The following is a 57,671-nucleotide window of genomic DNA, read 5'->3' as shown; positions in this document are numbered from 1 at the left end:
TGAAAAAAATCAGCGATTTATCACTTTGTATCAAAATATACTAGCATATATTACACTTTATGTACCAATTTTCATTCCTATCTTAGGAATCTGGATTAGTCAATTGGATCACAGTAACCAAGTTGGAACGATTATATCTTTACAATCGATTACAGGTACATACATTTCAGGTCTAATCTCCATAGCTCAATTATCAGATAATATTACAACAGCAAAATCTTACCTCATACGTATAGATGACATCCTTTTGCAGGAAGACGAAGAAGTAAGAAATCGTATAATAGATTTTAAAGGGAATATAAGGGTAAACAACTTGTCATTTGCCTATCCCGGTGCCGAAGACAAAACATTAGATGATATTAGTTTTTCAATTAATGAAGGTGAGTCTGTAGCCATTGTTGGCGAAAGTGGTTCTGGTAAGTCTACGTTATTTTATATATTGTTAGGTGCTTATGATAATTATGAAGGTGATATATACTTTGAAGGACTAGATTTAAAGATTTTAAACAAAGATGCTTTACGTGAGCAGATAGGAGTAGTTCCTCAGGATGCCTTATTGTTTAACGGAAGTATAAAAGAAAATTTAGTTGAAGATTTTGAGGTTGCTGATAATGATATATATGACGCTCTAAAAAAAGTTACTCTGCTTGATTTTGTTGATTCATTGCCTATGGGGATTAATACAGTGGTGTCGGAAAATGGGTTCAACTTCTCAGGAGGACAGAGACAGAGGCTAGCTTTGGCCAGAGCTATTTTAAATCAAAAATCAATGCTATTCTTAGATGAAGCAACGAGTGCTCTTGATAATATTACTGAGCATCAAATTGTAGAATATTTGTCTGAAGATTCTAAAACAAAGATTGTTATTGCTCATAGATTAAGCACTATAAAAAATAGTGACAAAATAATTGTTTTAAAAGACGGTCAAGTATCTGAAGTTGGAGACCATCGTAGCTTGATGGCTCGAAAGGGAGAATATTACCGAATGTATTCTGGTAAATAATATATTGAGCAATAACTTTTGGGTAGCTGGGTGGGACAAGGAGAAGATAGGAGTATTATGATGATAGGTAGTTTATAAAGAATAGGAAGGAATATAAAATGAAAAGTAATTTATTAAAAATAAATAATGTAACAGAGGTGGAAAAAGATATGGTAACGCTCATCAAAGATGAAGATATGGAATTAGCCGGGGGCTCTACTCCGGCATGTGCAATTGGGGTTGTTGGTATTACTGTAGCAGTTACTGGTATATCAACTGCGTGCACATCTCGCTGTATTAACAAATAGGAGTAAATTATAATGAAAGAGATTCAAAAAGCGGGCTTGCAAGAAGAGTTATCAATTCTCATGGATGATGCTAATAACTTAGAACAACTTACTGCTGGTATTGGTACAACAGTAGTAAATTCTACTTTTAGCATTGTATTGGGAAATAAAGGTTATATCTGTACGGTTACTGTTGAATGTATGAGAAACTGTCAGTAGTTGGTACTAGTGCATATTAATTTTATAGACTATTTACATGGTGACTAATATTCCTATCTGGAAAGTCTTATTTAATTATATTGATCAGTCAGTCAATGTGGTTAGTAGGACTTTTTTGGCTCATTGTCAACTGTAGTGGGTGACTTATAACTAAGCACGAGAGAGAATCAGATTGGTTCTCTCTCTTTGCATGTTCAAAGCGATGAGAATTTTAGTTTTAAAGGTTTTGAAGTTTCGAAAGCCAAAAGCTTGGCGTTTGATGTCCTTGATAAGCTTGTTGGTTGCCTCCAGTTTAGCGTTAGAATAAGGTAGGTTAAGAGCATTGATGATGTAAGCTTTGTATTTGAGAAAGGTCTTGAAGACTGTTGAAAATGGCTGATTGACGAGATTCAAATGGTCTTCAATGAGTTCAAAGAATTCAGTTGCTCGTTTTTCTTGAAAATGGAAGAGCAGGAGCTGATAAAGCTCATAATAATAGCGAAGTTCATCAGAGAAGGCTAATGTTTTATCAATAATCTCACGAGGGGGTTAAGGTTTGCCTGAAAGTTCGTGAATAGAAGGCAGTGTCAGAAAGTTTTCTGCCGTCCTTGTGAAGAATCCGCCAATGATTTTTCATCGCCCGATAAGGTAACGACTTCTTGTCAAAGCTCTTCATAATGGCGATTCTAGTGGTCATCATAGCCCGACTCAAGTGCTGAATAATGTGAAAGCGATCAAGGACAATTTTGGCGCAAGGAAACAATTGCTTAATGATAGGAATGTAGCTACCAGACATATCCACCGTGACCACTTTAACCTGTTCACGAACTTCTCTAGGATACTTGTAGAAGTCGTTTTTAATGGTTGATTGCCTGTTGTTTTCAAGGATGGTGACGATCTTCCTCGTCTCAAAATCTTGTGCAATGAAGGCGAGTTTGCCCTTATTTCGAGAGAATTCATCCCAACTCAAAACTGTAGGAAGTTTGGAGAAATCCTCTTTGAAGGTGAACTGATCCAGCTTTCTCTGAACGGCAGAGACGGAGATATGGAGTTTCTTTGCGATAGCTGAGTTCGTCAACCTCTCTGTGTGAAGCTGTGTGATTTTAGCCCAGATGGGTTTGGAAATCTGCCCGTTTTTTTGAACGAGAGAGGTCTCAGCCACCCTCACTCTGCGACAAACCTTGCACTGAAAGCGGCGCTTTTTGAGCTTAAGGACGGTGGGCATCCCTTGGATATCAAGGAGTGGGATAGTTGAAGCTTTCTGGAAGTCGTATTTCATCATTTTTCCCTGACAATGGGGACAGTCAGAAGCTTGATAATCCAACTTTGCCCGTATCTCGATGTGGGTGTGAAGGTGTAAAACAAGAAGAATTTTAATATTTTTGTCTTTCAATCCGATTAAATCTGTGGTATTGAAAGATGTTCCATATGAGTCTTTCTAATGAGTTGTTTTGCGCTTTTCATTATAAGTCATATGGGACTTTTTTTCATACAATCAAAAAGCCCTATAATATCTGAATGGGAGTTACCCACTACAGATATTATAGAGCCCTAATAATTTACTGTTTCTCGGATTGCTATTCTCTATGCCATTGTTAGCCGCTAAAATTACTGTCTAAAACCACCTTTTCTTCAGCATTTACAATGTATATTTCAAATTGTAAATTTGCCATACATTCCGCCAAATCATTCTGAATACGTTTTAGTGCTTCTACACGCATTTCTACGGATGTGTTGATAGTTCCTCTGCCAGTTTGCTGTCAATTACTATGTTGAAACGCTCTCCTTTTGCTGGATTATTATTAGAAAATCTAAGGGTGCCTTGATGGATCTGTGATAGAAATATTTTATCACCGTGATAGAAATTATATAATAGGCAAGGTTCCCAATTAGTGATAAGATAGATATGATTATTATTCTTGGAGGAACTTATGAAATTGAAAACGATTGTTAAGACAGGCGCTCTTGCCCTTGCCTCAATTTTTTTGCTTTCAGCCTGCAGCTCTGGCTCTAAATCATCAAAAGAAAGCGTAACGCTTGCAACTGTTGGGACCACTAATCCCTTTTCTTATGAAAAAGACGGCAAACTGACGGGTTACGATATTGAAGTTGCAAAGGCTGTCTTTAAGGGAACAGACAAATACAAGGTCAAATACCAAAAGACCGAATGGACCAGTATTTTCTCAGGTCTTGACAGTGACAAATATCAAATCGGAGCTAACAATATCAGCTATACCAAAGAACGGGCCAATAAATATTTATATTCCAACCCGACAGCTTCCAATCCTCTAGTGCTCGTTGTCCCTAAGGACAGCGACATTAAGTCTTATGATGATATTGCCGGACACAGCACCCAAGTGGTTCAAGGGAACACAACAGTGGCTATGCTGCAAAAATTTAACAAAAAACAAAGCAAGGCCAATCAAGTGCAGCTGAATTTCACCAGCGAGGACATTGCCCATCAAATCCGCAATGTCAGCGATGGCAAATACGACTTTAAGATCTTTGAAAAAATTTCAGCTGAAACTATTATTAAAGACCAAGGACTCAATAACCTGAAAGTGATTGAGCTTCCGTCAGAACAAAAACCGTATGTTTATTTCATTTTTGCCCAGGGACAAGAGGATCTGCAAAAGTTTGTTAATAAACGGATTAAAAAACTGTATGATGATGGAACGCTTGAGAAAATTTCTCAAAAATATCTGGGCGGAAGCTATCTTCCGGATAAAAAAGATATTAAATAATCCATAAGGGAGCAAACTAAGCAAATGTTAGGCTGGAAAAGTTCAGCTCTGTTTGTCAGCGGGACTGAGACGGCAAAACAAGAGATATAGTTTAAAACTATAGAGAAATCATTGAAATAACAATTTGATAGCTATAAGCAATTATGAGAAAATAAACTTACTTTAGTAGAGAAGGTGGATGATTAATGAAAATAAAGAAAATAGTAAGTATTTTAGGTTTGGCCTTAGCAGCGGTAATTTTCCTTGCAGCCTGCGGTCAAAAAAGCGATAAAAATACTCTGACTGTCGGTGTAATGACCATGACCGATTCTGACAAGGCTCGCTGGGATAAGATTGAAGACCTGCTTAAGAAGGATAATATCAAGCTTAAGTTTAAAGAATTTACGGATTACTCTCAGCCAAATAAGGCTCTGAAAAACGGAGAAATTGATATTAATGCCTTCCAGCATTATAATTTCCTCAACAACTGGAATAAAGAAAATAAAGGCAATTTGGTAGCTGTTGCCGAAACTTACATCAGTCCTGTCAACCTCTTTTCAGGAACAGAAAACGGCAAGGCTAAATACACCAGTGTCAAACAGCTGCCCGACAAGGCTCAGATTGCTGTTCCCAATGATGCCACCAATGAAAGCCGCGCCCTGTATGTTCTTCAGGATGCCGGTCTTATTAAGTTAGATGTATCAGGCGATACGCTGGCTACTATCAAGAATATCAAATCCAATCCAAAAGATCTTGATATCAAGGAAGTAGATGCCAGTCAGACAGCCAGAAATCTGACTTCTGTTGACGCTGCGGTTGTCAATAACAGTTACGCTGTTCCAGCCAAAATTGATTTTAAAACATCTCTTTACAAAGAAAAAGTTAATGCTGGTTCTAAGCAGTGGATTAATATCATTGCAGCGCAAAAGAACTGGAAAAAATCAGATAAGGCAGCTGCTATCAAAAAATTAGTTAAGGTTTATCATACGGATGCTGTTAAGAAAGTTATCGAAAAAACATCCAAAAATGTTGACCAGCCTGTTTGGTAACAGACAGCAGCTAAAAATAAGCAGACGATGGGACTCAAAACCGCCTGCAAAAAAGTTTTTCAGAGTTTTTAGCCTAATCTAAAAGACTGACAGCTCCAGCAGGGTTTAGAGTGGTTGCTGACTTTGCGCTGCATGATAATTTCTGAAGAATTTTCACAGCTGCAGGCAGCCGCTGCTTGATACATTTTAAGACTAAGATGACTAAGAATGAGAGGCTGAGACTTGGTTTCAGCCTCTTGTCATATAGAGGAGAACAATGGTAGTTTCAAGTGAGAAAGAACAAATTGCCAAGTTTTGGCAGGATGAAGTGGCCCAGCACTATTTTGAAGTTTTGCGAACCTTGATTTCCAAGAAATCAATATTTGCTCAGCAGGTAGGCCTTCAGGATGTTGCTGCCTATCTGGGAGAAATTTTTGCCAATGTTGGCGCAGAAGTGACTATTGATGAGACCTATAGGGCTCCTTTTGTCATTGCTAAATTTAAGAGTTCCAATCCTCAAGCCAAGACGATTATTTTTTACAATCATTATGATACAGTGCCGGCTGATGACGATCAGGTTTGGACAGACGATCCCTTTAAACTGACTGTCAGAAAAGGCTATATGTATGGCCGCGGCGTTGATGATGACAAGGGACACATTACGGCTCGTTTGACTGCTGTTCGAAAATACATGCGCGAGGTGGGCGATCTTCCTGTTAATATTACCTTTATCGTGGAAGGAGCAGAAGAGTCAGCTTCAACAGACCTTGATAAATACTTGGCTAAGTATGCAGACAGTTTACTGCCGGCAGACGTTTTAATCTGGGAGCAGGGAGTCAAAAATAGTCTCGGACAGTTAGAGATGACAGGCGGAAACAAGGGAATTATTACCTTTAACCTGTCTGTTTCCAGTGCTGAGGTTGATATTCATTCTAAATACGGTGCCGTTGTTGAATCAGCCAGCTGGTATCTTTTGAATGCCATTTCCAGTATGAGAGCTGATGATGGCCGGATTTTGATTGACGGTATTTATGATCAGCTGTTAGAGCCCAATGAGCGCGAACTGGACTTGATAGAGCGTTTTGCCCTGGAAAACAGCGAAGGTCTGCGCAGAGTTTATGGTTTAAAACTTCCAGTTTTGAAAAAAGAACGCCAAGATTTTCTTAAGACCTACTTTTTTGAACCAGCCCTGTCTATAGAGGGGTTCTCCTCGGGCTATCAGGGACAGGGAGTAAAAACCATTCTTCCTGCTTCTGCCAGTGCTAAGATGGAAATGCGTTTAGTGCCAGGGCTCAGTCCCAAATATGTTTTTGAAAAGATTAACAGTCACTTGCGAAAACTGGGATTTGAACACGTTAAAGTAACCTATACCTTGGGAGAAGAATCCTACCGCAGTGATATGAGTGCTCCGGCTATTTTGAATATTGTTGAATTAAGCAAGCAATTCTATGAAGCGGGAGTTTCAGTTTTGCCGACAGCAGCAGGTACAGGCCCCATGCATACGGTCTATGAAGCTTTGGGGGTTCCTATGCTGGCTTTTGGCATCGGCAATCCTAACAGCCGGGATCACGGCGGCGATGAAAATGTGAATTTGGCCGACTATTATACCCATATTGAATTAATAAAGGAGCTAATCAGAAGTTATGAGTAAGGCGATTATACAACTCGATCATATTGATATTACCTTTCATCAAAAGAAACGCCGGATAGAGGCAGTTAAGGATGTCAGTGTTCATATCAACCAAGGCGATATTTACGGCATTGTTGGCTATTCCGGTGCCGGTAAGTCTACGCTCGTGCGTGTTATCAATCTTTTGCAGACACCAACTGCCGGAAAAGTCACGGTTGATGATGATGTTACCTTTGATAAAGGAAAAATTCAGCTGTCCAGTCAGGAACTGCGACAGAAACGGCATGAAATTGGTATGATTTTTCAGCATTTCAATCTCATGGCTCAAAAGACTGCCAGGCAAAATGTTGCCTTTGCTTTGCGGCACTCGAATTTAAGCCCCGCTGAAAAAGACCAAAAGGTGACAGAATTATTGGATTTAGTAGGCTTATCTGACCGTGCGGACAATTATCCTGCCCAGCTTTCGGGCGGTCAAAAGCAGCGCGTGGCTATTGCGCGGGCTCTTGCCAATGATCCTAAAATTTTAATTTCAGATGAAGCGACTTCTGCCTTGGATCCTAAAACGACCAAGCAGATTTTGGCGCTCTTGCAGGATTTGAATAAAAAATTAGATCTGACCATTGTCATGATTACCCATGAAATGCAGATTGTCAAGGACATCTGCAATCGTGTGGCAGTTATGCAGGCTGGCTCTTTGATTGAAGAAGGGTCAGTCTTGGATATTTTTTCCAATCCCAAGGAAGAACTGACTAAGGACTTTATTGAGACAGCGACTGGTATTGAAGAAGCCTTGCTTAAGATCAAGCAGCAGGATATTGTGCAAAACCTGCCGGCAGATGCGGTCTTATTGCAGTTGAAATACGCTGGGACAGCCACAGATGAACCCATTTTAAATAATCTTTATAAGCATTATCAGGTAACTGCCAACATTCTTTTCGGCAATATAGAAATTTTGGAAGCGACGCCTGTTGGTGAAATAATTGTCATTTTAGAAGGTGATGCTGCTAATATTCAGCAGGCACTTGATAATTTAAAATCACTAGATTTAACAGTGACTATTCTAAAGAGAGGAGCTTGAAATGCATTTCATTCAAACCTATTTACCAAACGTTTATGAGCTTGGCCTGACCGGAGATGCAGGCTGGCTGACAGCTCTTTTAAATACGCTGTACATGACTATTATTCCCTTTATCATCGGCGGCGGAGTCGGATTGGTTTTTGGTCTTCTGCTTGTATTAATGGGGCCTGATGGCGTCATTGAAAACAAGACTGTCTGCTGGATTATTGATAAGGTGACATCTGTCTTTCGTGCCATTCCCTTTGTTATTTTGATTGCGGTGCTGGCGCCTTTGACCATGCTTTTGATGCAGACCAATTTAGGAGCAACAGCAGCCTTGGTTCCTCTGTCCTTTGCGACTTTTCCCTTCTTTGCCCGTCAGGTGCAGGTTGTCTTTTCTGAGTTAGATCGTGGTGTTATCGAAGCGGCTCAGGCTTCCGGCGCTACCTTTTGGGATATTGTCAAGGTTTATCTGAGCGAAGGTTTTCCAGACCTAATTCGCGTGTCAACTGTAACCTTGATTTCGCTGGTTGGTGAAACGGCGATGGCCGGAGCTATTGGAGCCGGCGGACTTGGTAATGTTGCCATTTCTTACGGTTATAATCGCTTTAACAATGATGTAACCTGGGTGGCAACTCTCATCATCCTGCTTCTTATTTTTACCATTCAGTTTATCGGTGATAGCCTGACCAGAAAGGTCAGCCACCGCTGACAGATAGGGCAGCTGTTTAAGCTAAAAGACGCTTTGATGGTCTTTGGAGGTGATTTTTTGTGAAGGTAAGTCTGATACAGTTTGATGTGAAAGACGGGCAGCCTCAGTTAAATAAAAACAAGGTTTTAGAGATCATGCAGCAGGCCCTTTCAGATCAGCCTGATGTTATTATCCTGCCTGAACTGTGGAATACAGGCTATGCTTTGGAACAATTAGAAGAGATTGCTGACGAAAACGGAGAGGACAGTATCTCTTGGCTCAGTCAGTTTGCCTGTGAACATCAAATCGCTCTAGTTGCAGGCTCTGTTGCTACTAAACGGCAGGGAAAGTTTTATAACACTGCCTATACATTTGCTGCAGACGGAAAATTAATTAATACCTATGATAAGGTTCACTTGTTTGGTCTGATGGCTGAAGATGAATTTTTAACTGCAGGACTAAAGGAAAGCCATTTTCACATAGGGTCTGTCAGTGCCAGTCAGGTCATCTGCTACGATATTCGTTTTCCCGAATGGATCCGCAAATTGATGAGCCAAGGGGCAGAGCTGCTCTTTGTGTCAGCCCAGTGGCCGGCCAGCCGTATTGAACAATGGAAAATCCTTTTACAGGCGCGGGCTGTTGAAAATCAGGCTTTTGTCATTGCTGTTAACCGTGTGGGGCATGGACTGAAAGATTACTTTAACGGTCATTCGCTTGTGGTTGGTCCTCTGGGAAATATTTTGTTAGAGACCGATGACAGTGAAGGAGTTTTCAGCACTGAAATTGATGTAGGGCAGGTTAAAGCGGCTCGCGGACAAATTCCTGTTTTTACAGATCGGCGGCCTGAACTCTATTAACAGCTGTCAGAGCTAAAAAACAAGTTGGCCTTGCTGTTTTCCAAAAGCGCTTTGTCCGAAAAATTTGCCTTATTTAGCAGCTAGCGGAAGATTTTAACGGTTTTATTATCAGCACTGGACAGCTGAATCTTTTGCGGGAGCAAAAGACGAACTCCCAAGCTGTTTTCAAGGCTTACTGCAATGGGGTGCAGCACAGAAGTCTGTCTTGTGATAAAATAGGAATTGAAAGGAAGGCGAGTCAGTTCAAATGAGCAATAATTTATTGGTTTTGCAGTCAGATTTTGGTTTGGTTGACGGTGCGGTATCAGCTATGATTGGTGTAGCCCTGCAGGAGGAACCGACGCTTGGCATTCACAATCTGACCCATGAAATCACTCCCTATAATATTTTTGAAGGTTCCTACCGGCTTTTTCAAACGGTGGAATATTGGCCGGAAGGAACGACTTTTGTGTCGGTTGTAGATCCGGGTGTCGGTTCGGATCGAAAAAGTGTGGTGGCGCTGACAAAGAAAAATCAATACATTGTGACGCCTGACAACGGCACGCTGTCTTATATCAAAAAACACATTGGTATTAAAGCTGTTCGGGAAATTTCTGAAATTGAAAACCGCCGGCGCAATACAGAACTTTCCTACACTTTTCATGGGCGTGATGTCTATGCCTTCACAGGGGCCAAGTTAGCCAGCGGCCATATTGCTTTTGAAGATGTAGGACCGGAGCTGCCTGTTGAGGCTATTGTAGAGCTGCCAACAGTGACGACGGTTATTGAGGATGATCTGGTCCGCGGAGCTGTTGATATTCTTGATGTTCAATTTGGATCTTTATGGACCTCAATTACCCGCGAGGAATTTTATACGCTTCAGCCTGAATTCAATGATCGCTTTGAAGTGACCATCTACAACAATGACATGCTGGTTTATCAGAATCAGGTCACCTATGGCAAATCATTTGCTGCTGTCCGTGTCGGCCAGCCTATCATTTATATCAATTCTCTTTACCGTGTCGGAGTTGCCATCAACCAAGGTTCCTTTGCCAAGGCCTATAATGTTGGAGTCGGTCCGCAATGGCGCATTGAAATCAAAAAAATTAATTAAGGAGAAGAAATGAAAAATAATTCTATTAAAGCGGTTGTCGCAACCGGTATTGGTGCAGCCTTGTTTGTCATTATCGGTATTTTTATTAATATTCCTCTTTTTGCCAATACCAGCATCCAGCTGCAGTATGCAGTTCAAGCCTTTTTGGCCCTGCGGTCGGCTTTTTTACTGGTCTTATTGGACATATGGTTAAAGATATGTTTGCTGGCTACGGAATCTGGTGGTCATGGGTGATTCCAAGCGGTCTGGTTGGTCTGGGCATAGGTTTTTTGAAAAATCATCTTCGTATCGAAAAGGGGCTTTTTACAGCCAAGGATATACTGACTTTTAATATTGTACAGGTGATTATTAATGTTATTGCCTGGGGTATTGTAGCTCCCTTAGGAGATATTATCATTTTCAATGAACCCGCCAGCAAAGTATTTATTCAGGGCCTGCTTGCGAGTGTGGCCAATGCATTAACAATTGGTATCGGTGCTACTGTCTTGCTGGCTGTTTATGCCAAAACACGGACACAGTCAGGCAGCCTGTCCAAAGACTGACCTTTTTGAAAATCAGGGATAACATCTTATGGAACCATTTATAGAATTTAAGGATTTTTCCTTCAAATATGATGCTCAGGCAGAACCTACCCTGAAAAATATCAATTTATCAGTAAAAAAAGGAGAAAAAGTACTGATTATCGGGCCTTCTGGCTGCGGCAAATCAACTTTGGGCCATTGCCTAAACGGCATTATTCCTAATATTTACAAGGGCCAGGCTAGCGGCAGCTTAACCATTGGCGGCAAGCCTTCCTTTGATTTATCTGTATATGAAAAATCCCATCTCGTCTCAACCGTTTTACAGGATCCAGACGGTCAGTTTATTGGTTTGACGGTTGCTGAGGATTTAGCTTTTGCGCTGGAAAATGACTGTACGGATCATCAGACAATGATTGAAAAGGTCAATATTTGGGCTGATCGCTTAGAGCTGACAGATTTGCTTGATCATCGCCCCCAAGACCTCTCAGGCGGCCAAAGGCAGCGGGTCAGCTTAGCAGGAGTACTAATTGACGAAAGTCCGATTTTGCTCTTTGATGAGCCTCTGGCTAATCTGGATCCAAAGGCTGGGCAGGACACTATTGATCTGATCGATCGGATTCATCAAGAAGAGGAAACGACCACTATTATTATTGAACATCGGCTGGAAGATGTCCTTTACCGCCCTGTTGATAAAATTGTGCTGATCAATGACGGCCGGATTCTTTTTGATGGCAGTCCTAATCAGCTGCTGCAGACCAATCTGCTGCAGGAAAACGGTATCCGTGAACCTCTTTATTTGACAGTTCTGCGACATTTGGGCTTAGATGTGGCAAAAACCTCTCACTTAGCGGCACTCAGTCAGCTTGATCTCTCAGCTATTCATTTTGAAGAAACAGGCAGTCTGCCGGGCTCTAAAGCTGCCTCGCCTTTGCTCACTATTGACCATTTTAATTTTGCCTACACTTCGAATAGACCGATTTTAAAAGATTTATCGGTTAACATTAATAAAGGAGAACGCATCGCTATTGTCGGGAAAAATGGTGCTGGCAAATCTACTCTAGCCAAGGCGCTTTGTCAGTTTATCACTGCCAGCGGTCACATTTACTATCAGGGAAAAGACATCTCCTTTGATTCCATCAAGGAGCGCTCAGAGCGGATTGGCTATGTCCTGCAGAATCCCAATCAGATGATCAGTCAAACCATGATTTTTGATGAGGTGGCTCTGGGCCTGCGCCTTCGCGGTTTTGGTGAAGAGCAGATCAAAGAAAAGGTTTTTGAAGTTCTGAAAACCTGCGGTCTCTATGAATTTCGCAATTGGCCCATTTCTGCTCTGTCATTTGGACAGAAAAAACGTGTAACCATTGCTTCAATTTTAGTTTTGAATCCGGAAGTTATCCTATTGGATGAGCCCACAGCAGGACAGGATAAGAGGCACTATACAGAAATGATGAACTTTTTGGATGGCCTGAATGCTCTGGGACATACCATTATTATGATTACTCACGATATGCAGCTGGTGCTGGAATACTCAGACCGGGTATTGGTCATCAGCCGGGGGCAGATTTTAGCAGATCAAAGTCCTGTTGAGCTCTTCAGCCAGCCGGAATTACTGGCAGCTGCTAATTTGAAACAAACCAGTCTCTTTGATTTGGCTAAAAAGCTGAGCTGTGACCCTATTTCATTGACCCGTTATTATATTGAGCATCAAGGAGGGCAGGATGAATAAATCTTTGATTGGCTATCATGATGGCGAGGGCTTCCTTTATGACTTGTCCGGCGCCAGCAAGCTCCTCTTTTTTCTCCTTGTTTCCATTGCTTGTATGACGACCTATGATACCCGTCTTATTTTGGCAGTAGGGCTGATGTCTGTTTTACTGTTTAAATCAGCAGATATTCATTGGCGGGATGTTTCTTTTGTCATGAAGTTCGTGACGGTTTTTGCTCTTTTAAACGTGATTATGGTTTATCTTTTTGCACCTGATTACGGTGAGAAAATCTATGGTGCCAAAACACTGCTATGGGCAGGAACAGGACGGTTTTACCTGAGCTGGCAGGAAATCTTTTACCTTTTAAATCTGGTTCTCAAGTATTTTTGTACGGTTCCTTTGGCCATACTCTTTTTGATGACGACCCATCCCAGTCAGTTTGCTGCAAGTCTTAACCAGATCGGTATTTCTTATAAGGTAGCTTACGCTGTCAGCCTGACCTTGCGCTATATTCCGGATGTTCAGGAAGAGTTTTACATGATTCGGACATCGCAGGAAGCTCGCGGTCTGGAATTGTCCCAAAAGGCAAACCTGCTTAGCCGTATTAAAGGAAATCTGCAAATTATCATCCCTCTGATTTTCAGCTCTTTAGATCGTATTGATACGGTTTCGACTGCAATGGAGCTTCGGCGGTTTGGCAAAAACAAAAAAAGAACCTGGTACATGAACTGCACCCCAAAAGTTAGACAGAAAAATCTAACTTTTGGGGTGTTATTTTTATGAAATTGAGTTATGAAGATAAAGTCAACATCTATGAGCTACGGCAAAATGGTGAGAGCATCAAGTCTTTGTCAGAACAGTTTAGTGTTTCAAAATCTGTTCTCCAATATCTGATTAGACTGATTGACAAGTATGGAATTGACATTGTCAGGAAAGGGAAAAATACCTATTATTCTCCAGAATTAAAGCAAGAAATGATTGATAAAGTTCTGATGGAGGGTCAGTCTCTCAATCAAGTAGCTCTTGATTATGCTCTTCCAAATCAAGGCACTCTTCCCAATTGGATAGCGCAATACAAGAAAAACGGGTATACTATTTTTGAGAAAGCAAGAAGGAGGCCGCCAAAGATGGGGCGTAAACCAAAGAAGACCTGGGAAGAGATGACGGAGCTGGAGCGACTTCAAGAAGAAAATGAACGGCTTAGAACGGAGAATGCCTACCTAAAAAAGTTGAGGGAATTGCGCCTGAGAGACGAAGCCTTAGCGCGCGAAAGGCAGAAACAGTTAGAGAAATGGTTGATGGAGGATTCCGACTAGACCTGCTGCTAAAAACGGCTAAACTGCCCCGTGCTACCTACTATTACCAACTTAAACAGCTGGTTAAAGAGGATAAGGACAAGGCTCTAAAAGATGAAATCTGGGCTATCTTCGAGGAGCATAAGGGAAATTATGGTTACCGTAGGATTCATTTAGAACTGCGCAATCGTGGCTATGCCATTAATCATAAGAAGGTGCAGCGTCTCATGCAGGAGTTAGGCCTATCTGCCCGTAGTCGTAAGCGTAAGACATACAAGTCTTACAAGGGTGACGTGGGCAAGAAAGCTCCTAATCTGATTAACAGGGCCTTCGAGGGCTCGAAGCCCTTTGAGAAGTGTTATACAGATGTGACCGAATTCGTTTTACCAAATTGCTCTGAAAAACTTTATCTGTCTCCCGTCCTTGACGGCTATAACAGCGAAATTATTGACTTTACCTTGTCCCGTTCGCCCAACCTCATGCAGGTCAAGATTATGCTTGAGAAGGCATTCCCTGAAGAATCTTATCAAGGCACCATTGTCCATAGTGACCAAGGCTGGCAATACCAACATGAGGCCTACCATCGTTTTCTTGACAGTAAAGGCATACGTCCGTCCATGTCTCGAAAGGGGAATAGTCCTGACAATGGTATGATGGAATCCTTCTTTGGAACACTGAAATCTGAGATGTTTTATGGATTGGAGAAAACGTTTAAATCGCTGGATCACTTAGAACAAGCTATTACTGATTATATTTTTTACTACAACAACAAACGAATCAAGGCAAAATTAAAAGGACTTAGTCCTGTTCAGTACAGAACCAAATCCTTTCACTAATATTTTTGTCTAACTTTTTGGGGTCAGTACATACATGTACCAGCCCTTTAGAAAAAAGGATTTTTTAGCTATTGCTTTGGCTTGTTTAATCTTATTGATCAGTTTCTGGCTTTTCAGCCTGAACAAGGGTCGCTTTTACAATCCTTGGGGATGAAATAATAATACTAGTGAAAATCAAAATCAGACTAGGCGACGCAGATGTGGACAGAACTGCCTTCATCAAATCAAGGCAACAAGGTCTGAGTTTGATTTTCGAAGAGTATAAGAAAGCGTCATTTTATAAAGCAGATAAAAAAGCTGTCGTCCGAATCCGCAGCACTTGTGCAGCAGCTGGACCACAGTTTTTTGGCTTTCTACAGAGGTTTTTTATTGGGAATACCGGCCTTGCGCGGGTATTTGTTAGGCGTTTCTTTTTTCTTAGTTACTAGGGTAAGGTTACGTTCATCTCCGTTAGGAAGTTGGTAATGGTAATTACCTGAAACCTGACTGAACAGCACTTTCAGCGCATTCTGAGCAGCTGCAATTTCCTCATCAGCAGCGCTGGCTTTCAGCGCCAGAAGCTGTCCGCCTACCTTTAAAAAGGGGACAGTCAGCTCGGCTAATACCTGCATTCGAGCAACAGCGCGGGCAGTAACTGCATCAAACTGAGCGCGAAACTGCTTGTCCTGTCCGAGATCTTCCGCTCTACCATGATAAAAATGAACATTAGTCAGCTCCAGCTCATCAGCCAGTATCTGCAGGAATTTAATGCGTTTATTCAGAGAGTCAATGATTGTAACCTCAAGATTGGGGTAAATGATTTTCATTGGCAGACTTGGAAAACCAGCTCCAGCTCCTATGTCCAAAAGCTTCAGCGGTTCATTTTTAATGCAACCCTCTAAGATAGGAGCTGCCGAGTCATAAAAATGCTTAAGATAAACGTCTTTTTCCTGAGTAATGGCTGTCAGATTAATCTTTTCATTCCATTCGACCAAAAGTTTAAAATAAGAATCAAACTGCCTTTTTTGCCAATCGGACAGATTGATTTGGTGCTTGGCCAATGCTTGGTAAAATTCTTCAGGGGTCATGCTTTCTCCTTTTATCATCATTTATTCTAACATAATTCTTCTTTTTCTGATATAATGGAAACAGGAATTTTTAAGGAGAATCATCATGCTTATTTGGATTATTTTAATTATTATTGCCTTGCTTATTGTTTGGGTAATTGTAAGTTACAATACTTTGATCAAAAGCCGTATGCAGACACAGGAAGCTTGGAGTCAGATTGATGTGCAGTTAAAGCGCAGAAATGATCTTATTCCTAATTTGCTGGAAACGGTCAAAGCCTATGCTAATTATGAACAAAGCACTCTGGAAAAAGTGACAGAGCTGCGCAGCAAAATTTCTAATGCCAGTACGCCCAATGAAGCTATGCAGGCCAGTGATGCTCTTGGGAAGCAAATGGCCAGTATTTTAGCCGTTGCCGAAAACTATCCGGATCTCAAGGCTAATCAAAACTTTATGAAGCTTCAGGATGAACTGACCAATACAGAAAACAAGATTTCTTATTCACGTCAGCTCTTTAATTCGACAACCGCTAACTATAATGTTAAATTGGAAACCTTCCCAAGCAATGTAATTGCAGGGCTGTTTAACTTTAAAGCCAGCGAATTTTTGGAAACGCCTGAAGAAGAAAAATCAGTGCCAAAAGTTGATTTTGGCGATATGGCTTAGGAGACTGTTATGCTGTTTGATCAAATAGCCAGTAATAAAAGAAAGACAATCATTTTGCTGGTTGTCTTCTTTCTGCTTTTAGCTGCTATCGGTGCTGCAGTTGGTTACCTTTGGCTGGATAATTTAGCCGGCGGCGTCATCATTGCTTTAATCATTGGCTTCATCTATGCTTTCAGTATGATTTTTCAATCAACCAATGTTGTAATGGCTATGAATAATGCTAGAGAAGTGACAGCAGAGGAGATGCCAGATTACTATCATATTGTAGAAGACATGGCTATGGTAGCACAGATTCCCATGCCGCGTGTCTATGTGGTTGATGATCCTTCGCTCAATGCCTTTGCGACCGGCTCCAGCCCTAAGAACGCTGCAGTTGCAGCAACAACGGGCCTTTTAGCTGTTATGAACCGTGAGGAATTAGAAGGCGTTATCGGTCACGAAGTCAGCCATATCCGTAATTATGATATTCGGATTTCGACGATCGCCGTGGCCCTTGCCAGTGCTGTGACTCTTATTTCCAGTATTGGCGGCCGCATGATGTGGTTTGGAGGTGGTAGAAATCGCCGATCAAATGACAATGAGGGCGGCGGTTATGTGCAGATTATCTTGCTGATTTTTTCCATTTTAGCTATTATTTTAGCACCTTTGGCAGCTAGTTTAGTCCAGCTGGCTATTTCTCGCCAGCGTGAATATTTGGCGGATGCCAGCTCGGTTGAATTGACCCGCAATCCACAAGGGATGATTAAGGCTCTGCGCAAATTGGAGCAGTCGCAGCCTATGGCACATCCTGTTGATGATGCCAGTGCTGCGCTCTATATCAACGATCCGCAGAAGAAATCCAGCCTGCAGCACCTGTTTTATACTCATCCGCCGCTTGCTGACCGCATCAAACGCCTAGAGCAAATGTAAAACCAGAAGCTGCAAAGTTATACTTTAACAAATCAGTTACTGACTATTTAAGCTAAATAATAGTTCCAGCCAGCCTTTAAGGCTCGGTTTATTTTAAAACAAGAGAGTAGAAATGTACCGCACCCCAAAAGTTAGGGAAAAATCTAACACTTGGGAGTGCTTTTCTTATGAAATTAAATTTTGAAGACAAACTGACTATTTATAGGCTCAAAAGTCAGGGATATGATGGCCTCAGGAGGATTTCGACTAGATCTGCTCCGAAAAATGGCTACATTGCCTCGCTCTGCCTACCATTGTCACAGGACAATAAAAAAACAATCTGTTTTTTATCCATTTATCAAAACAAGTGCATTCTGTTTTTTTAGATGCAGGAGCTTAAACAGAAATTCAGGGACAAGTCAGTGGATTATTGATATAATGTTAACGATCTGAACAATTATCGGAGGAAATAAAAATGTTTACTGTTAGCGATATTAAAAAGCAGCCAGAAGGTGTGGCGTTTGAAGAAAAGCTATCTGTTGAAGAAGCTGTCAAGGAAAGAAATCCTGATGTCTTGGGTCTTGAAGATGTTTTGGCCAAGGGGACTGTTAGCTATGATAATGGTTTGTATTTGTTAAATTATGATTTGAGCTATACAATCAGTCTGCCCTCCAGCCGCTCTTTAGAAACTGTGAAACAAGCCAAATCACTATTTATTAATGAAGTCTTTATAGAAAACAGCCAGTTAGAAGATAAGAAGGATCTGGTGGATGAGAATCTCGTCTTAATCTTAGAAGATGCGGTCATTGATTTAGAAGAAAGTGTTATTGATAATATTTTGCTCAATATTCCTTTAAAGATTCTTACTGAAGAAGAAAAGAAAAATCAACAGCTGCCCTCAGGACAGGATTGGAATCTTCTTAGTGAGGAAGACTATCAAAATTTGCAAAAAGAAAAGAAAGAAAGAAACAGCCCCTTTGCAGCTCTGGATGGGTTGTTTGATGACGAGTGATATACCTCCTGCCGGATGTCAGGGAAAAGCTTCAAGGTTTCAAATTGTTGAATAAATCAAATTTTTTTCTTAGAAATTGACTCATAAAATTAATAATAGCCATTGAAAAAAGGAAAAAGAAATAGTATAATGAAAAAACTGGTGGATTATTTTAAAAAATAAAATTTTGAAAAAGAGATTGATAAAGTTTGAGTTTCCTTGATATTAAAGGAATTAGGCATTATCATAATAAAAAAATAATGACCTTATAGAACTGTAATAAGTTTGTTACTCAGACTTTATAGTTTGATTATAAAAATTTAATTTTATTAAAATAAAGTTACAAAAAATATATTGAATAATAAGCTGGGGGGTATATGGCTAAAAGTATTTTAATTATTGAAGATGAAAAAAACCTTGCAAAGTTTGTTTCTCTGGAACTGCAGCATGAAGGATATGAAGTTGACGTGGAACACGATGGACGTTCCGGCTTAGACAAAGCTCTTGAAAGGGATTTTGATTTAATCCTTCTTGATTTGATGTTGCCGAAAATGGACGGCTATGAAGTAACGCGTCGGCTGCAGCTGGAAAAAACAACCTATATCATTATGGTTACTGCCCGTGATTCTACTATGGATATTGTCACGGGATTGGATCGCGGTGCAGACGGCTATGTTATAAAACCTTTTGCTATTGAAGAATTGCTGGCTCGGGTTCGCGCCATTTTTCGCCGTCAGGATATTGAAAGGGCGAAGCATTCTGTAAAGAAAGACAGTGCTTATCGTGATTTGCAGCTGGATGTGCACAATCGAGCTGCGATTCGAAGTGGTGAAACTATACCTTTAACCAAGCGAGAGTTTGATTTGCTCAGTGCTCTTATGGAAAACATCAACCAAGTTATGACCAGAGAAGAGCTTCTGGATCGAGTCTGGAAGTATGATCAAGAGGCTGAAACGAACGTGGTTGATGTCTATATTCGCTACCTTCGCGGCAAAATTGATGTCTCTGGCAAAGAAAGTTATATTCAGACCGTCCGCGGTATGGGTTACGTTATCCGCGAAAAATAAAAAACAAGGGGGAGAAAGAGATTTCTGTCCCTTATTTTTATGTGTGTGCAGAAGGCTGCTAGGATTAGGAAATAGGTTTTGTTTGGCTGTTGCTGCTTACTTTTGTTCCAGACCAAAATATGGTAAAATAAAGTACTAACTTGAATCAAGAAGTGAGGTGTTTTCATGCGCTGTCCTAAGTGTAATTATTTAAAATCCAGTGTTGTTGACAGCCGTCAGGCTGAAGAAGGCAACACGATCAGACGCCGCCGAGAATGTGAAAATTGCCATACACGTTTTACAACCTTTGAAAGAATTGAAGAACTGCCGCTTTTAGTTATTAAAAAAGATGGAACCAGAGAGCAATTTTCCCGTGATAAAATTTTCAATGGTATTATCCGCAGTGCCCAGAAACGTCCTGTATCCAGCAGTGCTATTGAAAAAGTTGTCAATGATATTGAGCAAAAAATCCGCAGTGACTATGACAGTGAAGTTTCCAGCGTTGTCATTGGGAATTTGGTTATGGATGAGTTGGCAGAGCTGGATGAGATTACTTACGTTCGGTTTGCCAGCGTCTACCGCAGCTTTAAGGACGTTGATGAAATTGAAGCGCTCCTGCAGCAAATTACTAACCGCGTAAGAAGTAAGAAAAAGAGTACCTTAGATGAAACCGATTGATGAATTTCTCTACGTTAGGCAGAACTATCTCCTGTCGGATACTGTCAGCTTGATGCGCTTTTATTTGCCTATTATCGGCAGTGACGCTGCAGCTCTTTATCAGTATTTTATCAGTTTTTTTGATAATGGTGAGAAAAGGCATAAATTTAGCGAAGTTCTTAATCATACGCAGTTTGGTATGGCCCGTTTTGAAGAGTCCCTGTATATTTTGACGGCTATGGATCTCTTGGTTTTTTATAAGAAAGACGGCCTCTACTATATCAAATTGCTGGCGCCTTTAACTGCCGAGGCCTTTTGTAAAAATGCTGTTTACCGCAATCTTTTAGAGCAAAAAATCGGTCAGGTTGCTTTGGAATATCTGAAGCTGGATGTTCCTAAGGACGCTAGGGATCTGTCTAAAAAGTTTTCTGATGTTTTTGGGCACACAGAGCAGCCTCAGCCCAAGGAAACAGTTAAAAGCAAAACGGACTTTGATTTAGATAGTTTTAAACATCTGATGGCTAGAGACGGCCTGCAGTTTGCTGATGAACAGACAGATGCTGTTGCTTTATATGTAATCTCTGAAAAATACAAACTGACTTGGTATGAAACCTATCTTTTGGCAAAAGAAACGGCCAGTCAGCATAAAATTTCAACCAAGCGCATGCAGCTAAAAAAAGAGCAAGCCAAGCGCGATGATACGGTCAGTCAATTTTCTAAGGAAGAGCAAATTATTATTCATGAAGCCAAGTCTGACAGACCTGAGATTTTTCTGGCTAAGATAAAAAAGACGCGGCATGCAGCGATTACAGCAGATGAGCGAAAACTGCTGGCTGATTTAGCAGAAATGAGCTTTTTGGACGAAGTGATCAATGTTATGGTTTTATACACTGTTTCCAAAACTAATTCGGCAAATCTCAATAAGCGTTATTTGATGAAAATCGCCAATGATTTTGCCTATCAAAAGGTTGCTTCTGCAGAACAGGCTGTTGAAAAAATGCGCGCCTTTTCTGAACGCAAGACGAGCCAAAATCAAGGAAAAACAAAGGCAAAGAGCAATGTTCCCGAGTGGAGCAATCAGGACTATAAAAATGAAACAACAGCAGATGAGCAGGCGCGTTTAGACGAAATTAAACGTCAGACGCTTGCCAGATTGAGAAAGGATGGTGAGTAGATGGAAAAAATTGGGCAAACCTTAGCTAAAAAGAATCATCAAAGGCACTATGATACTGAAAAAATGATGCAGGCTATTTTAGCAGACCAAGATATTGCTGATTTTATCGCTGCTCACCATTTGACTCAGGAGCAGATTAAACTCAGTCTGCCTAAATTTAATCAATACTTGATGGAACGCGACCGTTTTAAAAGTGGTGCTGAGGATTATGTTGCCAAGGGTTATCAGCCAATTTTGGCTATGAATGCAGGCTATGCGGACGTTTCTTATTTAGAAACCAAGGAGCTTAAAGACTCTCAAAAGAAACAGGCTGTTTCAGAACGTATCAATGTTATCAGCCTGCCTAGATCCTATAAGAATATCTCTTTTGATGATATCAGTCTTGATGACGTCAAGCGTTTGGATGTTTTTAAGATGGTTGCTGATTTTGTTGAAAATTATCCCAGCCCTAAGCAAAAGGGACTTTACCTCTATGGCGATATGGGAATCGGCAAATCTTATCTAATGGCAGCCATGGCTCATGAACTCTCAGAGCAGAAAGGCGCTGCGACAACGCTTTTGCATTTTCCAAGTTTTACCATTGATGTGAAAAATGCTATTAACACAGGAACTGTCAAAGATGAAATTGATGCTGTTAAAAAGGCTGAAGTTCTGATTTTGGATGATATCGGTGCTGAACAGAGTACTTCTTGGATTCGGGATGAAGTTTTGCAGGTTATTTTACAGTACCGCATGTTAGAGGAATTGCCTACCTTTTTTACCTCTAACTATAGTTTTAAAGATTTAGAAGCTAAATTGGCTAATATCCGCGGAAGCGATGAAACCTGGCAGGCTAAGCGTGTCATGGAACGGATTCGCTATTTAGCTAAAGAAGTTCACCTAGAAGGTGAAAACAGAAGATAAGAAGGAGCAGTAATGGCTTTACCAACCGTGGCGATTGTCGGCCGTCCCAATGTCGGCAAATCAACGCTTTTTAACCGTATAGCCGGTGAACGTATTTCCATCGTTGAAGATGTTGAAGGAGTGACTAGGGACCGCATCTATGCAAGTGCAGAGTGGCTTAACCGCAAGTTTTCCTTGATCGATACAGGCGGCATTGATGATGTTGATGCGCCGTTTATGGAACAGATCAAGCATCAGGCTGATATTGCTATGACAGAGGCTGATGTTATTGTTTTTGTGGTATCTGGCAGAGAAGGAGTCACAGATGCTGATGAGTACGTTGCAAGGATTCTCTACCGTACCAACAAGCCTGTTATTCTAGCTGTCAATAAGGTGGATAATCCTGAAATGCGTAATGATATTTATGATTTTTATTCGCTTGGTTTGGGAGATCCCTATCCTGTTTCATCTGTCCATGGACTTGGAACCGGAGACGTGCTGGATGCTATTGTGCAAAACCTTCCAACGAAATTCGAAGAAGACAATCCTGATGTGATAAAATTCAGTCTGATTGGCCGTCCCAATGTTGGTAAATCCAGTCTTATTAATGCTATTTTAGGAGAAGAGCGCGTGATTGCGAGCCCTGTTGCCGGTACCACACGCGATGCTGTTGATACGCATTTTACGGACAGCCAAGGTCAGGAATTTATCATGATTGACACTGCTGGTATGCGCAAGTCCGGAAAGGTTTACGAAAATACAGAAAAGTATTCTGTCATGCGTGCCATGCGTGCTATTGAGCGTTCTGATATTGTACTTATGGTTATCAATGCGGAAGAGGGAATTCGCGAGTATGATAAGCGCATAGCTGGCTTTGCTCATGAAGCCGGCAAAGGGATTATCATCGTTGTCAATAAGTGGGATAGGGTTAAAAAGGACAATCATACAGTTGCCCAGTGGGAAGATGATGTAAAAAATAATTTCCAATATATCACTTATGCCCCGATTATCTTTGTCTCGGCTTTAACTAAGCAGCGTTTAAACAAGTTGCCGGATATGATTAAACAGATCAGCCAAAGTCAAAATACGCGAATTCCGTCAGCAGTGCTCAATGATGTCATCATGGATGCTGTTGCTGTTAATCCAACACCAACCGATAAAGGCAGACGGCTCAAAATATTCTATGCGACACAGGTTTCTGTTAAGCCGCCAACGTTTATCATTTTTGTTAATGAAGAAGAGCTGATGCATTTTTCTTATCTGCGTTTTTTAGAAAATCAAATTCGTCAAGCCTTTGTTTTTGAAGGAACTCCTATCCGTTTGATCGCCCGGAAACGCAAGTAGAAGTAGGTGCTGGCAAAAGTTTGGGCGGCCCAACAAAGACAGTCAAGAAGATGTTGGTCTTGCTATTCGCCTTTACGGGAAAGAGAAGGCTTATGGTATTTCGGTTAAGGCAGTTCTCTCGAGCATAAAAAATCAGAGACGACGCTCTTAAATAGCATAAGATTTCAGACTTACTGATTGCTGGACTGCTTTATTATTTTTCTTAGGAAAACAGCCTCAGTCATCATCTTGCGGCAACCGAGAACAATCGCCAGGATTGGCGGAAATAGGATTTGATTTATTAATAGGATAAAAACAGCCCAATTCCTTTTGAGCTTAGGAATCAGGCTGTTTTTGTGTTTACATGATGTTATGCAAAATACTTTCCTTTTAAGTAAAGCGCAATAACCAAAAGATTTTCTACTAACAATATTGTAAATACAATAAGTTTAATATTTTTAATTGGCAATAACAATGAAATAAGCAGCAAGACAGGGTAGCTTGCAAGAACAAACCAAGCGAATTTAGGTGATAGCATATATCCCCCTTTCTTCCAGAGGTAATTAAACCCAAGGCCCCCAAGTATTAACACCCGCTCCAGCTATGCCGAGAGTTGCGGCTCCGGTTACGGCTCCGCCGATAGCTCCGGCAGTAGCTCCAGGCAGTGCACCAACAAGTGGAACAGTCACAGTTCCAACAGCAGCTCCAGCCGCTGCTCCAGCAAATAAGCCGCCCACTCCTCCGGCTATAGCACCGGCAACACCTAAAATAACACCACCGGCCTCAACGGATGATAGAGACTCAGTATCCAAAGTTTCAAATTGTTCAAAAGCTAAAGTGTTCATTAAACGTATCTCCTTTTTATAATTTATCTCCATAGTAATACTTTTTTTACAGAAATCAAGGAATGACGTCAATTGTTGTAAATATGTTATTTTTTTGAAAACTCCCCTTTTATTTTCTGGATATTTTCTTTAGAAATAATGTTATGGTAATACAATTGTTAAAAACTCAAGAATATTAGAAATTGTGGTAGGATAATTAGAAATCTGATTCTGATAATGATAGGATCTCCAGTTTAATTTCCAGAGTAGTTGCTTTTTCTCTATTTGTTTTGGTTAATTCTCACAAATGTGGCAGAGAATAGCGTGAGCCATGGTGTTTAGCAATAGAAACCGGCGCTGTAATACTACTGTCATGAGCATTTACCTGAGGAACCTATTTATAAAACTTCTGTTTTCCTTTTCTCATAAATCTGCCTTTATTATGCCGAAAAAATTAAAAGAATTGGAGTGAATGTCGTGAACGACCCCAAATAGGTCGTAAATGGGAAAAATGACTTTTGATTTCTCACTAAAATGTCCATTCACGACTTATTTGATACCATTTACGACAATCGCCACACAAACGGATTAAAATAAGTTATACTATAGGTGCTTCTTGGCAAGGGATAAGATCAAAAAATGAAAAAGGAGTTTTATTATGAATACACAAGCATTTGAACGATTTGACATAATGGACAATGAAGCACTTTCAACTGTTGAAGGTGGACTTTCGGATTGTGCAACGGGCATTCTTGGCACAGGCGGACTTGGCGCAGTTGGTGGCCCGTGGGGAATGGTTGGTGGAGCAATGGTCGGAGCAGCAGCTTTTTGCTTTTAATAAACTTGATTGAAAATATATATTTGGAGGTAAGATATGAATAAATATATTTTAGAACAATTTGAAGAAATAGATACAAAAACTTTATCTGAAATTAGTGGAAACGGTTACGGTGCTCAATGTGTTTTAGGAACTGTTGGAGGTACTATTATGGGCGGTGCGCTCTTTGGTCCGGGTGGAGCAGCAGCCGGCTTTGCAGGCAGTAGTACGGCTTTTTGTTACGATACTGTCAGTTAATTATACTAGCTGGGGTTCATAATATGAAAAAATATTTAGTCATTCCTTGTGTATTGATAGTCTTATTTTTAGGGATTAGGGTTCTCTTAACGTCAAGCAATATGTTGCAGATGACGTTTGCCCTTATTGGTATGCTGCTGGTTTTATTTGGCATTTTTAAAGAATACGGTAAGGCGGACAAAAAATAAGGACTAGTGCATTTACTTGATATTTTTGGGCTAATTTATCGCCTTGAGAAAAGAAAAAGAGTAAGGTATAATGTCTGTAAACGTTATCAAAAAAGGAGACAAGCCATGACGGACTCTTATATCTTAGCAATTGATGAAGGAACAACTTCAACACGGGCCATTCTTTTTGATAAGGCAGGAAAGAAAGTGCATGAAGCCCAAAAGGAATTTCCCCAATATTTTCCGCAGCCTGGCTGGGTCGAACATGATGCCAATGAGATTTGGAATGCCGTACAGGCTACCTTGGCCACTCTTTTTATTGAATCGGGCATCAAACCTCAGCAGATTGCAGGCATAGGTATTACCAATCAGCGTGAAACCGCAGTTATCTGGGATAAGGCGACAGGTTTGCCTATCTACCATGCCATTGTCTGGCAGTCCAGACAGACCAGCAGTATTGCTGATAGGTTGGTGGCTGACGGTTATCAGGAGAACTTTCATGCTAAAACGGGTTTGATTGTCGATGCTTATTTTTCCGCCACTAAAATTCGCTGGATTTTAGATCAGGTACCGGGAGCCCAGCAGCGAGCTGAAAACGGAGAGCTGCTCTTTGGCACGATTGACACTTGGCTGCTCTGGCGTCTGACAGGCGGACAGGCGCATATGACAGATTACTCTAATGCCAGCCGAACCATGCTTTTTAATATACATGATTTAACTTGGGATCAGGAGATTCTGGATTTACTTCAAATTCCGTCCAGTCTCTTGCCAGAAGTGAAGGCTAATTCCGAAGTATACGGTTATACTGTCCCCTTTCATTTTTTTGGCAGTTCCGTTCCTATTTGCGGTATGGCAGGAGACCAGCAGGCGGCTCTCTTTGGACAGCTTGCCTTGGAAGAAGGAATGGTGAAAAATACTTATGGGACAGGTGCCTTTATTGTTATGAATACAGGGACAAAGCCTATTAAGTCAGCTAATCATTTATTGACGACTATCGCTTATGCGTTAGATGGAGAGGTGACCTATGCTTTAGAGGGTTCTGTCTTTGTAGCAGGCTCTGCTTTGCAATGGCTGCGCGATAAATTGCATCTCTTAGCATCAGCACCTGATTCTCAGGCAGCGGCTTACCGCTCGAAAAGCCATAACGAAGTTTATCTGGTTCCTGCTTTTACGGGACTTGGAGCCCCTTACTGGGACAGTGGAGCGCGCGGTGCGGTCTTTGGGCTGACCCGCGGAACGAGTGATGATGACCTTATTAAAGCAACCCTGCAGTCATTGGCTTATCAGACGCGAGATGTTATAGATACCATGCGGGCTGATACAGCTATTGCTATTCCTCAATTGCGGGTAGATGGCGGTGCAGCTATGAATACTTATCTCATGCAGTTTCAAGCAGATATTCTCCAAATACCAATTGAACGGGCAGCTAATCTGGAAACGACGGCTCTGGGAGCAGCTTTCTTAGCAGGCTTGGCTATTGGTTATTGGCAGGATACAGAAGAATTAAAGGGGCTTTTTACTGCCGGTCAGCGATTTGAACCGTTAATGCATGCTAAAGAAGCAGAAGAACTCTACCAAGGCTGGCAAAGAGCTGTTGCTGCGACTCGTTATTTTGCTGTGAAGGATAAAGCTGATGAGTTAAGCTGACGCAGCAATCAGTCTGTCCATATTCTGATTTAGATTTATTGGCTCATTGTCAGCTGTCAAGTTGATATGGGCCATTTTTGTCTTTTCTTTTAATTAGAAAACTTTTGAAACGAAACAAAAAAGCCCTCGAAAAGTATGTACTGTACCCTAAAAAGTTAGACAAAAAATCTAACTTCTGGGGTGCAGTTCAGTATTTTCTGAGGATTTTTATTTGAAGTTTATTTTACAGCTATGATTGTTATTTAATCAACCCTTCTTTTTATTTATCCATCTGACAATTCCAGCAACTAACAACACTGTTGTTAAACCCAAAGCGACAATGATTACTGCAGAGTTCACCATAGTGGGTAAAGTGTCAATTCTATTGATTAAACGTATAGCAGAAAGGACAGCGAGAAGAAGTAGTGCAGAAGATTCAATCCTGATAAGTGAAATCATCCCATTATCAATTGCCCACAAAAAGCCTGGAAAGCAAACTAATGCAATCGCTATTACAAATAGATTTGATAATTTCTCCTCACCATTGTTAACCACTGTCATCATAAGAATGTTTGATATGATGATAATTGCTGTACAAATGATAAAAGAACTTTTTCTTCTCACGATAACCACCTCAAAACGTAGCTTGCTTTAACAAATACCTAGATTAGGTTGCCAGACCATAGCCAATGTATGCACCTGAAGCTGCACAAGTAGCAAGGTATGCGGCTCCCACTCCCCAACCAATCGGACCGGTAGTTGCGCAAAGTGCCATGGTCGCACCAAGATAAACTGTAGTACCACCAAAAACACGATCCCAATTGACTCCGCCTTCCACACTGGCAAGCATGTCATTGTCCATAAGTTCGAACTGATCAAAAGCTAAAGAATTCAAGACAAACTCTCCTTTAAATTTCATTTACTCTTGCTCAATTAAGTAATAGGATTTTAACTTATTGGATACATTTTTTATTTTAGGCTGGTTTTAAGAAAAAATCAAGGATAAGCAGGATTTGCCACGACAAACGCATGAAGAAAATATCGTTTTCAGAAATTAATTTCATAAACGAGATAAAGGACTTCCGTTATAATAGTAGTGGAGGTCGTAGTTATGAATGAGATGATTCGTTTTTTGGTAGAAGTTAGAGATGTCAGGGAGCCCTGGAAAATCAAACATTTGTTATCAGACATTGTTCTCTTAATATTCTTCGCTCGTTTATCAGGCGCAGAGTACTGGGATGAGATTGAAGCCTTTGGCAATGCCTACGAAAGCTCCTTACGGACTGTTCTTAGTTTAGAAAATGGCATCCCATCACACGATACGCTTCAGCGTGTTTTCGCGACATTAGACCCACAGGTTCTTGTAGAAGTTACGCAGATGTGGGCTAACATTTTAGAGGAGGCTGATCTCTCTGCCAAGACTTTTACAACCTTTTCGAAACGGTTGGTTGCGATTGATGGCAAAACTGTCCGAGGCAACGCCAGTCAAACCCAGAAAGCCTTGCATATTGTCACAGCTTATGCGACAGACTTAGGGATAGCCTACGGTCAAGTGGCGACTGATGAGAAGAGCAACGAAATCACAGCGTTCCCCGTCTTACTAGATATGATTTCTATCAAAGGTTGCCTGATTAGTATAGATGCTATAGGAACTCAAAAGGCCATTGCGGAAAAGATTATCCAGAAAAAAGGCGACTACTGTTTGGCTGTTAAAGAGAATCAGAAGGGACTATTAGAGGATATTCGTCCCTATTTTGAGTTGGATTCTAGGCGGGATGATACTTACGAAACCGTTGAAAAAGCCCACGGTCAAATCGAGGTCAGACAGTATGATGTCCTCCACGATGTCGGTTGGCTGAGAAAAGTTCATCCGGATTGGGGACATATTCAGAGTATAGGTCGAGCTCGTATTCAGATAACAAAGAATGGACAAGAAAGCAAAGAGAGTCGCTACTTTATTCTGAGTTGCCAGGTCAGTGCTCAGGAATTGTGTGCTTATGTTAGAGGGCATTGGCAGATAGAAAGTATGCACTGGTTATTGGATGTTGTTTTTCGTGAGGATGCCAATAAGACGCTAAACAAGCACTTAGCTTTTAATTTGAATGTGATGGATAAATTTTGTTTAGCTGTATTGAAGCGACTAGATACAGGAAAGAAAATGAGTATGAGGCATAAGAAATATGTCCTTAGTTTGTCCTTTGACAAGTATCTAAGCCGCCTACTCTAAGTTAAAAAAGGGTTCTATCGTTCAGAAAATGAATTGGAGCGTCTCATGCGTTTGTCGTGAGGATTTGCTATGTATACTTAATTTTTTTGATGTATTCGGATAATTTTTTAAAAGTAACGTAAAATAAAACAACCTTTTCTCTCTTGCTATAAGTAGAAAAGATGGCAGAACAAAAATCATTCTCTTATATTGACAGCTTTTGCAGGGCTTTTCGATTAATCGCAAAGATTCTAAAATAGGGCTTATTAAGAAAAAAACTAGGGTGCATCTGCAGTGCACTCTAGTTGTGATGGAGTAAAAACGATTAATTAGCTATGGCTGTGTCTATTTATTTTTGGGACCAATGACCTCAGCTCCGCCCATATAAGGTCTGAGTACTTCAGGAATAGTTACAGAACCATCTTCATTTTGATAATTTTCAAGAATGGCAGCAACGGTGCGGCCAACGGCCAATCCTGAACCATTTAGGGTGTGAAGAAGTTTCACTTTGCCATCAGCTTCGTCGCGGTAACGGATTTGAGCACGGCGTGCTTGGAAGTCTTCGGTGTTTGAGCATGAAGAGATCTCGCGGTAAGTGTTTTGAGCAGGAATCCAGACTTCTAAATCGTAGGTTTTAGCAGCTGAGAAGCCCATATCGCCAGTACAGAGGGTGATGACACGGTAAGGCAGCTCCAGCTTTTGCAGGATATTTTCGGCATTAGCCACCATTTTTTCCAATTCATCGTATGATTCTTCCGGCTTGGCAAACTTGACCATTTCGACCTTATGAAATTGGTGCAGGCGGATAAGTCCGCGGGTATCACGGCCGGCAGAACCAGCTTCTGAACGAAATGACGGGCTCATGGCAGTGAAGTAAACTGGCAGGTCTTTACCATCAATGATTTCATCGCGATAATAATTGGTCAGTGGAACTTCAGCTGTCGGAATGAGAACGTAGTCAGTATCTGCCAATTCAAAGGTATCTTCTTTGAATTTGGGATATTGGCCTGTTCCAAACATAGACTCATGGTTGACCATGTATGGCGGGATAACTTCTGTGTAGCCTTCTTTAGCGTGTTCATCGAGCATGAAGTTATAGATAGCCCGCTCTAAACGAGCCCCCAATCCCTTGTAAAACAAGAAACGTGACCCTGTGACCTTGGCACCCCGTTCCCAATCTAAAATATCGAGATTTTCCCCCAGATCCCAGTGAGCTTTGACATCAAAGCTAAATTCACGAGGAGTTCCCCAGCGGCGAACCTCAACGTTTTCATCTTCATCAGCTCCTATAGGAACGCTTTCGTGAGGTGTATTGGGCAAAACAGTTATAATCTTAGTTAGTTTTTCATCGATTTCAGCCAGCTCAGCATCAGTTGCTTTGATCTGCGCTGATAATTTCTGCATGGCAGCAATCTGTGCAGAAGCGTCTTCTTTATTGCGTTTAGCCTGTGCAATAGCAGCAGAAGCTGTATTACGCTCTGCTTTAGCCTCTTCAGATTTTATAAGAAGAGCACGGCGTTTGGTATCAAGATCTTTGAGCTCTTTCAGGGTGCTCTGGCTGACACCGCGATGGACTAATTTTTCAGCCATGCTGTCAAAATTGTTGCGAATTTGTTTGATATCTAGCATTTTTTCTCCTTAACATAAAAACACAGACAGTGACTTGCTGGAGCGCTTTAAGCGCGGTTCCATCCAGCTTCACATTCTGTGCCCTTAATTACTATAATAAATAAAAATTTCACGGTAGAATTTCACACGGTTTCTTTACCTGCTCGCAGCAGCCGCAGGCTTTCTGAAAAAGATTCAATGTTACTTGTCCGTTGCTTTCATTATACAGGATTTAAAATAGAATGTAAACATGAAAGGCAGGAATTCTCTTGTTCAGAATCATTAATTTTATGAAATCGCCTTAACAAAATGTCTCAAATTTAAAACATTTTTCCGATTGCCTCTTTCCTATGTTAAAATGGTAAAACGATGAGAGAAAAGATTAGAGAAAAAAGACAGTCACACTATAATTCTGGGATCGATTTTCTTCGTATTTTTGCCATGTTTATGATTGTTGTCACCCATGTTTTGGGAAAAGGCGGCATTCGCTCAACTGTAGAGGAGGATTTTGATCCTTATTATTTTGTGACTTGGGGCATTCAAGTGCTGGCTTACAGTGCTGTTAACTGTTATGCCTTGATTAGCGGCTATGTTGGTGCTCATTCACGCTATCGCTATTCGAAATGCCTTTCTTTATGGCTGCAGGTTTTCTTTTATACATTTGCTTTTACCGGTATTTTTACGGTTTTGCAAAAACCAATAACTTACCGCGACTGGATTGAGGCCTTCCTTCCTATTATCACAGGACAGTATTGGTATGTGACTGCTTATTTTGGACTTTTGATTTTCATGCCTATTTTGAACATAGCTTTAAAAAGGATAAGAACAAGAGATTTAAAGCATATCGTCACTCTGGCCATTGTCTTTTTTTCCGTGCTTCCAGTTTTATTTAATACCAAGGTGGATGAATTTTCATTTGCCAAGGGCTTTAGTATGAATTGGCTGATCGTTCTGTATATTATCGGTGCTTACTTGCAGCGGCTTGATTTGAAAAAATTATTCAGCCGCAGACTAATCCTTTTGATTGCTCTGACAGCCATGGCTGCAACGCTGACTGCTAAACTGCTCATCGGCGATATTTGGTATTGGTACACTTCACCAACTCTTCTTTGTGAAGCCTTAGCTATTTTTATCTTCTTTGCAACCTTAGATATCAAAAAAGACAGCCGTTTTTTCAAATTAATTAGGGTGCTGGCTCCGACAACACTGGGAGTTTACCTGTTTCACCTTAACCCTTTAATGGTTCGCTTTTTCTTAGAAGATGGTTTTGAATCGTTTGTTACAGCGCCTATCTGGCTCTTTCCTTTTCTGATTTTGGGAACGGCTTTTCTTATTTATGTGGTCTCTACCGCAGTCGAGATGCTGAGAATAAAGCTGTTTGACTGGCTGAATCTGAAGCAAGTGATTATGAAAGTAGACAGCTGGCTGCCTTTTGGGGACTATGAAAACTAAAAAATGGGAGTGGGACAAAAATCGAGATTTCGTAGAAATTGATTTTGTAGTCCCACCCCCGCACAGTTGGTTAGGGAGACCGCTATCACTTGCAAAGCAAGGGATAAGGACTTCAAATCAACCACTGTGTCAAACTGCTACGGCTATTTATATAACATTTGTCTCAGCCTCATTTTTTAGTGGACTCATTTATCAAATGAATAGCTTAGCTGTTTAAGGCTTAGCTGTTTTATGTTTTCTGCTAAAACGCGAAGCAATTTTTTGAATGAGGCTGGGGTACCTCAAAACCTTGTCGTTGCCGATATGCTCACGGGCTATTTTTAAAATTTTACCTGAATCAGATGATGCAAAGAGAAATTTTCCCTGGTCAGTAACGATTTCAAAATGGCGACTGACCTTTTTGCGGCTGACATTGGCGCCCATTTCAATGATGCTTGTCCAAGGAATCTGAATGAAATGTTCGACATTTGCATCGTTGTAAAATTCAAAGCCGCGATCGCCCAAGAGAAACTTTCCGACCTTACCGCCAATACCTAAATAAGAGACACCTTTACCAGTGTATTCCACTTTTGTGTTAATTGATTGTGCCATAATATACTCCTGAATAATATGTTTTATTATATCAAAAAAAGGAAGCTTGCGCTATTTTAGATAGCAAAAATAACGATGATAAGTTAAAGGATGATAGTTATATAGTTGAGGCTCTCTAGATTTGTTGTTCAATTTTAGGACATAGAAAAACTTCCCTATGGGCTTGGATTCAATGAAATTTTTTACTGTCGCTATTAGATATATCAAATCTACCTTGCTATTGAGCGATTATGGCATAGTTCTATCTTCGAATTTTTTATTATAGTATATTTATTCTGAGTAAAAAACAAAGATGGATAGATACTAGGGAAATAGTTGAAATGACAGAATATTTACTAAAATATTTCAATAATACTAAAAAAAGACTAAAATAACCATTAAATTATGCTATAAGTTAATTTTTATGTTAAACTAATATGCAAAATTAAAAGGAGCAAAGTATTATGAAATGTCAAGCGTTTGAAGATTTTAAAGCTACAAGTTTAGATAAGTTGTCTTATACGACAGGCGGAGCTACTGAAGGTGAAGTTTTAGCTAATCGGATGTTGCAAGGTGAAGCAACTAATGGCGAAATTGCTATGTATACTTGGAACATTGTTAAAGCTGGTTGGGAAAGTTCACTCATGTCCTGGGGTATTGGTAATTATAATAGTTTTATAGGATACTCAGCTCAAGGTAATAGAGGATTTAGTAATTACCAGTATGATATCTCTACTACTCCTACTAGTGGCACAGGTAGTTCAAGTAATCCGACAGGTGGCTATGTTAATTATAATCAGAGTTTCACTTCTGGATGGTAAAGTTAATTAAACCAAGTAGATTTTATCATGATGAGGTACCCTTTTTATAGAATAATTAGCGCTTGATGATTTTACCTGTGCAAGTGGCTAAAGTCGAATGTGACAATTATTTTAGGGTGATGCGGGTGTATACATAAGCATGATCTTATGTATATAGGAAACGCTATAATTTATACCTGAGGGATTATTCAAAGTTCATGTGAGAAAATTATGGGGAGTATTGTTAGCAAATTTTCTGGTACAGGTAATACTCCTCCTGTCAACTTAGGTTTAATAATTGTGGATACGACGTAACAGGAATTTCATCAGGTGGTTCGTTCTCATACTCAGGAGTTTTTGAGCATGAGAAGTAAATTCATAGTGGCCAATGATGCAATGGCTAACTAACAATACATCAGTTCTAATATGAGCACTAGCCTGACTACACAGATGTCAGGCTTTTTGTGAATAGTTTGTTAAGGATACCTCTAAAAGCTTTTTTTAAAAATCAAAAACTTGATTTAACAACGTTTACGAGTGTTAAACAGAAGAAGGTTTTGAGTTTTCTGGGTGCCTTTGAGTAGAAGGAATGATATATGAACATATTTTCTTATCTTCTTTTGACTGTAGTTTTGGTATTATTAGTCAATTTATTCTTAGAATTTATAAAAGACTTTTTTAAAACAACTCCAGCAATGAATAAGGAAAATTCTAAAAAAACTTCAATTTTTTTGTGGAATCGAACTAGACGTTTTAAATTTGTACCACAAATTGATAGTAGAGACTGTGGTCCAGCTGCCTTGGCTTCTGTTGCTAAGCACTACGGTTCAGATTATTCCTTGAGTCATTTGCGTGAACTTACAAAGACAGATCAACAAGGCACTACAGCATTGGGAATCATTGAAGCGGCTAAAAGTATTGGATTTGAAACTTACTCGCTAGATGCTGATATGTCTTTATTTAATTATGATGACCTTATTTATCCTTTTATTGTTCACGTTGTTAAAAATGGACGTCTTCAACATTACTATGTTGTTTATGGCGATGAAGAGGATAGTCTAATCATCGGAGACCCAGATCCTTCTGTCAAAGTTGTTCGCATGTCTAAGGAGAGATTTCAGCATGAATGGACGGGCCTAGCTATCTTCTTTTCTCCCAGGGATGATTATCAGCCTCAAAAAGATAAAAGAAGAGGACTAACAAGTTTCATACCTTCTTTTTTAAAGCAAAAGAGCCTCTTGATCTATATTATAATGGCGAGTTTAATTATTACTTTAGTAGAAATTATTGGAGCTTTTTATCTCCAAGTAATGCTGGATGAGTATATTCCCAGTCAAAAAATTTCAACTTTGGGCCTTGTCGCTTTAGGATTGATAATAATCTATGTCATCCAACGAATAATAACTTTTGCTAAAGAGTACTTATTAATTGTATTAGGGCAAAGGCTGACAATTGATATTATACTTACTTATATTAAACACATTTTTACCCTTCCCATGTCTTTCTTTTCGACAAGACGAACAGGAGAAATCACTTCTCGTTTTACGGATGCCAATCAGATTATTGATGCTATGGCTTCAACGATCTTTTCAATTATTCTAGATATTTCGACGATTGTTCTGGTTGGCGGGGTCCTTCTGATTCAAAATATATTTTTATTTTCCCTAGCCTTAGTCTCTATTCCCATCTACATCATTATTTTTTTCGTATTCATGAAGATGTTTGGCTATTTAAACTATGAAGTGATGGAAAGCAGTGCAATGATGTCTTCATCTGTTATAGAAGATATTAACGGAATAGAAACTATTAAGTCCTTAACTAGTGAAGAAGTTAGTTACCAAAGAATTGACAAGGAATTTGTTATTTTTTTGGAGAAATCATTTAGATTACGTAAGTATGGGGCTATTCAAACTTCAATTAAAACCGCCGCAAAACTAATTTTAAATGTTATTATCCTTTGGTATGGAGCTAAATTAGTTATGAGCGGTAAAATGTCAGCGGGACAAATGCTTACTTTTAATGTGCTTTTGGGTTATTTTTCAAATCCTCTTGAAAATATTATTAATTTGCAGACGAAGCTCCAATCAGCTCAAGTAGCCAATACCCGTCTCAATGAAGTCTATCTGGTTAAGTCTGAGTTTGAAAATGATGGTGAGTTCTCAGAAGTTGCCTTCTTAGATGGTGATATCTCCTTTGAAAAGATGTCCTATAAATATGGCTATGGTCGTGATACTATATCAGGTATCAATTTGACTATTCCCAAAGGCTCTAAAGTCAGCATAGTAGGCTCTTCAGGATCGGGTAAGACAACTCTAGCTAAGTTGATGGTCAATTTTTATGAACCCAATTGCGGGGCTGTCCGAATCAATGGCTATAATCTCAAGGTGATTGACAAAACTACCTTGCGGCAACACATAAGCTATCTACCCCAGCAGGCCTATATTTTTAGTGGTACTATCATGGATAATCTGATCTTGGGAGCCAAAGAAGGCACTACACACGAAGATATTATCCGAGCCTGTGAAATTGCTGAGATTCGCTCAGACATTGAGCAAATGCCGCTGGGTTACCAGACTGAGTTGTCTGACAGTGCTGGAGTTTCCGGCGGTCAGAAGCAACGGATTGCTCTGGCTCGTGCTCTCTTAACTCAAGCCCCAGTTTTGATTTTGGATGAGGCCACCAGCAGTCTAGATGTCCTGACTGAAAAGAAAATAGTCAATAACCTTATGGCCATGACCAATAAGACGATTATTTTTGTGGCTCATCGCTTGAGTATTGCTCAACGGACAGATTGGATTATTGTTATGGATCAAGGTAGAATTGTGGAAAAAGGTAGCCATAAGGAACTCTTGGCTAATAAAGGCTTCTACTACAAGTTATTTAACTAAGGGAGACATTATCGTGGATCCAAAATTATCCGAAAGCCACCGTCACTGACATAATTTTACGGCAGTGTTGGTTGCTTTGGTTATTTTCATTAAAGGTTTTCTCTATTTTGTTAAGAAGAAGCCCATTGTCATCTTTCAAAGTGGGTAAGGATAACTTACTTCATAAATGGAGAATTGAAGTGTTAGCCGCTAATTAAAAATTTGTTAACTTTTACATAAAAGTGAAGTGCAATCCTAGTTGTTAGATTTTTTATCTAACTGTTGGGATGCATTTTATTTTTTGTATTATTCACTAGGAAACATCAAAAAAAAAACCATACCCAATTTTTTGAAATCAGATATGGAAAAATTCTAATAATTTTATTTTACTAATTTCTAATTACTTTGTTTACATCAATCCAATGACGTGAGCAACAACACCTACAACAAACAGCCCAAGAATCATTACAATTGGTGAAACTTTCTTATTAAGCAGCCACATACAAAGAAGTGTAAGTAGAAGAGCCATCAAACCCGGAAGTAATTTATCCAATTGATCTTGTAAAGTTTCCACTTTTACATTTGTTAAGCTCAAATTATCTTTAACACCTTGAAGAATCTTTTGAAGCTGCCCGCTATGAATAACTTCGTTGTCTTTAGGGAATTGTATATAAGTAGCTCCATTATCATTCGTTAATTTAGTTGATGGGAGTTTCAGCGCGAAATTAATCGTTACCCAACGCTGAACAAGTGCCCCAATAACAAACATACCGAGGATTGAAGCCCCCTTAGTAATATTTTTAAGAATCCCCCCTGAGAGATCTTTGGTGATTTCTGTACCTGCTTTATAGCCAAATTCTTGGGTATACCAAAGGAAAGCCATACGAATAATATTCCAAGCAAAGAAGAAGATGATAGGTCCTAGGATGTTGCCTGATATTGCAAGAGAGGCTCCAAGAGCACCCAGCGTTGGACGAAGAACAAACCAGAAAACGGGATCTCCGATGCCGGCTAATGGTCCCATCATACCGATTTTTATTCCTTGAATAGCAGCATCATCCACTTCAGTACCATTTGATTTTTCTTCTTCTAAAGCAAGTGTTACTCCTAAGATAGGAGCGGCAATATATGGATGAGTATTAAAAAATTCCAAATGGCGCTCAAGCGCAGCGGCACGATCTTCTTTTGCTGTATAAAGTTTTTTGATAGCTGGAATCAAAGCATATGCCCAACCTAAATTTTGCATCCGTTCATAGTTCCAAGAACCTTGCAAGAAGGTTGAACGCCACCATACTTTATGACGATCAGATTTTGATAATTGAATTCTTTCTGACATTATAATGCTCCCTTCTAGTAGTCCTCTAAGATATCACCAATTGGATCATTTGAACTGGAGGATGTTTGTCCACTACTGCTGTTTCCGCCAGTTTGATTAGTAAGGGCGATATAAATCATAGCAAGTGCTACACCTACCATACCAAGTCCAAACAAAGTAATTTGTGTATCTGGGATAGCGGCGAGAACAAAACCGATAATAAAGAATGGCCAAACTTCTCTTGTAGCCATCATGTTAAGGATCATAGCATAACCTACAGCGACTACCATACCACCGCCAATAGTCATACCATCAGATAGCCAACTAGGGATAGCTTCCAGTATTGATTTAACATGGTTAGCAGGGAGTGCAAGAAGCAAGGCAACAGGGAAAACGATACGAAGGCCCTGAAGAAGAAGAGCAAAATAATGCGAGCGTTCAACAGCACGAATATTACCGTTCTTTGCGGCAGCATCAGCTCCATGGACGATACCAATTGAAACAGCGCGTACCACCATTGTTAGTGCAAGACCAGCAATAGCAAGAGGGACTGCAACACCGTAGGCAATGGTAATACCTTTTTGTGAAAAATCTCCTCCTTTAATCATAATTACTGCAGCTGCAGTTGAAGCAAGCGCAATATCAGGGGCAACAGCTGCACCGATATTGGCCCAGCCAAGAGCAAGAAATTGCAAGGTTCCCCCAAGTATGATACCTGCTTCCAAATGTCCTGTTACAAGACCGATTAAAGTACATGAAACAAGCGGTTGGTGGAATTGAAATTGGTCTAAGATACCATCAAGGCCTGCAAGGAAGGCAATGATGAGGACCAAAATAATAGAAATAACTGACATTATTCTAGTTCCTTTCGTTTTTTAATAAATAAAGTTATTGGACATTTGCTTTTTCAATGAGTTCAAACAAGTCTTTTTGAGAGTCGTTTGGCACCTTGCGAACGTCGAATTTTACGCCTAAATCGCGGAGTTTTTCGAAGGTTGCCACATCATCTTTATCCATAGAAAGAACATTGTTGACCATTGTTTTTCCGGTTGAGTGGGCCATAGAACCGATGTTTAATTCTTTGATTGGCACACCTCCTTCAATCGCTTCAAGAGCTTCTTGAGGTGTTTCAAAAAGAATCAGCGCATGCGTGTTGCCAAAACGAGGATCTTTGGCTGCTTCAATTAATTTCTTAATTGGCACTACATTAGCTTTGACACCGCCTGGTGCTGCTTGTTTGATTAATCCCTTACGTAATTCATCTTTAGCAACTGCGTCAGAGGCTACGATAATACGGTTAGCTTTGGAAGCTGGGGTCCAGTTGGTAGCGACCTGTCCATGCAAGAGCCGTGTATCAACACGGGCAAGATTAATTTTAAGTTTGCCATCGCCAATAACAGTTCCTTCTGGGATGGCACCTTGAGGTACAGCAGTCTGAGCAGGTGCGGGAGCTGCCGTTTCTTGAGGCTGTAATTCTTCAGGAAGGATTTTGACACCGTCTTTAGCTTCCTTAATAATATTTGCAGCAACTTTTTCAACGCCGGCAGAAGCATCCATCATGCGTTCTGTATAGGCCTGAATCAGCATTGGTAAATTAAGTCCGGTGATGATTGCAAATTTACGGTCAGGATTTTCTTCCATGACACGGCTGGCCTGATTAAATGGAGATCCGCTCCACAAGTCAGCCAGAACTAAAATCTCATCATCCGCATCAAATGCAGCAACTGCATCGTTGAATTTGGCATAAAGGTCATCAGGTCCTTCGCTTGGCATGAAAGTAACAACTTGAACTTTCTCTTGATCGCCAAAAATCATAGAACCGGATTGATGAATACCAGCGGCAAATTCACCATGACTGGCGATAATGATTCCGATAGCCATTCTTGTTCTTCCTCCTTTTTAATATTTTTTCTCAATTAAAAAGAATAATGTTCTCCTTGAATAAAGACACAAAATTCTCCCTTGTTAAAGAAATTTAAGAACATTATTATTGTAAAACGTTTTCATGGAAAAAGCAATAGCTTTTTAAGAAAAAAATCAAAAAGTGGCAAAAAACGGCAAAACTAGCCATTTTACAGGTGAAAAAAATTTCAGAAAAAGACAATGCTAATTTTATTTTTGACAGTTTTTGACGGAAAGAGCGACAGATAATGTCAGTTTTCACCCTCATAATAAGTAAAAAAGCGGGAGCATTGGAGACTTTTGTCTCACACTCCCGCTTTTTTATAGTCCTACAGCCTTGCTGCACAAGTGATAGCTTCAACAGTTTCCCTAACCAGCTGTACGGAAACAGGTTGATAAAATCTGCTTTGAATGACTGATTTCTGTACCGCTCTCAGCTGTGGATTGGAAAATTATTACTCTTCTTTTTCTTTTTCAGCCAGTGTCCTTGCCTTTTGGATGGCGTAGAAATACAGAACAATGTAAGCCGCCTGAATCAGCAGCGGAAGGACAGCTAGTTGGTTGAAAATTAAAAAATAAGCGATGTTAAAGGTTGATACTGCAAGCCCTAAATAATAAGGAATGGAGCTGACTGTTTGTTCCTGCCTTAATTTTGATAAATTGATAAAGCAAAAAACGGCGATAGTGATATTGATGATAACCACGACAACAGTAATCATAATGGCTGTTGATGTGATTGACTGCTTGATGGCAGCCAGTTCTTTAGCTGATAACTTATATTGCTCAATTGTTCCGTTTTGAATAGCCCGACGCAGTGAAAGGGCGCTGAGTATGCCGAAAAGTCCTAAAATAATACTTAAGATATTGAGAACAGCAACGGCGATTGTGCTGGTTCTAAGTGCCTGCCTTACTTTTTCGTATGATACCATATAAACCTCCTAAAAATAAAAAAGCCTGTGTTTTATAACACAAACTTATTTTAACATAAACTAAAGCCGTTGAAAATAGGTGAGACGGCTAATTCACAGTCTCAAAGCCTGTGAGAAAAAAATTGCCCTTTCATTTCAGTACCTTTTGATCTAAAAAGTTAATCTGAAATATGGGAAGCTAATCTTTAAAGAAGGTATCAAAGTCAGCTTGGGACAGACCTATCATAGGATCGATGGTCAATAGATTATTTTCAGTCAGGATGAAGGAGTCTTTTTTAGATTCCTGCGGACTTTCTTCGATTTGCTCTGTCTTTGGTGAAGATGACGGAATCTGATTGGTCTTTGGACCTGAGTCTTCAAACCGTTCAACAAGATAGGTTCGGCGCATAGTTCCCTGATTTTTAACGGCATACTCAAAGGCTGCGATTTCACCGAGCATTATTAGCTTACTTTTTGAACGTGTAATGGCCGTATAAACGAGATTGCGCTGCAAAAGCCTCCCCCCCTGACGCGTGATAGGAAGGATAACCACTTTAAACTCACTGCCTTGAGATTTATGGATACTCATGGCATAGGCCAGTGTTATTTTGGACCAATCATTGCGAGGATAGGAAATTTCCGTTCCTTCAAAATCAATGATAATTTCGTCTTGCTTGGATTCAGTATACTTTGCAGGCAGCAGGTCGGTGATATAGCCGATATCACCGTTGAACACATTGATTTCAGCATCGTTCACCAGTTGAAGCACCTTATCGCCTTTACGAAAATGCAGTTCATTGAACTGAAATTCCAGTCGTCCGGCCAAGGGATTGAGGAGCTCTTGCATCAGTGTATTAAGGTTGTTAATGCCAGCCTGTCCGCGATACATGGGTGCTAGGATTTGAACATCCTGAGCTGCAATGCCGCTTTTAAGAGCAGCTTTGACAATCTTAGTGATCATTGGCGGGATATGACTGCTCTGTGCTTGAAAATAAGAGCGGTCAGCCTTTTTTTCTGTAAAATCAGCTGGCAGAATGCCTTGGCGAATCTGACCAGCCAAAGTGACAATAGTTGAATCCTCAGACTGTCTGAATATCTTGCTTAGTGAAACTTGTGGCAGTGCATTGACTTTCAGTAAGTCAGCCAGAACCTGTCCTGGTCCGACAGAAGGGAGCTGATCGCTGTCACCGACAATGATGACCTGTGTATCTGATGCAATAGCGCTGAACAGCTGATTGGCCAGCCACGTATCTACCATTGAAAATTCATCAATAATAATTAAGTCACAGTCCAAGAAATCTTCAAGCGCTTGATAGTCGCTGTCGCTGTTTAAGCCCAGATGGCGGTGGATAGTCGCACTGGGAAGACCAGTCAATTCATTCATGCGCCTGGCTGCCCGGCCAGTCGGGGCAGCTAAAATAATAGGAATATCGCTGCTGCTGAGATCAAGCTTATGAAGGTTGGCATAGGCTTTAATGATACCATTGATGACCGTTGTTTTTCCTGTTCCCGGTCCGCCGGTTAAAAGAAAGACTTTGTTTTGAAGTGCTTTTTGGATAGCCCCCTTTTGAATAATGTCATAGTGAATATTGAAGTCTTCTTGGACATGGCTGATCTCAGCTGCAACAGCCTTATTTTCAATAGGCTTTTTTAGTGGTTGATTAAGAATACGGGAGAGGTGCTTTTGAATACCAATTTCTGCATAGAAAAGTGTATTGTCAAAGATTTTAGTGTCAATATTTTGTACTTTATCCTCAATAATCAGCTGGCTCAGCTCTTGAGCCACCTGGCTGGGATCGAGTTCGGCCTGCCTTGCCTCTTCAAGAATAAAAATGGCCTTCTCCAGCAATTCTTTAGCTTCAATGTAAGTATCGCCCTTATTGATGGAAGTTTCCAGAAGAGTGTGCACTAAAGCCGCACGAAAACGCTGGGGAGCATCGCTTTGTATTCCTAGCTGCTCGGCTAATTGGTCCGCCAGTTTAAAGCCGATTCCTTGGATATCTTCAACCAGCTGATAGGGATTGTCCTTGATAATATCCAGGCTGTCTTCACGATAATGGTCGAAGATTTGGACGGCGAGTTTAGTGTTGATGCCGTACTCGGCCAGTTTAGCTAAAATTTGTTCGGTTCCGTAGTTCAATCGCAGTTTGCTGATGAACTTTTCTCTGTTGACTTTGGAAAGACCGGGGATAGTACTTAGTTTGCTGGGATCTTTTAAAATTTTATCAATGGGTTCATCACCGTAAAGCTGGATAATTTTTTCAGCAGTTTTTTTCCCGATACCATTAAAATGGTCACTGGAAAAATATTTAATCAAGCCGGCAGAAGAAGGTTTGGCACGCTCATAGCGCTCAACCTTCAGCTGCTCACCGTATTTGGGATGCTTGGTCAGTTCTCCCCAAAAGGTATACGTTTCTCCTTCGATCACATCGGCAATAGTTCCTGTGACAATAATTTCAAAGTCGTCAAAATCACTGTCGGTATCGTCAATTTCTAAGAGAATAATTTTAAAGAAATTATTAGCATTTTCAAAAATAACGCGTTCGATAGTGCCTGAAAAATAATAGGTCATAATAGTTCCTTATAAAAAATCGAGAGCGGAAATGCCTGAGTTTATTTCCCGCTCCCGTTTAACTGAACGTCTTCTTATTTATTTGAAATAAAACGGATAGCATTTAAGGGCCAAAAGCGGAATTTCACTTCACCCACCAGCTTATCCTTAGAAAAAGTCCCGACTTGACGGCTGTCCTTGGAGACAATCCGGTCATCTCCCAAAAGAAGATAGCGGTCTTTTGGCACTTTAATGGTAAAGCTGGCATTTCCTTGGCTGTCCGTTGTAAATGCGGTAGATTTTGAAGCTAGTTCCTGAAAATAGGGATTGTAAGAATAGGTACTGTACAATCGGTCTTCAGCGAATTGTTTCTTATACTGCTTCAGATAGGTTTCATCTGCTTTTTTACCGTTAATAGAAAGCATGTCATTTTTATAAGTGATGGTGTCGCCAGGCATACCGATAACACGTTTAACAATATGTTTGTTACCTTCGGTAGCTACGACAATATCAAAATGTTCAATTGATGCCGTTTTGATAACGATAAGGTGCTCTCCATCAGCCAAGGTGGGATCCATAGAGTGGCCGTCTACCTGAACAGGGAACCAGACAAAGAGACGCAAGAGTCCGAAAACGATAAAGAAGGCCAAAAGGAGCCCCCATTCTTTTAAAAATCTTTTCATAATACCATCCTTATTATTTTAGTAATTGATAAGCTTTTTTTGTGTTTTTGAAATGCAGCTTGGCTGTATGCCTGAGACCATCTTCTCCGTAAGTTCTTAAAATCTGGCTGGCAATCTTATCAGATTGGGTACCTGCACCGCTGGGCAGGTTGAAGCCGATTTCTTGGCTTAAAGTAGCAAGATTGTCTAAAAAGAGCTTGCGAGCAATAATGGAGCTGACTGCTACTGCCAGATACTTTCCTTCTGCCTTTTCTTCCAGACTGATGGGATTAGTGAAGCGATTGAGCTCACCTTTCACATATTTTTGATAATTATTGGGGCTGGTGAAGGCATCAATAACAATTTTATCGGGTGCTGCTCCCTCCTGCAAAAGCAGGAAGATGGCCTGATTGTGCATGGCTACCTTGACAGAAACAGCATTATGCCTGTGATTGGGGCCTACGACCTGATTATATTTTTGAGGCGTTAGAAGCAGTGCTTTATGCGGTATTTTTGCCTCCAATAAGGGAGCAATCTGCCGAATTTTAGCATCGGTCAGATTTTTAGAATCATCTACGCCCAACTCTTTTAAAAAGAGATAATCAGAAGGCTGAACAAAGCTAGCGACTACTGCCAGACCGCCAAAATAAGACCCGTTTCCCACTTCATCAGAACCAATGAAAGAAAGGTTATCGCTGCTTTCCTCATCTTGATAGGTAGGTTCTGTCTGAAAGCCTAAACGCTGAGCAGTTTCTGAAACATTTTTTCCTTGAAAGACGGCCTTGCCTGATGTGTAAATCAGAATTGTAGTTTCTTGAAACTTGGCAGCAAAGCGTACATGAGCATTGTTGTTTTGGATGCTATAGCTGCTAAGCTTTTCGATCAGGTCTTGAACAGCTTTTTCGTCGAGCTGCAGAACAAAAGTATTCATAAGATATATTTTAGCATAAAAAAGCCAATCTTTGGAATATTCTAATGTGATATAGATAATAAAAGAATGAATCAAAATTTTTTATAAAAGTTAAAAGGAAGAATTTCTCCTGTTTTTCTTGCTTGAGAGAGATTTTTTGCAAGAAATTAAAAATTCTCTAATTTACGAAAAAAAGATTTTACGCTATAATAAAATTTGAGGTGAACTTATGACAAGTAAAAATCGGTACAAATTCACATTTGGTGAAAAAACATTAACACTGACAACTGACAAAGACAATCTCTTCATGGAAGAGATTGAACGGGTTGCTAAAGAAAAATATGACGCTATTAAAGAAAAATTGCCTCAGGCCGATGATGAAACGATTGCCATTTTGATGGCTATCAATGCCTTATCAACCCAGCTCAGTCGAGAAATTGATTTTGACAAAAAAGAAGAAGAGCTGGAAAAATTCAGAACTAAGGAATTGTCTATTCTGAAAGGCCGGGCTCAGCAGCGAAACGGGGCCAAAAAATGATTTCGTTTTTAATTCTCTTGCTTTTAGCTTGGAATTTTTATATTGGCTATCGCCGCGGCATCATTTTACAGGCTTATTACTTTGCAGCCAGTTTAATTTCCTTGGGAATTGCTGCACTTTACTATAAACAGCTAGCTGAAGTTCTAACGCTGTGGGTGCCCTATTCCAATGCCAGTGAAGGTGCGTCTGTTACTTTTTTTAGCTCAGTGGGTCTGTTTGAATTGGATAAGGTATTTTATGCGGGTCTGTCTTTTTTCAGCCTTTATGTCTTAGCATATCTGATTTTTCGTCTGCTGGGCATTTTTGTGCACTTGGTGAGGCTGGAACGCTTTGACAAGCCTGTTTTTGCCTATGTCAGCGGGGGCTTAGCAGTTTTGGTGAGCATGCTGTCCTTTAATCTTTTTTTTAGTATTTTGGCAGCTGTTCCTGTCACCGCAGTCCAGAATTTTCTGACAGGAAGCGCAGTAATCCGTTTGCTGATTAACTTTCCTTTATTTTCATGGATTGTCAGTCATTTTTGGATAGCAGCAGTATTGAAGTGAGGTTCGGCCTCGCTTTTTTGCTGCGGATTTTAGTATCTGGCATTTTACGGCATTATGGTATAATAAAGCCATGAATACAAAGATTTTAACGGCCTTAGAATTTGATAAGGTCAAAAAACAATTTGCCGGTCTTTTGCAGACCGAACAGGGACAAATAGAGTTAGACAGTTTGCTGCCCATGGCTGATAAAGCTAAAATTGAGCGTTCTTTTGAAGAAGTGGCAGATATTGAGCAGATTTATCAAGAGTACGGCTCCTTTGGCTTGGGTCACAGTCAGGATATTTCTGAAAGCTTGCGCCGTCTGGAATTAGGGGCTGATCTCAATATTCAGGAACTGCTTGCGCTCAAGCAGGTTCTGCAGTTGTCAGCTGAAATGAAGGACTTTTATGATAATTTGGAGAACGTTTCATTAACAGCTTTAGATCGCCTGTTTGAAAAGATTGAGAGCTTTCCCGATCTGCAGGGAAGTTTGCAAGCGATTAATGACAGCGGCTTTATTGAAGATTTTGCCAGCCCGGAATTAAGGCAGATCCGTCACAAGATCCAGCAAAATGAGCAGCAGATTCGCCAGATTCTTCAGGAAATGTTAAAAAAACAGGGCGACTTGTTGGCTGAAAACCTTATTGCCAGCCGCAACGGCCGCAGTGTTTTGCCTGTAAAAAATACCTACCGCCATCGGATTGCAGGTGTTGTTCATGATATTTCTACCTCTGGAAGCACTGTTTATATCGAACCCAGAGCGGTTGTCAATCTCAATGAGGATATGACACAGGCGCGTGCTGATGAGCGGCATGAAATGACTCGTATTTTGCAGGCCTTATCGGACAGACTGCGTCCAGTCGTAGCTGCTATTAGAAATAATGCTTGGCTGCTGGGGCACCTTGATTTTGTGCGTGCCAAGTATCTTTATATGAGAGAGTATCAAGCGTCTGTTCCCAGTCTGACAGCTGATAAGACCATTGAGCTGCTGGGCGTCCGGCATCCTCTGCTGCCACATCCGGTAGCTAATGATCTGCATTTTGACACTGATACAACTGCTATCTTAATTACCGGTCCTAATACAGGCGGTAAGACTATTATGCTAAAGACGCTGGGGATAACCCAGCTGATGGCTCAGTCAGGCCTTCCCATTCTGGCTGATCAAGGGAGTAAAACCGCCATCTTTAAGGAAATATTTGCTGATATTGGTGATGAGCAGTCCATTGAACAAAGTTTGTCAACTTTTTCAAGTCACATGACACATATTGTTGATATCTTGCAGGCAGCCGATAAAGACAGTTTGGTCCTTTTTGATGAACTTGGTGCCGGTACAGATCCGCAGGAAGGAGCAGCTCTAGCCATGAGTATACTGGAACATTTGCGCCTGTCTAATATCAAGACCATGGTCACTACACATTATCCAGAACTTAAGGCTTATGGTATTGAGTCTGATTATGTGGAAAATGCTAGCATGGAATTTGACATGGTAACGCTAAGTCCCACTTATCATTTTATGCAGGGCGTTCCGGGACGTTCCAATGCCTTTGAGATAGCCCGCCGTCTGGGCCTTTCAGAAATAATTGTTTCAGAAGCTGAAAATCTGACAGATACGGATTCTGATGTCAATCGGATTATTGAGCGTTTGGAAAGTCAGACAATTGAAAGCCGCAGGCGATTGGATAATATCCGTGAAGTTGAACAGGAAAATTTAAAGTTCAACCGTGCGGTCAAAAAATTGTACAATGAATTCTCACACGCCAGAGATAAGGAGTTGGACAAGGCAAGGGCTAAGGCTCAGGAAATTGTTGATAAGGCTTTGGCTGAAAGCGACAGTATTCTAAAGAGTCTCAAGGCAAAGTCGCAGCTTAAGCCGCATGAAGTTATCGAAGCCAAAAGCCAGCTTAAAGTTCTGGCACCCGAAGCTGATCTTTCAAAAAATAGGGTTCTCAAAAAAGCTAAGAAAAAGCGAGCAGCTCGAGTGGGAGATGATATTATCGTCAGCGGCTACGGACAAAGAGGTACCTTGGTCAGCCAGCTTAAGGACGGCCGCTGGGAGGCTCAGGTCGGTTTAATCAAAATGACCCTGCAGGAAAATGAATTTGATTTGATAAAAAAAGACAGTGCAAAAAATCCGCCGAAAAAACAAGTTCAGGTGGTCAAGAGAAGCTCTCAAAAAGTTCCCCGCGCCCGGCTTGATTTACGCGGTAAACGCTATGAGGAGGCTATGCAGGAGCTAGATGAGTTCATTGACCAGGCGCTGCTCAATAATATGGCTCAGGTTGATATTATTCACGGAATTGGAACCGGTGTTATCCGAGAGGGCGTTACCAAATATCTGCGGCGCAATAAAAACGTTAAAGAATTTGGCTATGCCCCCCAAAATGCAGGCGGCTCAGGAGCAACAATCGTTACCTTTAAATAGCGTAGCAAATATTAGGCAAACGATAGCTTTTGGTGTAGAATAGGCTTATCAAAATGATGAAGGAGAATTTATATATGGCAAAGGTAGTTACAGATGCGAACTTTGAAGCAGAAACAAAAGACGGTCTTGTTCTTGTTGATTTCTGGGCAACTTGGTGCGGCCCCTGTCTCATGCAGGCCCCAATCCTTGAACAGCTTTCAGAAGAACTGAGTGAAGATGAACTCAAAATTGTCAAAATTGATGTGGATGAAAATCCGAATACAGCGCAGCAATTTGGCATCATGAGCATTCCAACACTGCTTTTTAAGAAAAATGGCGAAGTTGTGAAACAAGTAGCCGGTGTTCACACAAAAGATCAGCTTAAGTCTATTGTAGCTGAGCTTAGTTAATCGTTGTATGTTATCAGTAAAGAGGAAGAGGTTGAGATGAAAGTCTCAATCTCTTAATTTTTTATCCAGTCCTAAACGATTGCTGCAGCAGATGATTTTTACTCGATCCGATAAATGTAAGACAAAAAAGGACCCTGATTTCTCAGGGCCTTTTTAGGAGATTTATGAAAAAGAAAAGTTTTTAGGAATCCTATTGCTAGGATGACTATAGTATACGAACGATTCCTTAAGATAGGCTTAAAGAATTCTTTCAGAAAGCTTAAAGATCAAAATTAATTTTGCTGAGGCAGAAATGGCTGATACTGCCCTTTCAAATAGGGAATATTAGGGAGAATTGTCTGATTTCCGCTGAGACGATTCCATAAAAAGGAAAAATAAGAGAAAAAGATCTCTTAACTTTAGAGACCGGTTTTCAAATAGGTTTCTATCATTTTTTTCTGAGGTGCAGCCATGGGAAAACGTTTAAAGTCTTGGGCAGGAACCCAGCAGAGCTCATGCTCAGCAGAAAGACTGTCAGCAGTTGTAAAGCCTTCTGTCAGCTCAATCTGCCATTTTTGATGGCTGAAAGTATGTTTGACAGGCTGAAAAATTTTATCAGACCAGTTGACAGTAAGCTGATAATCCTCTGAAAAAATATGTTTTTGTGACTGCGTTTCTAAAATGGCCGTCTCATCATTTTCAAAGAGATTCAGCTGCTGGCTGATAAAGTCCGTTTCCATAAGCGGAAATGTCCAAAAGCCTGCCAGTAAACGGCCCTTATTATTTTTTTCAAGCAAAAAGTCGCCTTTTTGGTTGCGAATAATAAAAGCTTGTATTTGCACAGGACGCGGTTTTTTCTTAGGCAGTTTAATAGGGTATTTGTCCATTGTCCCATGGAGATAGGCAGCACTGAAAGAGCGAACAGGGTTTTCTTCTGGTCTTGGATTTTTAGCTGCCTCAATATCTGTCCCCAAGTCCATTAAGGCCTGATTAAAATCACCGGGCCGCTTAGGATCAATAAGGATTTTTGTTATAGCCTGAAAAATTTTCCGGTTTTTAGGAGCGCCAATATCATAGTCAACTTCAAAAAGTCTGGCCATAACCCGCATGACATTGCCATCAACCGCTGGTTCAGGCAAATCAAAAGCGATACTAGCAATAGCTCCAGCTGTGTAAGGCCCGATTCCCTTTAAAGCAGCAATATCTTCGTAAGTATTGGGAAAATGTCCACCATGTTTTTCCATAACCTGCCGGGCAGCCGTTTGCATGTTGCGCACACGGGAGTAATAGCCTAAACCTTCCCAGGCCTTAAGCAATTGTTCCTCGGCGGCCTGTGCTAAGTCTTGAATACTGGGAAACCAGTCCAAAAAACGTTCATAGTAGGGGATAACCGTCGCTACCTGAGTTTGCTGCAGCATGATTTCAGAGACCCAGATGCGGTAGGGATCTTTTGTTCGGCGCCAAGGCAAATCACGCTTTTCCTGATCATACCAAGCTAATAAGGTTTTTCGGAAGGAGGCAATCTTGTCTGCTTCCCACATTGTTATACCGTAATCATTTAAATCTAGCATAAGTCTATTGTAGCAAATGCTGATTTATTTTCCAAAAAAGTTATATTTTTGACAGTTTTATCTTGACAAATGTAAGCGGTTACGATAAAATAAACTTAGAAAGAAGATAAGAAATCATTAACGATAAGGAGGAATTCTTATGGTAAGATTGAATATCGCACGGTATAAAAACGGAGATTAAATATTTCTATAAACCATTAGTTTTTTGTTAAAGCAGGAGGTGGCGCTTATGTTGATGTTTGATGTAGGTCGCTATAAGAACGGTGACAAAGAATAGACGGTAGGCAGTAACTTTACAAATAATGTTTTAGTTTTATTGTAGATGTGAAAAAAGCAAGAGGGCGATTGAAGATTATAATCAGGATATGAAGAATAAGTGACCAGAAACGATTGTATAAGAAGGAAGTTTTGGGTGGTCGTTATTTAAAATCCCTATAAGTAAAATGCTCGCGAGTAATGCCCCTGCTTTGATAAATAAAAATAAAGTTATGGTCGACAGTCTAGGTAGATAAGTTAGGTTGGAGAGCTCAAAGACCTAGTAATTCTTAATTTAAATAGAATATTAAAGGAGGTCTACCATTTTAGAGATAAATCAGAAAGACTATGAAAATAGTGAATAACTCCTTGAAAATCAAAAAAGTGCAAAGGAGAAGTCCAATGACACTTTAATTGTAAAAGCAGAAGGAACCCCGACGATGAGCGTGTAAATCGTCGGGGTTTGTGTATATACACTCTCTTACGGCTTTATTAAGTTTAGTGCCACTGGTAGACTCATTGAGTCTACTTCATTGCTGACAGAACTTCTGGATTACAAGAATCCGTAAAATTTTGTTGATAAAGGAGACCGATAAGATGACAAACTTTGTAAATAATAATTTCGCTGACATTCTTTTAAACCGTCATTCCGTACGCCATTTTGATTCTGCTGTCAAAATTAGCCGTGATGAAATGGCTCAGATGATTGATGAAACCCGTACAGCACCGTCAGCCTGCAATCTGCAGCCTTGGCATTTTCTTGTTATTGACAGTGAAGAAGGCAAGGAAAAACTGCGTACTTTCTTTATGCGTTTTAATACACCGCAGCTGGAAACTGCATCAGCTATTGTCATGATCTTTGGTGATACTGAAGCTTATAAATCTTATCGTGATTTGTGGAATAAAGCCTGCGACGACGGACAGATAAGCCCTGAAAAAAGAGATGAAGTTTTAAAAACTTTTCTGCCTTTATATGAAAATGCAAGTCGGGAAGCACTCTTATTTGATGCTAAGATCAACAGTGCTTTGGCAGCCATGCAGTTCATGCTGATTGCACGAGCTCATGGCTATGAAACGAATGCTATTCAAGGTTATAACTCCAGTCTTGCTGCTGAGACCTTGGGGCTAAATCCAGAGCGTTATGTGCCTTGTATGGCAATTGCTGTTGGCAAGCCTGATCCTGATAAACAGCCGGAAGAATTTCATTCCCAGCGTTATCCGGTTGAGAAAATCAGTGATTTTCTTTAAAGAATCAAAAAGGGCTGGGACAGAGCTGTTTCAGTCCCGAACCTTGTACTGCAATAATAGTATGAAACAGTGATTGGGAATACAAAATTGATTTGATGTCTGCTGATTTTTGGTTTGCTCCCAATCTTTGCTTACTTTTAGGAAAGTCCTTGCATTTGTTCTATAATTTTTGTATAATAATATTTCGTGAGTATCCCTCACTTACTCATGGCAAAGACCATGGGTCATTAGTCCAAAAGGAGGAAAAATCAATGGCAAAGTACGAAATTCTTTATATTATTCGTCCAAACATTGAAGAAGAAGCAAAGAATGCTTTGGTAGAACGCTTTGACTCTATCTTGACCAACAACGGTGCAACTGTTGTTGAATCAAAAGATTGGGAAAAACGCCGTCTTGCATACGAAATCCAAGATTTCCGTGAAGGACTCTACCATATTGTCAATGTTGAGGCTGAGGACGCCGTAGCTCTTGACGAGTTTGACCGTCTGTCAAAAATCAATGGTGATATTCTTCGTCATATGATCGTTAAACTTGACGCTTAAGAAAGTAGTGGTAGTTTATGATTAATAATGTAGTACTTGTTGGTCGCATGACTCGTGATGCTGAGCTTCGTTACACTCCAAGTAATCAAGCTGTTGCAACTTTCACGCTTGCGGTTAACCGTAATTTTAAAAATCAAAATGGTGAACGTGAAGCTGACTTCATTAATATCGTGATTTGGCGCCAGCAGGCTGAAAATTTAGCCAACTGGGCTAAAAAAGGTACCCTGCTTGGAATTACAGGCCGTATTCAAACCCGTAATTATGAAAATCAGCAGGGTCAGCGTGTTTATGTCACAGAGGTTGTTGCTGACAATTTCCAAATTTTGGAAAGCCGTGCTACACGTGAAGCTCAATCGGGTAGTTATAATACTGGCGGCAATTTTGGCGGAAGTAATTTCTCTTCCCAGCAGGATGCTTCACAATCACAAACACCTAACTTTGGTCGTGACGAAAGCCCATTTGGTAATTCAAATCCAATGGACATTTCAGATGACGATCTACCATTCTAATGGATATGGACAACTCAAGTATAAAACTTGAAACAACAATAATATAAAGGAGAAAAACATGGCTCAACAACGTCGTGGCGGATTTAAACGCCGTAAAAAAGTTGACTATATCGCAGCTAACAAGATTGAATATGTTGATTATAAAGATACTGAATTGCTTAGCCGTTTTGTTTCAGAGCGCGGAAAAATTCTTCCACGCCGCGTAACAGGTACTTCAGCTAAGAACCAACGTAAAGTAACAACTGCAATCAAACGCGCTCGCGTAATGGCACTTATGCCTTTTGTAAATGAAGATTAATAAAAAGACCTTGAGGGGTCTTTTTAGTTTGTCTTCTAAAAACGTGAAAAGGATAGGAACTGCCATTTTTCCTTGTACTTGAGATAAGGAAAGAGAAGCAAAACTAAATTTTCATAGAATAAATGTTAAATAATGGGAATTAAGAGAAAGATTTAGAATACTTTTGAAAGGAAATAGCAATGTCTAAAGACATATTCAATATTTGTGCAACACTAACAATCTAGCTTTTCTTTGTCATTGGGTGCCTGTAGCAGGACTTAGTTACTTGCCACATATTTTAGTCTTAATTTGGATGATTCACTTGGTAGCATCTTATTTTGCAGGACATAGCAAAAAATAAAATTGCAAAGAGGCTGGGACAAAGCGCGATGATTGTTGTGCAATCATGGCTGTCTGTCCCACTCTCTTTTTAATATTGAATATCAACTTCTCCTAGGGCAACTGTGCCTGTCAGTGCAACAGATATAATATCGCTATCACTGCTAGTATCAGGGATGCCTGAAAAAGAAATGGAGGCAAAGGGAGTGCTTGTTTTATTGACAATGCGCCAGTTGCCGGGGATACGGATATTCGTCTGACCAAAGGCAATATCAAGCCGGATCTCAGGAGAATCAGTCATAAATTGTGCCTGAGTGAAATCGATCGACTGCTCGCCGAATTTAGTGTTGATGTAAACGTTGGTTAGTTGTTTGGAGCTAACATAAGTGGTATTTTCTGAAAAAAATGTCCTAAGATAAAGATCGGTTTCATTGTCAATATAACTGGCGCTTTTTTCGTTTTCAAAATGGTGATGGGAAGTGCTTTTGCTCTTATAAGTATAGGAGCTGCGGGGGATAATCAGATTATGCAGGACGATACCGACAAGAACAATGCCAGCAAAGAGCGGAGTGGTAGAGTAGGTAAAATGAAAGACATCTTTAAGGTAAATGCTTAAGAATCCCAATCCGATAAAGAACAAAATCAAATTGCGCTTGCTCAGTCCAAAAAGGCCAAAGAGCAGGGCTAAAAGCAACGTGCCATCAAGAATCAGATGCAGAGAGGGAACGAAGGCGATAGCGATAAAATAAACGGCGAGCAGCAATAGCAGCAAATACCATAAGTACCCTTTTTTCATAATAAACTCCTTTTTCATGATTAATTCTTTGTAATAGTTTCGAGAAACCCAAGTTGTTTTGGCTGAATTTCTGAAGCTGATTTTTGGTGTGGACGAAAAAGATTTATTGATGGCAGAGCTCCCAAGACTGTTAGCCATTTGACTCTTGCCCAATGTGCTGGAAATAATCAGGCAGCAGGTCTAGGAAATCACGCAGATTCAGCCTGCTTTGATAGACCTTGTTTGCCGTATGCACATAGGTCTTACGATTATGATTTCGATGAAAATAATATCGGTGATATTTAAAAAGAAAACTTCCTTTTCTGAAAATACCTCAACAGACTAGTGTTTAGAGTTTAAGTGAATTTCCGTAACACCGAGTGCTAGCTTATCATCAAAAATATATCTTATCTCCATGTATTAACTATAGCATAAAAATTTATAAAAATGACCGCTTTCTTTCCAAGTGGTCATTTTTTGTGTCTAAACTGTCATATTTACCGGTGAAAATTATTTTGCACTTTGCTGCGGAGCTAATGTATTTTCAATATTATATTTCTTTTTAAGCAGGTAGCGAATACCAAAGACAAGGGCTCCGAAAATAAGCAGAACAGGGCCTGAGAGTTTAGGATTGACAGCTGCCGGTAACAAACTCGATGCTGTGTAGAGCAGCATCCATAAAAACATAAAGAGGATCAGAATGCCCAATGATTTCAACAGGCTTGGCCGTTCTTCTTTAGGTTTGCCGGAATGCCGATAGACAAAGTGATAGCTTGCAAACATGACTGCACCGCCGCCAAAACCGATGAAGAGAATTGACACAATACCATAGGTCGGTGCCTGTTTACTGAAGAAATGTAACAGTCCTGTTACTAAAGCGACAATGGCAAGGAAGAAGAGCGAAGTATCCAGCCACATCAGCCAAGGATTGGTATTTTTGGGAGCAGGCTTATTTGCTTTGTCTTCATCATCTTCAATGAAATTAGCTGCCCAGGCACTCGGAGCGCCGAGAAAAGATCGAGCAGGAATTCCCTGCTTTTGTTTTTCTAAAATTTCTGGCAGGTACTCTTCAAGGATAGCCTTGATGTCGTCGTCAGATTTGCCAGCTTGACTGAATTGATGGGTGACAATATTGATAAATTCTTGATTTTTTTTAGTAAGATTTTGTAAATCCATGTGTTAGAGTTCTCCTGTTTGTAAAAATCTAAATAAGAAGACAGTGGGGTAAAAGAGGCCTGACACTTTTTAGTGTCCGACAGTAAAAAAACAGTTAGGCCGCACAAGAGAGTAAATCAATCTTGTTTTACCGCTTGTAGCAGCAAGAGGGTACGGCATAGCGCCCGATAGCGGATGCCGGTAGAATGTCGAGACAGTTTTAATGTCCGACATTACAGGAAGAGTTACGCCGGACAGGCGGACAAATCGATATTATTTGATCGCCTGTCCCAGTAAATGGGTACGGCATAGCGCCCGATAGCGGATGCCGGTAGAATGTCGAGACAGTTTTAGTGTCCGACATTCTTACCCATTTAGAACCATTTTTTTCTAATAAAGTAGATAACGACGATTGAGCTCATAGCTGCTGCGATTAAAACGATGTACCAGAAGGCATGGTCCATGCCGTTTAAGGGCAGCCAGTTGTTTTGAAAGTTCATGCCATAGGCAGAAAAGATAACGGTTGGAATATCAAGCGCCATGGTCATCAACGCCAAGGTCTTCATAATGGTGTTTTGGTTGTTGGAAATGATTGAGGCTGAGGTTTCTGTCATGACATTAAGGACATTTTCATAAATGCCAGCCATTTCAATGGCCTGTTGGGTCTCAATTAGGGTGTCTTCCAATAGATCCTCGTCTTCAACATACTTTTTGAGGCTGGATGTGCTGCTGGAGAGTTTTTTGACAATCCGTTCATTGAGCTTGAGGGAAGCTCGCAGGTAGACAATGGATTTTTCCAGCTCCATCATATCGATCAGTTGCTCGTTACGTGTCGCTTTTTCCAGTTGAGCCTCAATTTTGTCACTTTGCCGATCGATGGAACGCAGGGCGGTCAGGTAGAGTCCTGCATTTCGGTAAAGGAGCTGAAAGACAAAGCGTGTCTTCATAAAGGTATAAAAATTGCGTATCCGATGGTTCAAGAAATTGTCAAAGAGCGTTAAGGGTTCCAAACAAGTTGTAATAACAGCCGTTTCTGTAACAATAATACCTAAAGGAATTGTAATATAATAACTTCTGTTATTGCGCTCTTCAGATGTAGGTACGTCTACGATAATAAGGGTATAATTATCTTCAACGGAAACACGGGAAGTTTCTTCAACATCGAGAGGTGCTCTTAAGTCTGTGATATCAATGTTAAATCTTTCGGCAATCTGTAGTGATTCTTCCTGGGAGGGGTTGACCAAATTAATCCAAGCACCTGGCTCGAACGTTTCAATTTCTTTGAATTCTGTTGCTGTTGAAAGAAACATTTGCTTCATGACAAGCCCTCCTCTTCATTTATTTAATGCATACTGTTTTATTATACTACATTTGAAACATTTTGGGGTAACTGATTCTTAAATATTTGTTATAATAAAAAGATAAGATTAGAGAGAAGGCTCAATTTATTATGCAAGACAAGTTAATTATTCATGGAGCGCGTGCTCATAATTTAAAAAATATTGATGTGGAGATTCCGCGTGATAAGCTGATTGTTATGACAGGCCTGTCGGGCTCTGGGAAATCAAGCCTTGCATTTGATACCATCTACGCTGAAGGTCAGCGCCGTTATGTTGAGAGTCTGTCGGCCTATGCCAGACAGTTTTTGGGAAATATGGATAAGCCCGATGTGGATTCAATTGACGGTCTCAGCCCCGCCATTTCCATAGACCAAAAAACGACCAGTAAAAATCCGCGTTCAACAGTTGGGACAGTTACAGAAATCAATGATTACCTTCGTCTTTTGTATGCGCGAGTCGGTGTGCCTTACTGTAAAAACGGCCATGGTGCGATTACAGCTTCGTCTGTAGAGCAGATTGTGGATCAGGTGCTGAACTTGCCTGAGCGGACGCGCATGCAGATTTTGGCTCCTGTTGTCCGACGGAAAAAGGGTCAGCATAAGTCTGTTTTTGAACGGATTCAAAAGGACGGCTATGTTCGCGTGCGGGTTGACGGTGATATTTTTGATATAGCAGAAGTTCCAGAACTCTCCAAAAGCAAGATGCACAATATTGAAGTAGTTGTTGACCGCTTGGTACAAAAAGAGGGCATTCGCGGACGGCTGTTTGATTCTATCGAAGCAGCCCTGCG

Annotated in this window: 55 protein-coding genes and 5 pseudogenes (2 of these 60 cut by a window edge); 40 read left to right on the top strand and 20 right to left on the bottom strand. The window is 40.4% G+C overall.

From position 1 onward, the window contains the following. From SRA_RS01310 to SRA_RS01300, 3 genes are all read left to right on the top strand, one after another. Positions 1-1,003: the 3' portion of a peptidase domain-containing ABC transporter gene (locus tag SRA_RS01310; protein ID WP_003086773.1), read on the top strand. Its footprint begins 1,094 nt before the window's first position; only the last 1,003 of its 2,097 coding nucleotides appear in the window; its start codon lies off the left edge, out of view; it ends in the stop codon at positions 1,001-1,003. A 98-nt stretch (positions 1,004-1,101) separates the two neighbouring features. Next, positions 1,102-1,290 (top strand): hypothetical protein, encoded by a 189-nt coding sequence (locus SRA_RS01305; protein WP_003086771.1) that lies wholly within the window; start codon positions 1,102-1,104, stop codon positions 1,288-1,290. Between the two features lie 12 nt (positions 1,291-1,302). Beyond that, positions 1,303-1,488 (top strand): lichenicidin alpha family lanthipeptide, encoded by a 186-nt coding sequence (locus tag SRA_RS01300; protein ID WP_003086770.1) that lies wholly within the window; start codon positions 1,303-1,305, stop codon positions 1,486-1,488. Positions 1,489-1,638: 150 nt separating this feature from the next. Here SRA_RS01300 and SRA_RS09870 read toward each other — a convergent pair. Then, positions 1,639-2,866, bottom strand: a protein-coding gene (locus SRA_RS09870) for an ISL3 family transposase (protein ID WP_126417900.1) whose coding sequence is annotated in 2 segments (ribosomal slippage) — positions 1,639-2,013 and positions 2,015-2,866 — 1,227 coding nt in all. Because the reading frame shifts where the segments join, the coding sequence is not laid out codon by codon here. A 532-nt stretch (positions 2,867-3,398) separates the two neighbouring features. Here SRA_RS09870 and SRA_RS01285 point away from each other — a divergent pair. From SRA_RS01285 to SRA_RS10405, 12 genes and pseudogenes are all read left to right on the top strand, one after another. After that, positions 3,399-4,211: an amino acid ABC transporter substrate-binding protein gene (locus SRA_RS01285; RefSeq protein ID WP_003086763.1), complete on the top strand. Its 813-nt coding sequence runs from the start codon at positions 3,399-3,401 to the stop codon at positions 4,209-4,211. Between the two features lie 185 nt (positions 4,212-4,396). Then, the gene (locus tag SRA_RS01280; RefSeq protein WP_003086761.1) at positions 4,397-5,239 is read left to right on the top strand and encodes a MetQ/NlpA family ABC transporter substrate-binding protein; all 843 of its coding nucleotides are present in this window, start codon (positions 4,397-4,399) and stop codon (positions 5,237-5,239) included. A 256-nt stretch (positions 5,240-5,495) separates the two neighbouring features. Further along, positions 5,496-6,869: a M20/M25/M40 family metallo-hydrolase gene (locus SRA_RS01275; protein WP_003086760.1), complete on the top strand. Its 1,374-nt coding sequence runs from the start codon at positions 5,496-5,498 to the stop codon at positions 6,867-6,869. Continuing rightward, a complete protein-coding gene (locus SRA_RS01270; protein WP_003086758.1) occupies positions 6,862-7,926 on the top strand; it encodes a methionine ABC transporter ATP-binding protein in 1,065 nt (354 codons plus the stop codon). The genes SRA_RS01275 and SRA_RS01270 overlap by 8 nt, the downstream gene beginning before the upstream one ends. Before the next feature lies 1 nt (position 7,927). Further along, a complete protein-coding gene (locus SRA_RS01265; protein WP_003086756.1) occupies positions 7,928-8,617 on the top strand; it encodes a methionine ABC transporter permease in 690 nt (229 codons plus the stop codon). A gap of 59 nt (positions 8,618-8,676) precedes the next feature. Beyond that, positions 8,677-9,453: a carbon-nitrogen family hydrolase gene (locus tag SRA_RS01260; protein ID WP_003086754.1), complete on the top strand. Its 777-nt coding sequence runs from the start codon at positions 8,677-8,679 to the stop codon at positions 9,451-9,453. A gap of 247 nt (positions 9,454-9,700) precedes the next feature. Beyond that, on the top strand, positions 9,701-10,546 hold the full coding sequence (locus SRA_RS01255; protein WP_003086751.1) for an SAM hydrolase/SAM-dependent halogenase family protein: 846 nt from the start codon (positions 9,701-9,703) through the stop codon (positions 10,544-10,546). A gap of 9 nt (positions 10,547-10,555) precedes the next feature. Beyond that, positions 10,556-11,088, top strand: a pseudogene (locus SRA_RS01250) (ECF-type riboflavin transporter substrate-binding protein). A gap of 28 nt (positions 11,089-11,116) precedes the next feature. Beyond that, a complete protein-coding gene (locus tag SRA_RS01245) occupies positions 11,117-12,793 on the top strand; it encodes an ABC transporter ATP-binding protein (protein ID WP_003086749.1) in 1,677 nt (558 codons plus the stop codon). Continuing rightward, a pseudogene (locus tag SRA_RS01240) lies at positions 12,786-13,496 on the top strand (energy-coupling factor transporter transmembrane component T family protein); the annotation flags it as partial. The gene SRA_RS01245 and the pseudogene SRA_RS01240, both read left to right, overlap by 8 nt. Before the next feature lie 56 nt (positions 13,497-13,552). Beyond that, positions 13,553-14,904 (top strand): IS3 family transposase gene (locus SRA_RS01230; RefSeq protein ID WP_126417896.1). Its coding sequence is split into 2 segments (ribosomal slippage): positions 13,553-14,012 and positions 14,012-14,904, totalling 1,353 coding nucleotides; the frame shifts between segments, so codons are not numbered across the junction. Positions 14,905-14,935: 31 nt separating this feature from the next. Then, positions 14,936-15,058: pseudogene (locus SRA_RS10405) on the top strand (energy-coupling factor transporter transmembrane component T family protein); the annotation flags it as partial. A 199-nt stretch (positions 15,059-15,257) separates the two neighbouring features. Here SRA_RS10405 and rsmG read toward each other — a convergent pair. Further along, positions 15,258-15,971, bottom strand: coding sequence for a 16S rRNA (guanine(527)-N(7))-methyltransferase RsmG (gene rsmG, locus SRA_RS01225; protein WP_003086738.1), 714 nt, complete (start codon positions 15,969-15,971; stop codon positions 15,258-15,260). An 85-nt stretch (positions 15,972-16,056) separates the two neighbouring features. Between rsmG and SRA_RS01220 the strand changes: the two genes are divergently transcribed. From SRA_RS01220 to der, 8 genes are all read left to right on the top strand, one after another. Next, entirely contained in the window at positions 16,057-16,617 is a 561-nt protein-coding gene (locus SRA_RS01220) for a LemA family protein (RefSeq protein ID WP_003086737.1), read from the top strand. A 9-nt stretch (positions 16,618-16,626) separates the two neighbouring features. Continuing rightward, a complete protein-coding gene (htpX, locus tag SRA_RS01215) occupies positions 16,627-17,526 on the top strand; it encodes a zinc metalloprotease HtpX (protein ID WP_003086736.1) in 900 nt (299 codons plus the stop codon). A gap of 454 nt (positions 17,527-17,980) precedes the next feature. Next, the gene (locus SRA_RS01210) at positions 17,981-18,517 is read left to right on the top strand and encodes a YceD family protein (RefSeq protein WP_003086735.1); all 537 of its coding nucleotides are present in this window, start codon (positions 17,981-17,983) and stop codon (positions 18,515-18,517) included. Between the two features lie 356 nt (positions 18,518-18,873). Next, the gene (locus SRA_RS01205) at positions 18,874-19,563 is read left to right on the top strand and encodes a response regulator transcription factor (RefSeq protein WP_003086734.1); all 690 of its coding nucleotides are present in this window, start codon (positions 18,874-18,876) and stop codon (positions 19,561-19,563) included. A 165-nt stretch (positions 19,564-19,728) separates the two neighbouring features. Further along, complete coding sequence (gene nrdR / locus SRA_RS01200; RefSeq protein WP_003086732.1) at positions 19,729-20,220, top strand: transcriptional regulator NrdR; 492 nt, start codon at positions 19,729-19,731, stop codon at positions 20,218-20,220. Beyond that, complete coding sequence (locus tag SRA_RS01195) at positions 20,207-21,373, top strand: DnaD domain protein (protein ID WP_003086730.1); 1,167 nt, start codon at positions 20,207-20,209, stop codon at positions 21,371-21,373. The genes nrdR and SRA_RS01195 overlap by 14 nt, the downstream gene beginning before the upstream one ends. Continuing rightward, a complete protein-coding gene (gene dnaI / locus SRA_RS01190) occupies positions 21,374-22,276 on the top strand; it encodes a primosomal protein DnaI (RefSeq protein ID WP_003086728.1) in 903 nt (300 codons plus the stop codon). It begins immediately after the preceding gene. A 12-nt stretch (positions 22,277-22,288) separates the two neighbouring features. Next, complete coding sequence (gene der, locus SRA_RS01185) at positions 22,289-23,599, top strand: ribosome biogenesis GTPase Der (RefSeq protein ID WP_003086718.1); 1,311 nt, start codon at positions 22,289-22,291, stop codon at positions 23,597-23,599. A gap of 349 nt (positions 23,600-23,948) precedes the next feature. On the opposite strand, the gene SRA_RS10325 is transcribed toward der, so the two are convergent. Together SRA_RS10325 and SRA_RS01180 are read right to left on the bottom strand one after the other, a co-directional pair. Next, positions 23,949-24,116, bottom strand: a complete 168-nt coding sequence (locus SRA_RS10325) for a hypothetical protein (RefSeq protein ID WP_003086716.1) — start codon at positions 24,114-24,116, stop codon at positions 23,949-23,951. 25 nt (positions 24,117-24,141) lie between these two features. Beyond that, positions 24,142-24,423, bottom strand: coding sequence for a Blp family class II bacteriocin (locus SRA_RS01180; RefSeq protein WP_003086714.1), 282 nt, complete (start codon positions 24,421-24,423; stop codon positions 24,142-24,144). A 637-nt stretch (positions 24,424-25,060) separates the two neighbouring features. Between SRA_RS01180 and SRA_RS01175 the strand changes: the two genes are divergently transcribed. The 4 genes from SRA_RS01175 to glpK all read left to right on the top strand — a co-directional run bounded on the left by SRA_RS01175 (position 25,061) and on the right by glpK (position 27,291). Further along, on the top strand, positions 25,061-25,240 hold the full coding sequence (locus SRA_RS01175) for a Blp family class II bacteriocin (protein WP_003086713.1): 180 nt from the start codon (positions 25,061-25,063) through the stop codon (positions 25,238-25,240). Between the two features lie 36 nt (positions 25,241-25,276). Further along, positions 25,277-25,477, top strand: a complete 201-nt coding sequence (locus SRA_RS01170) for a Blp family class II bacteriocin (RefSeq protein ID WP_003086708.1) — start codon at positions 25,277-25,279, stop codon at positions 25,475-25,477. 23 nt (positions 25,478-25,500) lie between these two features. Beyond that, positions 25,501-25,665, top strand: coding sequence for a hypothetical protein (locus SRA_RS10320; RefSeq protein WP_003086706.1), 165 nt, complete (start codon positions 25,501-25,503; stop codon positions 25,663-25,665). Between the two features lie 105 nt (positions 25,666-25,770). After that, positions 25,771-27,291 (top strand): glycerol kinase GlpK, encoded by a 1,521-nt coding sequence (gene glpK, locus SRA_RS01165; protein ID WP_003086704.1) that lies wholly within the window; start codon positions 25,771-25,773, stop codon positions 27,289-27,291. Positions 27,292-27,537: 246 nt separating this feature from the next. On the opposite strand, the gene SRA_RS01160 is transcribed toward glpK, so the two are convergent. Together SRA_RS01160 and SRA_RS01155 are read right to left on the bottom strand one after the other, a co-directional pair. Next, positions 27,538-27,894, bottom strand: a complete 357-nt coding sequence (locus SRA_RS01160) for a hypothetical protein (protein ID WP_003086701.1) — start codon at positions 27,892-27,894, stop codon at positions 27,538-27,540. Between the two features lie 43 nt (positions 27,895-27,937). Next, positions 27,938-28,165 carry a bacteriocin-type signal sequence gene (locus SRA_RS01155; RefSeq protein ID WP_225310764.1) on the bottom strand — a complete coding sequence of 76 codons (228 nt, stop codon included), beginning with the start codon at positions 28,163-28,165 and terminating at the stop codon, positions 27,938-27,940. Positions 28,166-28,381: 216 nt separating this feature from the next. On the opposite strand from SRA_RS01155, the gene SRA_RS01150 reads away from it, so the two are divergent. Further along, entirely contained in the window at positions 28,382-29,497 is a 1,116-nt protein-coding gene (locus SRA_RS01150; protein WP_003086492.1) for an ISAs1 family transposase, read from the top strand. Positions 29,498-29,821: 324 nt separating this feature from the next. On the opposite strand, the gene serS is transcribed toward SRA_RS01150, so the two are convergent. Continuing rightward, the gene (gene serS / locus SRA_RS01145; RefSeq protein WP_003086693.1) at positions 29,822-31,105 is read right to left on the bottom strand and encodes a serine--tRNA ligase; all 1,284 of its coding nucleotides are present in this window, start codon (positions 31,103-31,105) and stop codon (positions 29,822-29,824) included. Between the two features lie 348 nt (positions 31,106-31,453). On the opposite strand from serS, the gene SRA_RS01140 reads away from it, so the two are divergent. Then, positions 31,454-32,536, top strand: a complete 1,083-nt coding sequence (locus SRA_RS01140) for an acyltransferase (protein ID WP_003086691.1) — start codon at positions 31,454-31,456, stop codon at positions 32,534-32,536. A 213-nt stretch (positions 32,537-32,749) separates the two neighbouring features. Here SRA_RS01140 and SRA_RS01130 read toward each other — a convergent pair whose 3' ends face one another. Continuing rightward, positions 32,750-33,127: a DUF956 family protein gene (locus SRA_RS01130; RefSeq protein ID WP_003086687.1), complete on the bottom strand. Its 378-nt coding sequence runs from the start codon at positions 33,125-33,127 to the stop codon at positions 32,750-32,752. A gap of 443 nt (positions 33,128-33,570) precedes the next feature. Between SRA_RS01130 and SRA_RS01125 the strand changes: the two genes are divergently transcribed. Further along, positions 33,571-33,927, top strand: a complete 357-nt coding sequence (locus SRA_RS01125) for a hypothetical protein (RefSeq protein ID WP_003086685.1) — start codon at positions 33,571-33,573, stop codon at positions 33,925-33,927. A 575-nt stretch (positions 33,928-34,502) separates the two neighbouring features. Further along, positions 34,503-36,794, top strand: coding sequence for a peptide cleavage/export ABC transporter (locus SRA_RS01120; RefSeq protein WP_003086683.1), 2,292 nt, complete (start codon positions 34,503-34,505; stop codon positions 36,792-36,794). A 388-nt stretch (positions 36,795-37,182) separates the two neighbouring features. Here SRA_RS01120 and SRA_RS01115 read toward each other — a convergent pair whose 3' ends face one another. The 7 genes and pseudogenes from SRA_RS01115 to rnhC form a co-directional block, all read right to left on the bottom strand. Further along, positions 37,183-38,109, bottom strand: coding sequence for a PTS system mannose/fructose/sorbose family transporter subunit IID (locus SRA_RS01115; RefSeq protein ID WP_003086681.1), 927 nt, complete (start codon positions 38,107-38,109; stop codon positions 37,183-37,185). Between the two features lie 14 nt (positions 38,110-38,123). Continuing rightward, positions 38,124-38,942 (bottom strand): PTS mannose/fructose/sorbose transporter subunit IIC, encoded by an 819-nt coding sequence (locus tag SRA_RS01110; protein ID WP_003086679.1) that lies wholly within the window; start codon positions 38,940-38,942, stop codon positions 38,124-38,126. 34 nt (positions 38,943-38,976) lie between these two features. Beyond that, positions 38,977-39,969, bottom strand: coding sequence for a PTS sugar transporter subunit IIB (locus SRA_RS01105; protein WP_003086677.1), 993 nt, complete (start codon positions 39,967-39,969; stop codon positions 38,977-38,979). 476 nt (positions 39,970-40,445) lie between these two features. Further along, positions 40,446-40,919, bottom strand: a complete 474-nt coding sequence (locus tag SRA_RS01100; protein WP_003086675.1) for a hypothetical protein — start codon at positions 40,917-40,919, stop codon at positions 40,446-40,448. A gap of 355 nt (positions 40,920-41,274) precedes the next feature. Beyond that, positions 41,275-43,470: pseudogene (recD2, locus tag SRA_RS01095) on the bottom strand (SF1B family DNA helicase RecD2); the annotation flags it as partial. A 74-nt stretch (positions 43,471-43,544) separates the two neighbouring features. Then, positions 43,545-44,132 carry a signal peptidase I gene (gene lepB / locus SRA_RS01090; protein ID WP_003086668.1) on the bottom strand — a complete coding sequence of 196 codons (588 nt, stop codon included), beginning with the start codon at positions 44,130-44,132 and terminating at the stop codon, positions 43,545-43,547. 13 nt (positions 44,133-44,145) lie between these two features. Further along, positions 44,146-45,042: a ribonuclease HIII gene (rnhC, locus tag SRA_RS01085; RefSeq protein ID WP_003086665.1), complete on the bottom strand. Its 897-nt coding sequence runs from the start codon at positions 45,040-45,042 to the stop codon at positions 44,146-44,148. Positions 45,043-45,250: 208 nt separating this feature from the next. Here rnhC and SRA_RS01080 point away from each other — a divergent pair, with 208 nt between their 5' ends. The 4 genes from SRA_RS01080 (at position 45,251) to trxA (ending at position 48,891) form a co-directional block, all read left to right on the top strand. After that, positions 45,251-45,559 (top strand): hypothetical protein, encoded by a 309-nt coding sequence (locus SRA_RS01080; protein ID WP_003086662.1) that lies wholly within the window; start codon positions 45,251-45,253, stop codon positions 45,557-45,559. After that, a complete protein-coding gene (locus SRA_RS01075) occupies positions 45,556-46,101 on the top strand; it encodes a CvpA family protein (protein WP_003086659.1) in 546 nt (181 codons plus the stop codon). Before SRA_RS01080 ends, SRA_RS01075 begins: the two co-directional genes overlap by 4 nt. A gap of 70 nt (positions 46,102-46,171) precedes the next feature. Then, positions 46,172-48,502, top strand: coding sequence for an endonuclease MutS2 (locus SRA_RS01070; RefSeq protein ID WP_003086656.1), 2,331 nt, complete (start codon positions 46,172-46,174; stop codon positions 48,500-48,502). A gap of 74 nt (positions 48,503-48,576) precedes the next feature. Continuing rightward, the gene (gene trxA / locus SRA_RS01065; protein ID WP_003086653.1) at positions 48,577-48,891 is read left to right on the top strand and encodes a thioredoxin; all 315 of its coding nucleotides are present in this window, start codon (positions 48,577-48,579) and stop codon (positions 48,889-48,891) included. 398 nt (positions 48,892-49,289) lie between these two features. Here trxA and mutY read toward each other — a convergent pair whose 3' ends face one another. After that, positions 49,290-50,441, bottom strand: coding sequence for an A/G-specific adenine glycosylase (mutY, locus tag SRA_RS01060; protein WP_003091485.1), 1,152 nt, complete (start codon positions 50,439-50,441; stop codon positions 49,290-49,292). A gap of 852 nt (positions 50,442-51,293) precedes the next feature. Here mutY and SRA_RS01055 point away from each other — a divergent pair. The 4 genes from SRA_RS01055 (at position 51,294) to rpsR (ending at position 53,293) form a co-directional block, all read left to right on the top strand. Further along, entirely contained in the window at positions 51,294-51,944 is a 651-nt protein-coding gene (locus tag SRA_RS01055; protein ID WP_003086650.1) for a nitroreductase family protein, read from the top strand. A gap of 251 nt (positions 51,945-52,195) precedes the next feature. After that, positions 52,196-52,486: a 30S ribosomal protein S6 gene (gene rpsF, locus SRA_RS01050; protein ID WP_003086648.1), complete on the top strand. Its 291-nt coding sequence runs from the start codon at positions 52,196-52,198 to the stop codon at positions 52,484-52,486. Between the two features lie 17 nt (positions 52,487-52,503). After that, on the top strand, positions 52,504-52,995 hold the full coding sequence (locus tag SRA_RS01045) for a single-stranded DNA-binding protein (protein ID WP_003086647.1): 492 nt from the start codon (positions 52,504-52,506) through the stop codon (positions 52,993-52,995). A gap of 58 nt (positions 52,996-53,053) precedes the next feature. Then, positions 53,054-53,293 carry a 30S ribosomal protein S18 gene (gene rpsR, locus SRA_RS01040; RefSeq protein ID WP_000068664.1) on the top strand — a complete coding sequence of 80 codons (240 nt, stop codon included), beginning with the start codon at positions 53,054-53,056 and terminating at the stop codon, positions 53,291-53,293. Between the two features lie 409 nt (positions 53,294-53,702). Here the strand turns inward: rpsR and SRA_RS01035 are convergent, their stop codons facing one another. From SRA_RS01035 to SRA_RS01025, 4 genes and pseudogenes are all read right to left on the bottom strand, one after another. After that, positions 53,703-54,407, bottom strand: a complete 705-nt coding sequence (locus SRA_RS01035; RefSeq protein WP_225310769.1) for a LiaF domain-containing protein — start codon at positions 54,405-54,407, stop codon at positions 53,703-53,705. Then, positions 54,405-54,803, bottom strand: a pseudogene (locus SRA_RS10430) (LytTR family DNA-binding domain-containing protein); the annotation flags it as partial. The pseudogene SRA_RS10430 and the gene SRA_RS01035, both read right to left, overlap by 3 nt. A gap of 93 nt (positions 54,804-54,896) precedes the next feature. Beyond that, a complete protein-coding gene (locus SRA_RS01030; RefSeq protein ID WP_003086641.1) occupies positions 54,897-55,562 on the bottom strand; it encodes a DUF1129 domain-containing protein in 666 nt (221 codons plus the stop codon). Between the two features lie 353 nt (positions 55,563-55,915). Beyond that, positions 55,916-56,860 (bottom strand): magnesium transporter CorA family protein, encoded by a 945-nt coding sequence (locus tag SRA_RS01025; protein WP_003086639.1) that lies wholly within the window; start codon positions 56,858-56,860, stop codon positions 55,916-55,918. Positions 56,861-56,991: 131 nt separating this feature from the next. Here SRA_RS01025 and uvrA point away from each other — a divergent pair, with 131 nt between their 5' ends. Next, positions 56,992-57,671 carry the 5' end (the start) of an excinuclease ABC subunit UvrA gene (gene uvrA / locus SRA_RS01020; protein ID WP_003086635.1) on the top strand. 2,146 nt of this gene lie beyond the right edge of the window, so only the first 680 of its 2,826 coding nucleotides appear in the window; the start codon lies at positions 56,992-56,994; its stop codon lies off the right edge, out of view.

The organism is Streptococcus ratti FA-1 = DSM 20564, assembly GCF_000286075.1.
Lineage (GTDB): Bacteria > Bacillota > Bacilli > Lactobacillales > Streptococcaceae > Streptococcus > Streptococcus ratti.
This window is presented reverse-complemented; position numbering and strand designations above follow the sequence as displayed.

Coding starts and splice junctions, on each gene's coding strand:
- SRA_RS01305 (WP_003086771.1), top strand. CDS start 1,102: ATGAAAAGTAATTTATTAAAAATAAATAATGTAACAGAGGTGGAAAAA.
- SRA_RS01300 (WP_003086770.1), top strand. CDS start 1,303: ATGAAAGAGATTCAAAAAGCGGGCTTGCAAGAAGAGTTATCAATTCTC.
- SRA_RS01285 (WP_003086763.1), top strand. CDS start 3,399: ATGAAATTGAAAACGATTGTTAAGACAGGCGCTCTTGCCCTTGCCTCA.
- SRA_RS01280 (WP_003086761.1), top strand. CDS start 4,397: ATGAAAATAAAGAAAATAGTAAGTATTTTAGGTTTGGCCTTAGCAGCG.
- SRA_RS01275 (WP_003086760.1), top strand. CDS start 5,496: ATGGTAGTTTCAAGTGAGAAAGAACAAATTGCCAAGTTTTGGCAGGAT.
- SRA_RS01270 (WP_003086758.1), top strand. CDS start 6,862: ATGAGTAAGGCGATTATACAACTCGATCATATTGATATTACCTTTCAT.
- SRA_RS01265 (WP_003086756.1), top strand. CDS start 7,928: ATGCATTTCATTCAAACCTATTTACCAAACGTTTATGAGCTTGGCCTG.
- SRA_RS01255 (WP_003086751.1), top strand. CDS start 9,701: ATGAGCAATAATTTATTGGTTTTGCAGTCAGATTTTGGTTTGGTTGAC.
- SRA_RS01245 (WP_003086749.1), top strand. CDS start 11,117: ATGGAACCATTTATAGAATTTAAGGATTTTTCCTTCAAATATGATGCT.
- rsmG (WP_003086738.1), bottom strand. CDS start 15,971: ATGACCCCTGAAGAATTTTACCAAGCATTGGCCAAGCACCAAATCAAT.
- SRA_RS01220 (WP_003086737.1), top strand. CDS start 16,057: ATGCTTATTTGGATTATTTTAATTATTATTGCCTTGCTTATTGTTTGG.
- htpX (WP_003086736.1), top strand. CDS start 16,627: ATGCTGTTTGATCAAATAGCCAGTAATAAAAGAAAGACAATCATTTTG.
- SRA_RS01210 (WP_003086735.1), top strand. CDS start 17,981: ATGTTTACTGTTAGCGATATTAAAAAGCAGCCAGAAGGTGTGGCGTTT.
- SRA_RS01205 (WP_003086734.1), top strand. CDS start 18,874: ATGGCTAAAAGTATTTTAATTATTGAAGATGAAAAAAACCTTGCAAAG.
- nrdR (WP_003086732.1), top strand. CDS start 19,729: ATGCGCTGTCCTAAGTGTAATTATTTAAAATCCAGTGTTGTTGACAGC.
- SRA_RS01195 (WP_003086730.1), top strand. CDS start 20,207: ATGAAACCGATTGATGAATTTCTCTACGTTAGGCAGAACTATCTCCTG.
- dnaI (WP_003086728.1), top strand. CDS start 21,374: ATGGAAAAAATTGGGCAAACCTTAGCTAAAAAGAATCATCAAAGGCAC.
- der (WP_003086718.1), top strand. CDS start 22,289: ATGGCTTTACCAACCGTGGCGATTGTCGGCCGTCCCAATGTCGGCAAA.
- SRA_RS10325 (WP_003086716.1), bottom strand. CDS start 24,116: ATGCTATCACCTAAATTCGCTTGGTTTGTTCTTGCAAGCTACCCTGTC.
- SRA_RS01180 (WP_003086714.1), bottom strand. CDS start 24,423: ATGAACACTTTAGCTTTTGAACAATTTGAAACTTTGGATACTGAGTCT.
- SRA_RS01175 (WP_003086713.1), top strand. CDS start 25,061: ATGAATACACAAGCATTTGAACGATTTGACATAATGGACAATGAAGCA.
- SRA_RS01170 (WP_003086708.1), top strand. CDS start 25,277: ATGAATAAATATATTTTAGAACAATTTGAAGAAATAGATACAAAAACT.
- SRA_RS10320 (WP_003086706.1), top strand. CDS start 25,501: ATGAAAAAATATTTAGTCATTCCTTGTGTATTGATAGTCTTATTTTTA.
- glpK (WP_003086704.1), top strand. CDS start 25,771: ATGACGGACTCTTATATCTTAGCAATTGATGAAGGAACAACTTCAACA.
- SRA_RS01150 (WP_003086492.1), top strand. CDS start 28,382: ATGAATGAGATGATTCGTTTTTTGGTAGAAGTTAGAGATGTCAGGGAG.
- serS (WP_003086693.1), bottom strand. CDS start 31,105: ATGCTAGATATCAAACAAATTCGCAACAATTTTGACAGCATGGCTGAA.
- SRA_RS01140 (WP_003086691.1), top strand. CDS start 31,454: ATGAGAGAAAAGATTAGAGAAAAAAGACAGTCACACTATAATTCTGGG.
- SRA_RS01130 (WP_003086687.1), bottom strand. CDS start 33,127: ATGGCACAATCAATTAACACAAAAGTGGAATACACTGGTAAAGGTGTC.
- SRA_RS01125 (WP_003086685.1), top strand. CDS start 33,571: ATGAAATGTCAAGCGTTTGAAGATTTTAAAGCTACAAGTTTAGATAAG.
- SRA_RS01120 (WP_003086683.1), top strand. CDS start 34,503: ATGAACATATTTTCTTATCTTCTTTTGACTGTAGTTTTGGTATTATTA.
- SRA_RS01115 (WP_003086681.1), bottom strand. CDS start 38,109: ATGTCAGAAAGAATTCAATTATCAAAATCTGATCGTCATAAAGTATGG.
- SRA_RS01110 (WP_003086679.1), bottom strand. CDS start 38,942: ATGTCAGTTATTTCTATTATTTTGGTCCTCATCATTGCCTTCCTTGCA.
- SRA_RS01105 (WP_003086677.1), bottom strand. CDS start 39,969: ATGGCTATCGGAATCATTATCGCCAGTCATGGTGAATTTGCCGCTGGT.
- SRA_RS01100 (WP_003086675.1), bottom strand. CDS start 40,919: ATGGTATCATACGAAAAAGTAAGGCAGGCACTTAGAACCAGCACAATC.
- lepB (WP_003086668.1), bottom strand. CDS start 44,132: ATGAAAAGATTTTTAAAAGAATGGGGGCTCCTTTTGGCCTTCTTTATC.
- rnhC (WP_003086665.1), bottom strand. CDS start 45,042: ATGAATACTTTTGTTCTGCAGCTCGACGAAAAAGCTGTTCAAGACCTG.
- SRA_RS01080 (WP_003086662.1), top strand. CDS start 45,251: ATGACAAGTAAAAATCGGTACAAATTCACATTTGGTGAAAAAACATTA.
- SRA_RS01075 (WP_003086659.1), top strand. CDS start 45,556: ATGATTTCGTTTTTAATTCTCTTGCTTTTAGCTTGGAATTTTTATATT.
- SRA_RS01070 (WP_003086656.1), top strand. CDS start 46,172: ATGAATACAAAGATTTTAACGGCCTTAGAATTTGATAAGGTCAAAAAA.
- trxA (WP_003086653.1), top strand. CDS start 48,577: ATGGCAAAGGTAGTTACAGATGCGAACTTTGAAGCAGAAACAAAAGAC.
- mutY (WP_003091485.1), bottom strand. CDS start 50,441: ATGCTAGATTTAAATGATTACGGTATAACAATGTGGGAAGCAGACAAG.
- SRA_RS01055 (WP_003086650.1), top strand. CDS start 51,294: ATGACAAACTTTGTAAATAATAATTTCGCTGACATTCTTTTAAACCGT.
- rpsF (WP_003086648.1), top strand. CDS start 52,196: ATGGCAAAGTACGAAATTCTTTATATTATTCGTCCAAACATTGAAGAA.
- SRA_RS01045 (WP_003086647.1), top strand. CDS start 52,504: ATGATTAATAATGTAGTACTTGTTGGTCGCATGACTCGTGATGCTGAG.
- rpsR (WP_000068664.1), top strand. CDS start 53,054: ATGGCTCAACAACGTCGTGGCGGATTTAAACGCCGTAAAAAAGTTGAC.
- SRA_RS01035 (WP_225310769.1), bottom strand. CDS start 54,407: ATGAAAAAAGGGTACTTATGGTATTTGCTGCTATTGCTGCTCGCCGTT.
- SRA_RS01030 (WP_003086641.1), bottom strand. CDS start 55,562: ATGGATTTACAAAATCTTACTAAAAAAAATCAAGAATTTATCAATATT.
- SRA_RS01025 (WP_003086639.1), bottom strand. CDS start 56,860: ATGAAGCAAATGTTTCTTTCAACAGCAACAGAATTCAAAGAAATTGAA.